The following is a 54,902-nucleotide window of genomic DNA, read 5'->3' on the forward strand; positions in this document are numbered from 1 at the left end:
GGCCCCGGGGCGGACGGCCGCCCCTAACCCGCCGTCCCGCCCCCGGGGGGGCACCCGGGGGGGGCCCCCCGCCGGGGGGGGGCCCCTCCGCTGTGTCCCGCCTCTGTTCCTACCGCATCCCCGCCGTGCGCCGGCCGGGCGGCAGGTCAGACGGCGAGAGCCTGCTTGACCTGCGCCAGGCTCGGGTTCGTCATCACGGACTCGCTGCCCGCGGCGGACTTCACGAGCACGGTGGGCACGGTCTGGTTTCCGCCGTTGGCCTTCTCCACGAACGCCGCGGACTCCGGGTCGAGCTCGATGTTGATCTCGTTGTACGCGATGCCTTCCCGGTCCAGCTGGCTCTTCAGCCGGCGGCAGTAGCCGCACCAGGTCGTGCTGTACATCGTGACGGTGCCCGTGTCCTGCATGCTGCGCTCTCCTTCGTGAGGGCTCGGTGGTCCGAGTACACGAACGTACGGGACCCGGCGGCCATTCCCGTAGGGTCGCCCTCGCGCACCCGGTGTGACCGATACGACTGATACGCACTGCCTGTGGACAACTTTCCCGCCCGACCCAGGAGACCTGGCAGCATGGCGGGGTGACAGCAGCAACGCACTCCTCATCGTTCCCGGGTGGCCCGGACTCCGCCGACTCGGCCGACGCGGTGCTCCTGGGCCTCGACCCGGAGCAGCGCGAGGTCGCGACGACCCTGCGCGGGCCGGTGTGCGTGCTGGCGGGAGCCGGTACCGGCAAGACCCGTGCCATCACCCACCGCATCGCCTACGGCGTCCGGTCCGGGCAGCTCATGCCGGCCAGCGTGCTGGCCGTCACCTTCACCAACCGCGCCGCGGGCGAGATGCGCGGACGCCTGCGCACCCTGGGCGCGGGCGGGGTGCAGGCCCGCACCTTCCACTCCGCCGCCCTGCGCCAGCTCCAGTACTTCTGGCCCAGAGCGGTCGGCGGGGACGTGCCCCGGCTGCTGGAACGCAAGATCCAGTTCGTCGCCGAGGCAGGCGCGCGCTGCCGCATCCGCCTCGACCGGGGCGAGCTGCGCGACGTCACGGGCGAGATCGAATGGGCGAAGGTCACCCAGACCGTGCCCGCCGACTACCCGGTGGCCGCCATCAAGTCGGGCCGCGAGGCCCCCCGGGACCTGGCCGAGATCGCCCAGATCTACGGGACGTACGAGCAGCTCAAGCGCGACCGCGGCATGATCGACTTCGAGGACGTGCTGCTCCTGACCGTCGGCATCCTCCAGGACCGCCACGACATCGCCGAGCAGATCCGCAGCCAGTACCAGCACTTCGTCGTCGACGAGTACCAGGACGTCAGCCCGCTCCAGCAGCGGCTGCTGGACCTGTGGCTCGGCGAGCGCGACAGCCTCTGCGTCGTCGGCGACGCCAGCCAGACGATCTACTCCTTCACCGGCGCCACCCCCGACCACCTGCTGAACTTCCGCACCCGCTACCCGCAGGCCACCGTGGTCAAGCTGGTCCGCGACTACCGCTCCACCCCCCAGGTGGTCCACCTCGCCAACGGGCTCCTGAATCAGGCCAAGGGCCGGGCCGCCGAGCACCGGCTGGAACTGATCTCGCAGCGCGAGAGCGGCCCCGACCCCGTCTACGCCGAGTACGCGGACGAGCCCTCAGAGGCCGAGGGCGTCGCCCACCGGATCCGGGACCTGATCGCCGCCGGCGTCCCGGCCGGCGAGATCGCCGTGCTCTACCGCATCAACGCCCAGTCCGAGGTCTACGAGCAGGCCCTCGCCGACGCCGGCGTCCCCTACCAGCTGCGCGGGGCCGAGCGGTTCTTCGAGCGCCAGGAGGTCCAGAAGGCGACCGTCGCGCTGCGCGGCGCCGCCCGCTCCGGCGGGAACGACCCGCTGCTCGACGACGTCGTGGAACTGGGCTCCCAGGTCCGGGCGGTGCTCAGCTCCATCGGCTGGAGCCCCCAGCCGCCCGCCGGCTCCGGCGCCGTGCGCGACCAGTGGGAATCGCTGGCCGCGCTGGTCCGGCTCGCCGAGGACTTCGCGCGCGCCCGGCCCGGGGCCACCCTGGCGGACCTCACGGTCGAGCTGGAGGAGCGCAAGGCGGCCCAGCACGCCCCGACCGTCCAGGGGGTGACCCTCGCCTCGCTGCACGCGGCGAAGGGCCTGGAGTGGGACGCCGTGTTCCTCGCGGGCCTCACCGACGGCATGCTGCCGATCACCTATGCGAAGACCGACGAGCAGGTCGAGGAGGAGCGGCGGCTGCTGTACGTCGGCGTCACCCGCGCCCGCCACCACCTGACCCTCTCCTGGGCCCTCTCCCGCGCTCCCGGCGGCCGGGCCTCCAGGCGCCCCAGCCGCTTCCTGAACGGCCTGCGGCCGGGCTCCGCGGCCGCGGGCAGCGGGCCGGGCTCCGCGGCCGAGCGAGGGCCGCGCAAGCGCGCCCGCCGCGGTCCGGCGCTGTGCCGGGTCTGCGGCAAGACCCTGACGGAGGCCGGCGAGCTGAAGCTGATGCGCTGCGAGGACTGCCCGTCCGACATGGACGAAGGGCTCTACGAGCGGCTGCGGGAGTGGCGCGCGGCACAGTCGGCGGAGCAAGGCCTGCCCGCCTACTGCGTCTTCACGGACAAGACGCTGATGGCCATCGCGGAGGCCGCGCCGTCCGAGGAGGGGGAGCTCTCGATGATCTCCGGAGTGGGTGGTCGTAAGCTTGATCGGTACGGAGCCGAGGTCCTGGCCATCTGCGCAGGTCAGGAGGTTGGGGTCGGGGATCCTGACGACGCGTAGAAACTCGTCGGAAAAATAGTTTGCACATGCCCAGCGAAGACCCATAGGTTCTTAGCAACGGAAACGGTGGCTTCTCCGAAGCCCTGGACCCGTGCTGTACTTATCCGAATACGCATGGGACAGGCCCTCGGGCCGGGTCCCCGAGACGCCGAGAGGAGGCGAGACCAGTGACCAACTTCATGACCTTCACCAAAATGACCGATCGCTCGGTCGACGCTTCCTGCCTGCTCGGTTCCGTCTCCCCCCTGGGTACCGGTGTGTCCGCGATTTCCGCCGACCGCCCCGCCCTGCTGGCGATCCTTCCGGTCAGTGAGCGCAATGAGCGACCGACCCAGGCACCGGTGGCAGTACTGGCAGCAGAAGCGCAGGCGCATGGCGCCTATGGATTTGCTGCCGCAGCCGGTGCCGGATCCCTGAAGAAGCAGACGAAGCAGCAGCACCACCTGATGTGGGCCTTCCGCGGGCTCGAACCCTGGAGTGATCCAGTCTGATCGCATGATCAGGCCGGCGCCTTCAGGGCCGCGGAACCCCATCCGGGATCCGCGGCCCTTCTGTTTGTCCCCGACCGGGGGCGACGGAGCGAAGGGGTCTCGGGACTGGCAGAGCCAGTCGGTGTGAGAGCACAACCCAGCCGAACCCGGCCGACCGGCCGGAACGACTAGCCGAACAAGACGAGGAAGAAACCACCGTGCAACTCGAAGCGCACGCCCCGTCAGTACCGCAGACCCGCCTGATCTCCCCGCCCGCAGTCCCGGAGGACCACACCTTGACCCCGCTCACTGCGCTGACCGCGCTCGACGACGCCATCGAGAACCTCGGCGTACCCGTCCCGTGCCGCACCTTCGACCCCGAGGTCTTCTTCGCCGAGTCCCCGGCGGACGTCGAGTACGCCAAGTCGCTCTGCCGCACCTGCCCGCTGGTCGAGGCCTGCCTCGCCGGGGCGAGCGAGCGCCGCGAGCCCTGGGGTGTCTGGGGTGGCGAGCTCTTCGTCCAGGGTGTCGTCGTCGCCCGCAAGCGTCCCCGTGGCCGTCCGCGCAAGAACCCGGTTGTCTCGGCATGACCGCCATCGGCACCATCGACCGCCCCCTGACGCACGACCCCTTGAAGCAGGCCCTCATGACCGTCCACACCACGAGCGAGCAGCCCCACGGCGCCGCCCACGCAGACTTCATCACCGCCGGCGCGATGACCTCGCGTCAGAACAGGACCCGCGAAATGCAACTCATCCCAGAAGCCCTGGCCCGTGCCCATATGGACGACCGCATGCGTGAGGCGGACGCCGAGCGTCACGCCGTGCGCCTGGTCGCCGCCCGCCGCATGCAGCGGCGTGCCGAGCGCGCCTCCCTGCGCGCCCGGCGCGCGCTGGCCATGGCCGTCATGCACTAAGAACTGAAAACAGCATCCCCGGGGGACCGGTCCGCACGGACCGGTCCCCTCGGTGCGTTGCGGACCGCTGTCCGCCCCGGGCGGGGATATCGTCTGGAGGTGGACCAGCCGACTCCCCGTCCCGGCCCGTCGGGATCCGAGGCCCAGCCCGTCGTCTGCGCGGGCTGTGGCACGAGGCCCCCGGGCGAGATCCCGCCCACCTGGACCTGCTCCGTGGAGAACGGGACCAGACAGTACTTCTGCGTCGATTGCGCGCGCGCCAATCTCCGGGCGATCGAGGGCAGGCTCGACTCGTCCTGGTGGTGACGCCGGGATCAGCCCGAGGCCCTCACTCGGCCGGAGCGAACCCCGGCAGCCAGCTGTCGAGTTCGTCCCGCAGCCGCACCGTCGCGCCCAGCTGGCACAGCACCCCGATGGTGCTCAGCGTCACGCGGTGGATCAGCAGGTACGAGGGCGGCAGATTGATCTGCCGGCCCAACTGGTGCGCGGGGGAGCGGGGATCGGCGATCCGCGCCGCCTGGCCGCGCAGCCACGGCCGGGTGAAGGTGAACTCCTCGGCCTCGGCGGGCTCGATGATCGGCTTCAGATAGTCCAGCACCGCGTCGGGGTCGAGATCGATGGACTCCTTCACGAACCCCTCCCCGCGCAGGTGCCCGTAGACCCCCTCGGCGTCACCGTCCAGGGTCATCCGCAGCGACCTGCCGATGGGCTTGGGCCAGCCCCCGGGCAGCCGGTCGACCGTGCCGAAGTCCAGGACCCCCAGCCGCATCCGGCCGTCCGCCCCCGCTATCAGCCGGAAGTTGCCCGGGTGCGGGTCCGCGTGCAGCAGACCGGTGCGTGCCGGACCGGAGAACAGGAACCGGGCCAGGAGCTGTCCGGCGCGATCGCGCTCCTCCTGGGTGCCGTCGGCAATCACCTCCGACAGCGGGGTCCCTTCCATCCACTCGGTCACCAGCACCTGGTCGCCCTGGTGCACGACGTCCGGCACGACCACGTCCGGGTCGTCCACGAACGCGTCCGAGTGCGTCCGCTGCGCCTCGGCCTCCAGCTCGTAGTCGAGCTCCTCCGCGACCCGGTCGCGCAACTCCTTGATCAGCGGCTTGATCTCCATGCCGGGGATCAGCGGCCCCAGCAGCCCCGCGAACCGGGCCAGTTGCTTCAGATCCGACAGCAGCGCCTCGCCGGCCCCCGGGTACTGGACCTTGACGGCCACCTGCCGCCCGTCGTGCCACACCGCCCGGTGCACCTGCCCGATGGAGGCCGCCGCGGCCGGCTTGTCCTCGAACTCCTCGAACAGGTCCCGCCAGTCGGCTCCCAGACGATCCGTCAGGACCTGGTGCACCGTCGCCGCGGGTAGTGGCGGGGCCGCCTCCTGAAGCTTGGTCAGCGCGGCCCGGTAGGGCCCCGCGACCTCCTCGGGCAGGGCCGACTCGAAGACCGACAGGGCCTGCCCGAACTTCATGGCACCGCCCTTCAGCTCCCCGAGCGTGCGGAACAACTGCTCGGCGGTGCGCTGCTGGAGCTCGCGCGCCACGATCTCGGCGGACTTGCCCCCGAGCCGCTTGCCCAGACCCCACGTGGCCCGGCCCGCGATGCCCAGCGGCAGCGCGGCCAGCTTGACGGTACGGGTGACCGCCTTCCGGGGAAGATCAGACATACGCCCCTCCATGTCCCAGACAGCCGCGCCGCGATCGGCGTTTTCCAGCATCCTGTCATGGCCTCCTCGCGGCTCGGAGGAGGGCACCTGCCCCAGGCCCTGGCGCCCCTGCGGGGCGCTCCCCGTTCGCCCCGCAGGGGCACTGCGGATGGGGGTGGACCGGGGCGGATTCCCAGTGGAGGGTGGGGAGGGCGGCCTCCCAGCGGGCGGCGGTGGACGCGGGCAGCGAGCCGTCGAGGAAGGCGAGGGCGTGGGCCGCGGCCAGGCCGGCGACCGCCGTGGACAGACCCAGGTCACAGGCCACGCCCGCGCGGCGTCGGTGGGCCGAGCGCCATTGCACCAGCATCCGCGGCCAGGCCGCGTCGCGGTCCACGCGGTCGCGCTCCATGCACCCCGCGCACGCGGTCGAGCCCGGCAGCACCAGGGGCCCCACCAGACCGGTGCCCTCCAACACCCCCGCATACAGGTGGGGGATGCCCGCGGCGACCCAGTCGGCCGCGGTGTCCGGATCCGGGGCCCAGGCGTCAAGACCGTCCCGGGGTGCGACGACCACCAGGGCCAGCCCCGGGTCCGGCCCCTCGTCCTCCCCCGTCCTCGGGGTGCGCCCAGGGGCCGACTCGCGCACCAGCCGGCCCGCGGACTCCGCCCGCGGCCGGCCCACGCTCCCGGCGTCCTGCCCGCCCGGCGCCACGTCCGCCGGCTCCACCCGGCCCCCGTCGAGCACCTCGACCCGGCCCACACCCGCTCCCGCCAGGACCGCGGCGATCACCGCCCCGACCCGCCCGCTCCCGCGCACCCGGACCCGTATCGCCCGGCGGGCGGCGATCGCCCGTAAGTCCCCGCCCGGCTCCCGGTGGACCAGTGACAGCGAACCCAGATCCGGGCCCAGCCGCTCCACGGTCTCCGGATGCCCCCGCACGGCCTGGGCCCGTGCACCGCCCGCCGTGGCGTCGTCGAGCAGGCCGGCCCCCGCCAGCGTCCTGACCACCTCGTCGGCCCGGCCGTCAGGCAGCCCCATCCCCGAGGCCTCGGCCCGCAGCAGCTCCATCCCCCGGGTCCCGTCGATCCGGTCGATCAGCGTGCCCGTCGCCGTGTCCACGGGGCCGAGCACCACCGCATGGGCGGGTGTCACCCCGAACTGAACCGTCTGCAGATCCCGCCATGCCCGCGCCAGCGCCGGCTTCACCTTCGGATACATGTCATGTCCCCCTCGATATCCGGTGCGCATGCGCACCGCCCGTTTCCCGTTCCTCTGCTCTTCCGTAACAGTGCCCGCCCACTGGAATCCGTGCAGGAATTTGTCCACAGGTGCGAGGTATTAGGCATATGAGATGAAGGGAAATGGAGTTCCTGAAATCGGCCGCGAATCCCTCGTGTTCGAACCGCGGACGGGCGGGACTTCCGCCGCCGCCACCGGGTACCGTCGTGGCGTGTCCGCCGACCCATCGCAGCGCGCCGTCGAAGTCCGCCGGAGCGCGCGCCGCCGCAGGACCGTATCCGCCTATCGCGAGGGTGACCGTACGGTCGTCCTCATCCCTGCCCGGATGTCCGAGGCGGAGGAGCAGCGCTGGGTGGGCGTCATGCTCGACAAACTGGCCGCCCAGGAGAGCAAACGCACCTTCGGGGACGCCGAGCTCACCGAGCGCGCCGCACAGCTGTCCGAGCAGTACTTCGACGGCCGCGCCCGCCCCCGTACGGTCCGCTGGGTCACCAACCAGAACACCCGCTGGGGCTCCTGCACCCCCGCCGAAGGCAGCATCCGGCTCTCGCACCGGCTCCAGGGGATGCCCGAGTACGTCGTCGACTACGTGCTCCTCCACGAGCTGGCCCACCTCCTCGTGCCCGGCCACGGACCCCGCTTCTGGGAGCTGCTGGAGGCCTATTTGCGTACCGAGCGGGCCCGCGGCTACCTGGAGGGCGTGGTCGCCGCCGAGCGGCTGCCCACGGTTCCGGCCGCCCGCGACGAGTGAGCCGGCGGGCTGCGGCGGCCGTCCATCACGTCACGCAGAGTGTTTTGTACCGGGTCGGTACCGGCTTGGCCGGATGTCGGCAGTTGCCGTTAGCCTGAGCGGCACGCATTCACAGTCGGGATGGGGGACGGTCGTACGTATGGCCAGGGAATTCCAACGCGGCCACAAGGCCAAGGTCAGTGATCTCACAGCAGGCACCGATCTCTACGTAGGCGTCCAGATCGCCGGGTCCGGACTCGCCTTCGACATCAGCTGTTTCGGCCTCGACGCCAATGAGCAGCTGTCGGACGACCGTTACTTCGTCTTCTTCAATCAGCCGAAGTCGCCGGAAGAGTCCATTCAGCAACTCGGTGCGCAGTCGGGCGACACCGAATCCTTCCGGGTGACGCTGGACCGCATTCCGCCGTCCATCCACAAACTGTCCTTCACCGCCACCATCGACGGCGCCGGACAGATGTCGCAGATCGGCCCGGGCCACATCCGGATCGTGGCCGGCGGCGAAGAGGTCGTCCGGTACGCGTTCACCGGTGCGGAGTTCACCACCGAGCGGGCCGTGATGCTCGGCGACTTCTACCTGAAGGACGTGTGGCGCTTCGCCGCCGTCGGCCAGGGCTTCGACGGCGGCCTCGACGCGCTGCTGCGGAACTTCGGCGGCGAGGTCGCCGCCGAGGAGGCGCAGCCGGTGCAGCAGGCCCCCGCCGCCGCATCGCCCGGCTTCGCCCCGCCGCCGCAGTCGGCCGCCCCGGCGCCGTCGTTCGGCGCCCCCGCCCAGGCCCCGCAGGCCCCGGCCCCCGCGCCGTCCTTCGGCGCGCCCGTGCCCGCGCCCGGCGCCGCGCCGCAGCCGCAGTACCAGCAGCCCGCGGCCCCGGCCCCGGTGCACTCCGCGCCCACCATGGCCGCGCCGCTCGCCCCGCCGGCCCCCGCGCCGTACGGCCAGCCGCCGCAGCAGCCCTCGTACGGCCAGGTCCCCGGACAGGTGCCGGGCCAGGTCCCCGGTCAGTACCCGGGCCAGGTCCCGCCGCCCGCCCCGGCCCCCGCTCCCTACGGGCAGCAGCCGGGCTACGGCCAGGTCCCCGGCCAGCCCCCGGGCCAGCAGCCCGGCTACGCCCCGCAGGGCGTACCCGCCGCCGGTGCCGGCCTCGCCGCCGCGCTCCAGCCGTACAAGGAAGCCCCCACCGGCACCCGCTGGACCCCGCAGAACCAGCAGCTCATGCGCGTCGACCTGTCGATGGGCGGCCAGGCCGTCCTCGCCCGCCAGGGCAGCATGGTCCTCTACCAGGGCAAGGTCGACTTCAGCTACAAGGGCGCGGGCTTCGCCGGCCGCATCGTCGGCAACGCCACCGGCCAGGAGATGCAGCTCATGCGCTGCACCGGCCGCGGCCAGGTCTTCCTCGCCGAGAACGGCGCCCACCTGCACGCCATCGAGCTCCAGGGCGACGGGATCTGCGTCTCCGCCGAGGCCGTCCTCGCCTTCGACGAGTCGCTCCAGCACGAGGTGCGCCGCATCGAGGGCCACGGCATCCCCGGCGGCGCCCTGTTCACCATGCAGTTCCAGGGCACCGGCACGGTCATCGTCAAGACGCACGGCGTCCCGGTGGTCCTGCCCGTCACCCCGACCACCTTCGCGGACAGCAACGCCATCGTCGCGTGGTCCGCCGCCTCGCAGGTGATCATCTCCAGTCAGGTCCGGCTGCGGCGCAACGCCTACCCCGGCCACAGCGGGGAGACCGTGAACCTCCAGTTCCGCGGCGCTCCCGGCAACTTCATCGTCGTCCAGCCGTACGAGGTCTGAGGGAGCCCGACATGAACGCAATGAACCAGCAACTCGCGGGCTTCGCCCCCACCCCCGTCACGGCCCGCATGGAGAACCACGGCCGGGCCATGCTCAAGGTCGCCATGCAGAGCGGCCAGGACCTCTTCGCCCGCACCGGCTCGATGGTCGCCTACGAGGGCTTCGTCCAGTACGAGCCCAACCCGCCGGCCGTCCGCCAGATGGCCTCGCAGTGGGTCACCGGCGAAGGCGCCCCGCTGATGAAGTGCACCGGCGACGGCCTGCTCTACCTCGCCGACTACGCCGCCGACGTGGTCGTCATCAACCTCAACAATGACTCGCTCTCGGTCAACGGCACCAACCTGCTCGCCTTCGACGCCCACCTCCAGTGGGGCGTCGAGCGGGTCAAGGGCCTCGCCAAGTTCGCCGGCCAGGGCCTGTTCAACGTGCAGATCGCGGGCACCGGGTGGGTCGCCCTGACCTCCCGCGGCACCCCGATCGTGGTCGACTGCGGCCGCGGCGAGGACGAGACGTACGTCGACCCCGACGCACTCGTCGCCTGGTCGCCGAATCTCAAGGTCAAGGGAAAGCGCAGCTTCAAGGCCTCGTCGATGATCGGCCGGGGCAGCGGGGAGGCCTACCAGATGGCCTTCTCCGGCCAGGGCATCGTCGTCGTGCAGCCCAGCGAGGACAGCACCGACCGGCTCCGGGCCCGGGGCTGAGGGGGAGCGGACACATCATGCAGAGCGCACTTTTCACCCACGCCGAGGCGCAGTCCCAGGACCGCTACGCCATCCAGAACCCGCAGCTGCTGCGGGTCTCGCTGACCGGCTCCGACGACGTACTCGCCCGTAAGGGCGCGATGGTCGCCTACCAGGGGATCATCGACTTCGACGGCGAGTACCAGAGCACGAGCCAGCGCAACGCCCGCCAGCGCACCGGCGAGGGCCTGGACCTCATGCGCTGCTCCGGGCAGGGCACGGTCTACCTGGCCAATCTGGCCCAGTACGTCCACGTCATCGACGTGGACCAGGACGGCCTCACGGTCGACAGCAGCTACGTGCTGGCCCTGGACTCCGCCCTGCACACCGAGGTCATCGCGGTGGACAGCCAGTACGGGATCTCCGGATCGGGCAAGTACCAGCTCAACATCTCCGGCCGTGGCAAGGTCGCCCTGATGACCTCCGGGCAGCCGCTGATGATGCACGTCACGCCCGACAAGTACGTCAACGTCGACGCGGACGCCATCGTCGCCTGGTCCACCTCGCTGCGGGTGCAGATGCAGGCCCAGACGCACTCCAGCGGGGTGTGGCGGCGCCGCGGAAACACCGGCGAGGGCTGGGAGCTGAGCTTCCTCGGCACCGGCGTCGCGCTGGTGCAGCCCAGCGAGGTGCTGCCGCCGCAGAACGCCCAGCTCGGCCAGGGCGCCGCCGCGCAGTTCGGCATGGGCCAGCAGGGCTCCCACGCGCAGAACCAGAACAACGCCTGGAACTGATCCTTCCCGGCACGGCGAAGGGGCGGTCCCTCCGAGGGGCCGCCCCTTCGCCGCGTCCGCGCGCTCAGCCGCCGAGCCGGGCCAAGGTCGCCTCCAGCAGCCGTACGACGGAGGCGTCGGCCACCGCCGCCACCTCCTCGTACGGGAACCAGCGCAGGTCCAGGGACTCCTCGCTGATCTCCGCCACCGCGCCGGCCGGGGCCAGCGCCGCGTACTGCACGTCCAGGTGCCAGTGGCACGGAGCCGGGATCGGGTGCCGGTCCAGGCGCACCGGGCCGCCCTCGACCAGGGTCAGGCCCGACGCGATGCCCGACTCCTCGCGGGCCTCGCGCAGCGCCACCTCCGCGAGGGTGCGGTCACCGGGCTCGCAGTGGCCGCCCATCTGGAGCCACATGCCGAGCTTCTTGTGCAGGGTCAGCAGGACGCGCCCGCGCACCGGGTCGACGACCAGCGCGCTGCCCGTGATGTGCCCGGCCCCGCACGGCTTGTAGACCCCGTCCGGGTGGGCCGCCAGGTGCTCCAGGTAGAGATCGCGCAACTCGCTCTGGTCCTCGTACGCCTTCAGTACCAGGACAGCGTCTTCGTGCAGGGTCACTTCTTCTCGTCGCCGTCCTGCTCGCGCTTCTCGGCGGCCTCGCCGAGCATCTTGTCGATCTCGGAGAAGTCCAGCTGCTCGCGGTGCACGAAACCGTCCGGGTCGTCCAGGTCCGAGGCCGTCGGCAGCATGTCCGGGTGCTCCCACAGGCCGTCGCGGCCGTCCACGCCCCGGGCATCGGTGAGCGAGGCCCACAGCCGCGAGGCGTCCCGCAGCCGGCGCGGCCGCAGCTCCAGGCCGATGAGCGTCGCGAAGGTCTGCTCGGCCGGACCGCCCGAGGCGCGCCGCCGCCGCATGGTCTCGCGCATCGCGTCCGCCGAGGTCAGGCGGGGCTTGGCGGCCTCGTGCACGACCGCGTCGACCCAGCCCTCGACCAGCGCGAGCGCCGTTTCCAGGCGGGCCAGGGCGGCCTTCTGCTCGGGGGTGTCCTGCGGCTGGAACATGCCGCCCTGGAGCGCTTCCTGCAGCTGCTCCGGGTTGGACGGGTCCAGCTGGCCGACCACGTCCTCCAGCTTCGAGGTGTCGACCTTGATGCCGCGGGCGTAGCCCTCGACCGCGCCGAACAGGTGCGAGCGCAGCCACGGCACATGGGCGAAGAGCCGGGCGTGGGCGGCCTCCCGCAGGGCCAGGTAGAGCCGCACCTCGTCCGCGGGCACGCCCAGGTCCTTGCCGAAGCCCTCGATGTTCAGCGGCAGCAGCGCGGCCTTGCCCGCCGGGCCCAGCGGCAGGCCGATGTCCGTGGAGCCGACGACCTCGCCCGCGAGGGTGCCGACGGCCTGGCCGATCTGCTGGCCGAACATGGCGCCGCCCATGGAGCGCATCATGCCGAGCAGCGGGCCCGCCATGGCCTGCATCTCCTCGGGCAGGACCCCGCCCATGGCAGCGCCGACCCGCTCCGCGACCGGGTCCACGAGCTCCTTCCACACCGGGAGGGTCGCCTCGACCCACTCGGCGCGGCTCCAGGCCACGGCCGTGGTGGCGCCCGAGGGCAGCGAGGTCACCCCGTCCAGCCAGTGGTCGGCGAGGCGCACGGCCTCCTCGACGGCGGACTTCTCGGCGACGCCGACGCTGGTGTCCTTCACGCCGTCCGCGGTGCCCTGCGCGACGTTCTGGCGGGCGATGTCCTTGGCCATGTCCCAGTTCACGGGACCGCCCTCGTAGCTCAGCATCTGGCCGAGCTGCTGGAAGGCGGCGCCGAGGTCGTTCGGGTTCATCGAACCGAACATCGCGGCGAACGGGTTGTCCGCGCCGGGGGCGCCCGCGCCGCCCGGCAGGCCCATTCCGGGGAACCCGAAGGGATTCGCCGGGCCGCCCTGACCGCCCTGGTCGCCCTTCTTCTTGCCTTCGTCGCCGTTTTCCGGCTCCTCCGGCGGAAGGCCGAATCCGAATGGGGTGTCGCTCACGGGTTTCCTCGGCTCGTAGGGCCGCCGGCGGGAGCCGACGGGCAATGGTCCGACAACACCACCCAGCGTAGACACCGCGGCCGCATCCGGGCTCGGTGCTCCGCCGACTGCTGGGCTGCGGCAGGATGGACATCACCTGGTGGGTACGCGTCACGGCGCGTCCCTACTGAAGACAACCGCTGGAGACGCCCGGTGAGTTCCCCAGATCCGCAGTTTCGCGCGATGCCCGACGACGAAAACAGCTCCGAGCCCGGTGACGGCGCCCCCGGCGTTCGCCAGCCGCGAAACCCGCAGGGCATCCGCCGGCGCAGCCCCGTGATCGCCGTGACCGGCGCCGCGTCCGGGGTCGGCGCGGCCCTGGTGGCCCGCCTGGCCGCCTCCGAGGAGGTCAAGCAGGTCGTCGCCATCGACGAGAGGCGGGGGGACTGCGCCGCCGCGCAGTGGCACATCCTCGACGTACGGGACCCCGCGATCGCCGAGAAGCTGCGCGGGGCGGACGTCGTGGTGCACCTCGCCCTCGACCTGGACCTGGAGACTGACCCGGCGGCCCGTACCGCCTACAACGTGCGCGGCACCCAGACCGTCCTGACGGCGGCCGCCGCGGCCGGGGTGCACCGGGTCGTGCTGTGCACCTCGGCGATGGTCTACGGGGCCCTGCCGGACAACGACATCCCGCTGTCCGAGGACTCCGAGCTGCGGGCCACCGCCGAGGCGACCGGCGTCGGCGACCTGCTGGAGATCGAGCGCCTCGGCCGCCGGGCCCCGCGCGCGCACCCCGGACTGAACGTCACCGTGATCCGCCCGGCCGTCCTGGTCGGTGGCACCGACACAGCCCTGACCCGCTACTTCGAGTCCCCGCGGCTGCTCGTGGTGGCGGGATCCCGCCCGACCTGGCAGTTCTGCCACGTGGACGACCTGGTCAGCGCCCTGGAGTACGCGGCCCTGGAGAAGGTCGAGGGCGAGCTGGCCGTGGGCTGCGAGGGGTGGCTGGAGCAGGAGGAGGTCGAGGAGCTCAGCGGCATCCGCCGCATGGAGCTGCCCTCGGCGGTCGCGCTGGGCGCCGCGGCCCGGCTGCACCGGATCGGCCTGACCCCCTCCCCGGCCGGAGACCTCGCGTACACGATGCACCCGTGGGTGGTCAGCGTCAGCGGGCTGCACGCGGCGGGCTGGCGGCCGCGCTGGACCAACGAGGAGGTGCTCGCCGAGCTCCTCCAGGAGGTCGCGGGCCGCCACACGGTCGCGGGCCGCCGCCTGGGCCGCAGGGACGCCGCCACGGCCGCCGGTGCGGCGGGCGCGACGGTGGCGCTGCTGGGCGCGGCCGCCGCGGTCCGCCTGGCGCGCAAGCGGCGCGGTATCTGACCCCGCCCGGACCCGCGGAAGCCCGCCCTGCGGCCGGACGGACGGCGGACGGACGGACGGGCCCGCGCGGGCCCGTCCTGTAGGAGGCTCCCAAGGCGGCGGCCCCGCCCCGGGCGAATCTGCTATTTCGCCCTGTCAGCGGCTAGGGCACGATGAAGGCATGGCACCGCACTTCGACCACCCCGGTGAGCAGGCCGCTTCGGACCCGATCCGGCTGCTCCAGATCCGCGAGACCGCCCTGTCGATCGACGAGGTCTTCCAGGCCGTCGGAGACGACGCCTCGGGCGGTACGACGCTCTTCGTCGGCACGGTGCGCAACCACGACAGCGGGGCGGACGTCGACTCGCTCGGCTACTCCTGCCACCCGACCGCCGAGGCCGAGATGCGCCGCGTGGCCGAGCGCGTCGTGGCCAAGTTCCCCGTCCGCGCCCTGGCGGCCGTGCACCGCGTCGGCGACCTGGCCGTGGGCGACCTGGCGGTCGTCGTCGCCGTGTCCTGCCCGCACCGCGGCGAGGCCTTCGAGGCCGCCCGGATGCTGATCGACGACCTCAAGCACGAGGTCCCGATCTGGAAGCACCAGACCTTCAGCGACGGCAGCGAGGAGTGGGTCGGCGCCTGCTGAACCCCCGGTCGGGGAGTGCCACCCGGAAGGCGGTAACCTCGCACCCGTTCGGCCGCGCAACACGCCCTCGATTTGCGTAACCCCCCCACGGGCACGAGCGTTGAAGCCACCAACGAAACGTACTTCGGGGTAGGGAGGCTCGCTCATGGCGTCTTTGGCGTGGTTGCTGATTCCGCTGGTCGCTGCGATCGGAGCGGCGATATGGGGCAGCTGGGCGGCACGCGACCGCACACAGGGCGACATATCCGAGCTCGCGGGCTACGCGCGCTTCCGGGAAGCCATGGCCAATGCCGATCAGGGCAGGGCCACGGCGGACGCCCATTCCACACACACCGCACACTCCGCCTCCGATGCCGTCTGACGCCGCCGGAGCTGTTCGCGCTTTCCGCGCCGTCCGAGCTGTCTGACGCTCCGCGTCCGGCCCGCTCCGGACCGCCGCCGACTCGGCCGCGGTCCGTGAGAAACCGCTGAGAGTTTCGCGCACGGCCCCCGTACGGACCGGCCCCGAGGGCCGCCCGCCAGGGCCGTCCCGTACTGTCGGATCCATGCCACGCCGCACCGCGACGATGCTCGCTTCCACCCTGGTGCTGTTCGCGCTGCTCTGCGCAGGGGTGTTCATCAAGGTCCCGTACTCCGAGATGAGCCCCGGCCCGACCGTGAACACCCTCGGGGACTCGCACGGCGCGCCCGTTCTCAACATCTCGGGGCGCAAGACGTACCCGACCAGCGGCCACCTCAACATGACGACGGTCCGCGTCACCGGCGCGGACTACGACATGAGCCTGGTGGAAGCGGTGTACGGCTGGCTGGCCGGCGACAACATCGTCGTCCCGCACGAGAACCTCTACCCGGACGGCAAGACCGAGGCGGAGTCCACCCAGGAGAACGCCGAGGAGTTCAGCCAGTCGCAGCAGAGCGCCAAGGTGGCGGCCCTGAAGCAGCTCGGCGTCCCGGTCACCGCCCGGGTGATCGTCTCCACGGTGGTCAAGGACAGCCCCTCCGAGGGCCGGCTGCACGCCGGTGACGTGGTCAAGGCGGTGGACGGCACCGCCGTCGTCGCCCCCGAGGACGTGGCCAAGCTCGTCACCAAGCACAAGCCGGGCGAGCCGGTTGAATTCACCATCGTGCCCGCCAAGGAGGCGACCGAGGCGGTGAAGGCCGGCAACGAGACCCCCGCCACCTCGAAGGTGACGATCGCCGCGGGCAAGGCGGAGGGCGACGGCCACGCCATCGTCGGCATCCGGGCGGGCACCGACCACACGTTCCCGTTCACGATCGACATCAAGCTCGCGGACGTCGGCGGCCCGAGCGCCGGCCTGATGTTCGCCCTCGGCATCGTCGACAAGCTCACCCCGGAGGATCTGACCGGCGGCAAGTTCGTCGCGGGCACCGGCACCATCGACGACACGGGCAAGGTCGGCCCCATCGGCGGCATCCAGATGAAGACCATCGGTGCCCGGCAGGCCGGCGCCGAGTACTTCCTGACGCCCGCCGAGAACTGCGCCTCCGCGGCCTCGAACGTGCCCGGCGGGCTGACCCTGGTCAAGGTCGCCACCATCGACGACGCCACCAAGGCGCTCCAGAAGATCAGCAAGGGGGACACGGCAGGGCTGCCGCAGTGCAAGCCCTGACCGATCGGTCCCCCCTGACGATCCGGCCTACGAGAAGGTCGCCGCCAGCGCCTCCGCCAGCCCGGGCACCAGCCCCGCACCGGTGAGGACCTCCGTCGAGGAGTCCTTCTCGCGCAGCCGTACGGCCGACTCGCGCGAGCCGTCGCGCAGCACGGCCACGGTGAGGCGGACCTCCTGCCGCTCGGGGTGACCGGCGACCCACTTCGAGAGCTGCTTGTCGCCCAGGCCCTCCGGTACGGACGCCTCCGCGGACGGCGGCAGCATCAGCCGCTCCACGGTCAGCGCGCAGCCGACGACGGCGTCGGGCCAGGCGATCGTGCCCAGGAACTTGTCGAGCGGGGTCCCCTTCGGAACCTCGTCCTGCTCGATCGGGGTCAGCGAGGACTTGCCGGCGTCGTCCTGGTCGAGACCGAGCTGGCTCGCGAGCCCCGGCTCCTGCTTCTTGAGCCGGGCGGTGTCGACGAGCGCGAAGAGCCGCGCGGGCTTGTCCCAGCCGAGACCGGCCGCGTACTCGTCGATCTCGAGGCAGGCGCGGGTCAGCGGGCCGGCCGCCATGGGGGTGCCGGGGGAAGGTGAAAGGTTGGACATGGACAACATCCTGCCTCCTTTCCACCGGATACCGGGAACTGACCGAAGCCTCAGTAAGTTGCATGAGTGGGCTCTACGATCGGGGGCCCGTTCATTACCAGACTCAGCGACTTTCGAGGTGCGCACCTTGGCTTTCCAGATGCCGGACCGCGGCGGAGGCCCTTCCGGGCCACGGATGAGAGTCGGCCGCCCCTCCCGGCGGGCCCGAACTCTCCTCATGACCCTGGGCGTGCTGGCCGTCCTGGCCATGCTCTTCATCATGTTCGCGGGCTTCTGGACTGACTGGCTCTGGTTCCGCTCCGTGAAGTACTCGACCGTCTTCACCACCACGCTGTGGACCAAGATCGGCCTCTTCGCCGTCTTCGGTCTGCTGATGGCGGGCGCGGTCGGGCTGAACATCTGGCTGGCCCACCGGCTGCGGCCGCCGCTCAGCGCGATGTCGATGGAACAGCAGAGCCTCGACCGGTACCGGATGAGCATCGCCCCCTACAAGAAGTGGCTGCTCCTCGGGATCGCCGTGCTCGTCGGCCTGATCGCCGGAGCCTCGGCGGCCGGTCAGTGGAAGACCTGGCTCATGTACGTGAACGGGGTGGCCTTCGGTACGAAGGACCCGCAGTTCCACATGGACGTGTCCTTCTACACCTTCGACCTGCCCTGGTACCGCTTCCTGCTCGGCTTCGGCTTCGCCGCGGTCGTGCTGTCGGTGATCGCCGCGGCCGTCGTGCACTACCTCTACGGCGGACTGCGCGTGACCAGCCCGGGCGCCCGGGCCACCGCCGCCGCGACCGGGCACCTGTCGGTGCTGCTCGGCCTCTTCGTCACGCTGAAGGCGGTCGCCTACTGGCTCGACCGGTACGGGCTGGCCGTGAAGTCCAGCGACTTCAAGGCCGCCGACAACTGGACGGGCCTGCGCTACGTCGACGCGAACGCCTACCTGCCGGCGAAGACGATCCTCGTCGCCATCGCCGCGATCTGCGCCGTGCTGTTCTTCGCGACGCTGTGGCGCCGCACCTGGCAGCTGCCGGTCATCGGCTTCGGCCTGATGGTGCTCTCGGCGATCCTGATCGGCGGGCTCTACCCGGCGATCGTGCAGAAGTTCCAGGTCCAGCCGAACGAGCAGGCCAAGGAATCCCCCTACGTCCAGAAGAACATCAAGGCCACGCGCGACGCCTACGGCATCGCCGGCTCCGAGGTCACGGACTACCCGGGCGTCCCGCAGACGGAGGACCGGGGCAAGCTCCGCCCCGAGGCCGACTCCACGGCCAGCATCCGCATCCTCGACCCGAACATCGTCTCGCCGGCGTTCCAGCAGCTCCAGCAGGTCAAGGGCTACTACGCCTTCCCGTCCACGCTGGCCGTGGATCGGTACAGCGGCCAGGACACGGTCATCGGGCTGCGCGAGCTGAACATCGGCGGCATCCCGAAGAACAACTGGATCAACGACCACTTCAAGTACACGCACGGCTACGGCGTGGTCGCGGCCAAGGGCACCACCGTGAAGGACGGCGCCCCCGACTTCACCCAGTCCGACCTGCCCTCCAAGGGCATGTTCGGCACGGACTTCGAGCAGCGCATCTACTACGGCGAGCAGACGAAGCAGTACTCGATCGTCGGCGGACCGCAGAAGGAGCTCGACTACTCGGACGACAAGGGCGAGAAGGAGACGAGCTACAAGGGCGGCTCCGGAGTCAATCTGGACAGCCCGGTCAACCGGGCCGCCTACGCGCTCACCTTCAACGAGCCGCAGATCCTCTACTCGGGCGCCATCGGCGACGGCTCGCGGATCCTCTACAACCGCACGCCCAAGCAGCGCGTCGAGGCCGTCGCCCCGTGGCTGACCATCGACGGCGCGCCCTACCCGGCCGTGATCGACGGCCGGATCAAGTGGATCGTCGACGCGTACACGACCACCAACGGCTACCCGTACGCCTCGCGCACCACGCTGGGCCAGAGCACCGCGGACTCGCTGACCAACAGCCAGCGCGCGGTGGTCGCCCAGGAGAACCAGGTCAACTACATCCGCAACTCGGTGAAGGCCACCGTCGACGCGTACGACGGCTCGGTCGACCTGTACCAGTGGGACACCGCGGACCCGGTCCTGAAGACCTGGATGAAGGCCTTCCCGGGCACGGTGAAGCCCAAGGCCGACATCGCCAAGCCGCTCATGGACCACCTCCGGTACCCGCAGGACCTCTTCAAGGTCCAGCGCGAGCTGCTGACCCGCTACCACGTCACCGACCCGCAGACCTTCCTCAGCGGCAGTGAGGCGTGGGCGGTCCCGGACGACCCGACGACCAAGGCCGGCACGGCGGTTCCGCCGTACTACCTGTCGATGAAGATGCCGGGTCAGAAGGAGAAGGACCAGGTCTTCTCGCTCACCACGACGTTCACGCCGAACGAGCGGCCCAACCTGAGTGCCTTCATGGCGGTCAACGCCGATCCGGGCACCCCGGAGTACGGCAAGATCCGCATTCTGAAGATGCCGACGAGCAAGCCGCCGGACGGCCCGGGCCAGGTGCAGAGCAAGTTCCAGTCCGAACCGAAGATCGCCGAGTCCATCCGCCTGCTGCGCGGTGGTGACTCGGAGATCGAGTACGGCAACCTGCTCGCGGTGCCGCTCGACGGCGGAATGCTCTACGTCGAGCCGGTCTACGTCCGCAGCTCCGGCCTGAAGTACCCGCTGCTGCGCAAGGTGCTCGTGACCTACGGCAACCAGACGGCCTTCGAGGACACGCTCGAGAAGGCGCTGAACGTGGTCTTCGGGGCCGAGGCGCCGACCGTTCCGGTGCCCCCGGTCCAGCCGCCGGGCGACGGCACGGTCACGCCGCCGACGATTCAGGACCCGACGGTCAAGGCGGCCCTGGGCGACGCCCAGAAGGCCATCGACGATGCCGAGAAGGCCCGTCAGGCCGGTGACTGGGCGGCCTTCGGCAAGGCCCAGGAGGAGATCAAGGCGGCGCTGAAGCGTGCGATCGACGCCGAGGCGAAGGTCGCGACGCCCGCACCGTCCGGCCAGTGATCAATGGGTAATGGCTCCACCCCGTGTCGTGATACTGTGGTTTCACCGACGCGGGGTGGAGCAGCTCGGTAGCTCGCTGGGCTCATAACCCAGAGGTCGCAGGTTCAAATCCTGTCCCCGCTACTGAAGACGAAGGCCCGGATCCATGGGATCCGGGCCTTCGTCATGCCCGGGGCCAACACGCGGTCACCAGGGAGGGTGAGTTGTCGGTTGAGCGTGTTTGACTTACCCCACTGTGGGCATGTCGACAAAACGCTGTAGTGACCTCACTGGCTGCGACATACCAGGTGTACGCGGGTAGCAGGTGATGCGACGATGGGATTTATGGGGGACAGGTCAACTCTGCTGGAGACAGGGCGGTTTGTGAGGGCGGAGTCCGGGACGGACACAGAGGCCGAGGGGGCGACTCCGGGCGTCGCCGCACAGACCGCACTGATCGATGCGGATTTCGCGGAGGAGATGTTCGCCGAGACCGACGCGGCGAGCGACGCCGAGCTGGAGGCCCGTCACCGGGTGGCCGCCGACAAGGGCGACCCCGGTGCCATGAGCGTGCTCGGCGCGCTGCTGCTGCGCCGCGGCGACCTCGACGGCGCCGAGCCGTACCTGCGGGGAGCCACCGGCGAGGGTGACCGCGCCGCCGCGAACAACCTGGGCGTGCTCCTGCACCAGCGCGGCTACCCGGAGGAGGCCGCCGACTGGTGGCGGGTCGCCGCCGTCGCCGGCTCCGCCCCCGCCGCGCACGCCCTGGGCCGCTACTTCCGCGAGCGCGGGGACGAGCCCGCCGCCGAGTACTGGATGCGGCAGGCGGCCGAATCCGGCCACGCGCTGGGTGCGTACGGACTGGCCGACCTCCTGGAGCACCGCGGGGACAAGGGAGTCGAGCGCTGGTTCCGCGCCGCCGCCGAACAGGGCCACCGCGAAGCCGCGTACCGGCTGGCGAGGCACCTGCGCAAGGGCGACCCCGCCGAGGCCGAGCAGTGGTACCGGCAGGCCGCCGCCCGCGGGCACCGGCGCGCCGCGCTGCACCTGGGCGCGCTGCTGGAGGCGCGCGGCGAGCTCAAGGAGGCCGGGCGCTGGTACCTGACCTCCGCCAAGCAGGGGGAGGCGCGGGCGGCGTGCGCGCTCGGCTTCCTGCTGCGTGACGCGGGCGACGAGGAGAGCGCGGCCGTCTGGTGGCACCGGGCGGCGCAGGACGGCGACGGCAACGCCGCCAACGCGCTGGGCGCGCTGCACGCCGCTCGCGGCGAGACGCAGACCGCGGAGCGCTGGTACCGGTCCGCCATGGACGCGGGCGATCAAAACGGGGCGTACAACCTTGCACTGCTGTGCGTCGCACAGGACCGGACCGCGCAGGCCGAGCAGTGGTACCGGCGCGCGGCCTACGCCGGGCACCGCGAGGCGGCCAACGCGCTGGCGATCCTGCTGCTCCAGGGCGGGGACGCGGCGGGCGCCGAGCCGTGGTTCTCGAAGGCGGCGGAGGCGGGCAGTGTCGACGCCGCGTTCAACCTCGGGATCCTGTTCGCCAGCCGCGACGAGGACCGGACCGCGCTGAAGTGGTACGAGCGGGCGGCGTCGGCCGGTCACACCGACGCGGCGCTCCAGGTCGGCATCGCGCTGGTCCGCGACGGCGAGGACCGGGCGGCCGAGCGGCACCTGCGCTGCGCGGCGGGCGGTGGCAGCGCGGAGGCGGCGTTCCGCCTGGCCGCGCTGCTGGAGTCGCTGGCCCCGCCGCCGGAGCCGGTGGCACTGGGCGAGTCCGCGGGCGGCGCCCCGCGCACCGAGAGCGAGGAGTGGTACGAGCGGGCCGCCGAGCTGGGGCACCGCCGGGCCCAGGTGCGGGTCGGCATGCTCGCCGCCGCCCGCGGTGACCTGGCGGTCGCCGCCCGCTGGTATCGGGAGGCGGCCGAGGCCGGCTCCCGCAACGGAGCCTTCAACCTGGGTCTGCTGCTGGCCCGCGAGGGCAACGAGCCGGAGGCCGCCCTGTGGTGGACCCGCGCGGCGGTGGCGGGCCACGGCCGCGCCGCCCTGCGCCTCGGCCTGCTGGCGGCCCGCCACGGGGACCTCGCGGAGGGCCAGAAGTGGTGCGTGCGCGCCATGGAACTGGGCCCGGCCGAGGTCTCGGAACGCGCGGCCCGGCTCCGCGAGGCCCTGGCCGAGGAACTCTCGGCCTGAGCCCCGCACCCCGCTCCGGCTCCGGCTCTCAGCGGTAGAGCCAGGAGGTGGAGCGGGCGTAGACGTGCCGGAAGGCCAGCGGCATCAGCAGGTCGTTGACGCGGCGCTGCACCGTGCCAGGGGTCTTCGAGTCGCGGTTGGTCGCCGCGGTCCGGGTCATCCGGGCCACCCGGGGGCGGCGTAGGCGGGTGTACTCGGCCAGGGCGCCGGCCACGTCCGGCCCGTCCTCCACGCAGCGCGCCAGGGCCACCGCGTCCTCGATCGCCATCGACGCGCCCTGCCCGGCCCCCACCGGGTGGGCCGCGTCGCCGATCAGTACGGTGCGCCCGTCGTGCCAGACGGGCACGTCCGGCAGCCGGTGCATCGGCATCGGGCGGTCGACGCGGGTCGCCGCCCGGATCAGGGAGAGCGGCAGCTCCTCCTTGCCGTACAGCTCGGCCAGCAGGCCCCGGGTGACCTCCGCCGGGTCCGGGGGCTCCGGTGAGGGCACCTGGGCCGACCACCAGACCGTGCCGTCGGCGGCCGGGACGCAGAGGAAGGCCCCGCGGCGCCCGAAGACGAAGTGGTAGGTGCCGGGGGTGAGGTGCACGCCCTCGGAGACCCCGGACACGCTGTAGAGGCCCGCATAGCGGACCTGCGGCGCCGCCGGGTCCAGCGAGGTGCGGGTGGCGGACCAGATGCCGTCGGCCGCCACCACCAGGTCCGCGTCCAGGTCCGCCGGGTCCACCCGCCGCCCCGTCTCGATCCGGGCGCCGGCGCGTACCGCCTCGGCGCGCAGCACCTCCACCAGCCGCCCGCGCAGCAGGGTCGTGCTGTGCAGGCTGTCCGAGGCGCGCCGGCCGCGGGGCACCTCCCCGAGGAGCTTGCCCGAGGAGGACCACATCCGCTGGAGGGCGACCGGGAACCCGGCGGCCTGGACCGCCGGGAGGCAGCCCAGCGCCTCCAGTCCCCGCAGCCCGTTGACGGCGAGGCTCAGGAACGAGCCCACCTGGCCGGCCGGGTCCTCGTACGCCTCGTGGACCGTGACCTCCGCGCCGGTGGCGCGGCGCAGCGCGACCGCGCTCGCCGCTCCGGCCACTCCGCCCCCGATGACTGACACACGCATGCCTGACTCCATTCGCTGAATGTGCATTCACTGAACTTCGATTCGGTGAAACTCGATTCAGTATGATGAGACCGAGAAGGCGACGTCAAGTGGGAGCGGGGATCGCAGTGGGAGTGCGCAAGGAGCGGGCGGCCGGCACGGAGGCGGCGCTCAAGGAGGCGGCGCGGGCGCTCTTCCTGGAGCGGGGCTACGCGCAGACGAAGATCACCGACATCACCAAGGCCGCCGGCCGGTCCACCGGCTCGTTCTACGAGCACTTCGCCGGCAAGGACGAACTGCTGGACGCGCTGCTCGCGGACATGGGGGCCCAGGTGGACGTGGAGGTCGGCGCTCACGACCACCCCCGCGAGCACGACCTCGCCGACCGTGCGCAGCTGCGTACCCATGTGGCCGTCACCTGGCGCGTCTTCCGCGACCACCTGCCCGTCGTGGTCGCCCTCTTCCAGAAGTCCATGGCCGAGCCGCCCGGCTCGGGCCAGGCCTGGGATCGGCTTCTCGGGGACACCGCACCGCTGCGCGAGCACCTCGCGTACATGCGCGAACAGGGCCGTGAACTGCCCGGGGACCCCGAGCTGGTCGCCGCGGCGATGGGGGCGATGATCTCGATGCTGGGGTATGCCGCCATGACCGGCGGGGCCGGGCTCGACGACGACGAGGTGGTGGAGACGCTGACCTCACTGCTGCACCGCGGACTGGCCGGTTAACCGATTTGCATCTGCCGGGGGCCTTCACGTAACGTTGGGTTTACCGACGCGGGGTGGAGCAGCTCGGTAGCTCGCTGGGCTCATAACCCAGAGGTCGCAGGTTCAAATCCTGTCCCCGCTACTGAAGGCTTAGGGCCCGGATCCAATGGATACGGGCCCTGAGTCGTTTCCGTCTGCCAAGAGCGCGAACAGAAGTCGAATGCGGAAGGGCCCGGACCCCCAGGGGGTCCGGGCCCTTCGCGCGTGCGGATGCTCAGGCGGCGGCGCAGTTCGGGCACACGCCGCGGTACGTCACCTCGACCGCCGAGACCGTGAAGCCGAAGCGCTCGGTGTCGGGCAGGTCGGCCAGCGGATTGCCCGCCGGGTGCACATCGCGGATCGCGCCGCACTGGGCGCAGACCAGGTGCTGGTGGGGCCGGTGGGCGTTGGGGTCGTACCGCTTGGCGCGGCGGTCCGTGGAGACCTCCAGGACCTCACCGAGGGTGACGAGCTCGCCCAGGGTGTTGTAGACGGTCGCACGCGAGATCTCGGGCAGTTTGGCCACCGCGAGCGCGTGCACCTCGTCGGCCGTCAGGTGTACGTGGTCACCGTCGAGCACCTCGGCCACGACGCGCCGCTGCGCCGTCATGCGCCAGCCGCGTCCGCGAAGTCGATCCAGCAGGTCACTCATAGACATCAGCCTAACAGTGAGGGGATTCGGTGTAACTCCCGAATCAGTGCGGAATTGGATGCTTACTTGACTTAGACAAAGTCCATCGTAGGATCGTGTACGGCAAACGCCAAGGACAGGACATGCAGGGATGACGCAGGAGGCGCACGTGACGCAGGGACCGCTCACCACGGAGGCCGGAGCGCCGGTCGCCGACAACCAGAACAGCGAGACCGCCGGTGTCGGCGGCCCCGTACTGGTCCAGGACCAGCTGCTGCTGGAAAAGCTCGCGCACTTCAACCGCGAGCGCATCCCGGAGCGCGTGGTGCACGCCCGCGGCGCCGGTGCCTACGGCACCTTCACGCTGACCCGCGACGTATCGCAGTGGACCCGGGCCGCGTTCCTGTCCCAGGTCGGCAAGAAGACCGAGACCTTCCTGCGCTTCTCCACCGTCGCCGGCAACCTCGGCAGCGCCGACGCCGTCCGTGACCCCCGCGGCTGGGCGCTGAAGTTCTACACCGAAGAGGGCAACTACGACCTCGTCGGCAACAACACCCCGGTGTTCTTCATCAAGGACGCCATCAAGTTCCCCGACTTCATCCACACCCAGAAGCGCGACCCGTACACGGGCTCGCAGGAGGCGGACAACGTCTGGGACTTCTGGGGTCTGTCGCCCGAGTCGACCCACCAGGTGACCTGGCTGTTCGGCGACCGCGGCATCCCGGCGTCCTACCGCCACATGAACGGCTACGGCTCGCACACGTTCCAGTGGAACAACGAGGCCGGCGAGGTCTTCTGGGTCAAGTACCACTTCAAGACCGACCAGGGCATCAAGAACCTCACCCAGGCCGAGGCCAACGCCCTCGCCGGTGAGGACCCCGACTCGCACCAGCGCGACCTGCGCGAGTCCATCGAGCGCGGCGACTTCCCGACCTGGACCGTGCAGGTCCAGATCATGCCCGCGGCCGAGGCGGCCCAGTACCGCTTCAACCCGTTCGACCTCACCAAGGTGTGGCCGCACGAGGACTACCCGCCGATCGAGATCGGCAAGCTGGAGCTCAACCGCAACCCGGAGAACGTCTTCGCCGAGGTCGAGCAGTCGATCTTCTCGCCGGCGCACTTCGTCCCCGGTATCGGTCCCTCCCCGGACAAGATGCTCCAGGGCCGCCTCTTCGGCTACGGCGACGCCCACCGCTACCGCGTCGGCATCAACGCCGACCACCTGCCGGTGAACCGCCCGCACGCCACCGAGGCGCGCACCAACTCCCGCGACGGCCACCTGTACGACGGCCGCCACAAGGGCGCGAAGAACTACGAGCCGAACTCCTTCGGCGGCCCGCACCAGACGGACCGCCCGCTGTGGCAGCCCATCGACGTCACCGGTGGCACGGGCAACCACGCCGCCGCCGTCCACAGCGAGGACACCGACTTCGTCCAGGCCGGCAACCTCTACCGCCTGTACTCGCAGGACGAGAAGGCCCGCCTGATCGAGAACCTGTCCGGCTTCATCGCGAAGGTCTCCCGCGACGACATCGTCGAGCGTGCGATCGACAACTTCCGCCAGGCGGACGGTGACTTCGGCAAGCGGCTCGAGGCCGCGGTCCAGGCCCTCCGCGGCTGACACGGAGCGCTTGCCGTCGCAGGACGCCGGGCCGCAGCCCTCCTCGGAGGGCTGCGGCCCGGCGTCGTTTCAGGCGGGGACCGTGCGCCGCGCCGGCGCCCAGCAGCGGATGACGTCCCGTACGGACACGATGCCGACCGGTCCGCCGTGCTCCAGCACGATCAGGTGCCGGAAACCGCCGTGCGCCATTGCCTCGGCGGCTTCCTGCACGGTGGCCTCAGGGGTACAGAACACGACGTTGTTGGTGGTGTGCGCGCCCACGGACTCCCGGTCCGGATCGTGGCCCGCGCCGATGGAGTTGAGGATGTCGCGCTCGGTCAGGATGCCGATTCCGCTGTGGTCGGGGTCGAGGACGACGGCCGCGCCGACGCGCCGGCCGGACATCAGGCAGGCCGCCTGCCGGAGGGTGTGTGCGGGTCCGAGGGTGAGGATCACGGTGCTCATGGCGTCACGGACGAGCATGAAGAGAGCCACCTCCTGGGGTGAGTCCCCCCGCCTGGGTGGGTGTGCCTGAGGAGCCGCCTCAAGAGAAACGCTTCACAAGCGCACAAGCGTGGGGAGTATCAGATTCCCATGGACCCGCAGGGCCGACAAGGAGGCGTGCAAGGGCGCGCGAACAGCGCCAGGGGGTGTCGCGGCCGGCTCAGGAGCGCGGGCGCAGCAGGCCCAGCATCTCCTCGTGGAGCAGGCCGTTCGAGGCCGCGGCGTTCCCGCCGTGCACCCCGTCCACCCCGTCGAGGCTGGTGAAACGGCCGCCCGCCTCCTGGACCACGACCGCGATGGCCGCCATGTCCCACAGGTTCAGCTCCGGCTCCGCGCACAGGTCCAGCGAGCCTTCGGCGACCATCATGTACGGCCAGAAGTCGCCGTAGCCGCGGGTGCGCCAGCATGCGCGCGCCAGGTCCAGGAAGCCGGCGAGCCGGCCCTGCTCCTCCCAGCCGCTGAGGGAGGAGTACGCGAACGAGGCGTCGCCCAGTCCGGCCACCTCGGACACGCCGATGGCCGTCGTCCCGCCGAGCGCGCCGCCCGCGTACGCGCCGCCGCCGCGGGTCGCCCACCAGCGGCGGCCCAGCGCCGGCGCGGACACCACGCCCACCACCGGGCGGAACCCGCCGTCCTCGCCCTCGGTCATCAGGGAGATCAGCGTCGCCCAGACCGGGACCCCGCGCACGTAGTTCTTGGTGCCGTCGATCGGGTCCACGACCCAGCGGCGCGGACCGCTGCCTTTGAGCCCGTACTCCTCGCCCAGGATGGCGTCGTCGGGCCGGGCGGCCGCGATACCGGCCCGGATGATCTCCTCGGCCGCCTTGTCCGCCTCGCTCACCGGGGTCATGTCCGGCTTCGTCTCGACCTTCAGGTCGAGGGCGCGGAACCGCTCCATCGTGGCGGCGTCCGCCGCGTCGGCGAGTTCGAGGGCAAGGCGCAGGTCATCGTCATACTCGGACATGCCCGAACAGTATCGAGACTCCCGGACCCCGACCAACGCAGTCCACAGTGCGGCCCCGACGCGCCCTTGACAGGATCTGGCGACCCGTCAACTCTGACCGGACGGAGCCGAACGGGGAGGCGCGGATGCCGGCAGCCCGGGAGTCCTTACTGGAGGCGGCGGGAGCGGCGCTCTCGGCGCGCCCCTGGCCCGACGTGCGGATGGTCGACGTGGCCGCCTCTGCCGGGGTGTCCCGGCAGACCCTCTACAACGAGTTCGGCGGCAAGGCGGGCCTGGGCCGCGCCCTGGTCCGCCGCGAGGCCGACCGCTACCTCGACGGGGTGGACCGGGCCCTGTCCGCCCCGGCCCAGGCCACCGAGCGGCTCGCCGCCGTCGCGGAGTGGACCGTACGGGCGGCCCGCGCCCAGCCCCTCGTACGGGCCCTGCTCACCGGTGCCTGGGACGCGGGCCTGCCCGCCGCCGGCGGCCGCGCGCCCGGCCCCGGGGAGCTGGCCCGGGCCGTCCGGGACCGGGCGGCGGCCGCGCTGACGCCGGGGGAGGGCCCGCAGCGCTGCGAACTCGCGGTACGGCTCGCCCTGTCCTATGTGATCGCCCCGGCGGAGGAGCCGGGTCCGGGCGAGCTGCGCAGGATGCTCAGTGTGCCGAGCCGGACAGCTGGAGCCCGATGACGCCGAGGATGACCAGCGAGATCGAGACGAGTTTGAGGGTGGAGACCAGGTCGCCGAGGAAGATCATGCCGTAGATCGCCGTCCCGGCGGCGCCGATGCCCGTCCACACCGCGTACGCCGGTCCCACGTCGAGCTTCTTGAGCGCCAGCGTCAGCAGACCGAAGCTGCCGAGCGCGAAGCACGCGAAGGCGACGGTCGGCCACAGCCGGGTGAAACCGTGGGAGAGCTTGAGGCAGACCGCGAAACCGGTCTCCAGGAGTCCCGCGACCACGACCAGCAGCCACGCCATGTCGAATGCCTCCCCGCGTTACGTGACATCGCGTCACTTGGTGCGATTATGCATTTATCCAGGCAGGGCCCTCGACAAACGCGGCCGGAGCCCGCCCGGACGGTCAGTCGCCCTCGCGGCGCTCGCGCGTCTGCAGCAGCCGCCGCAGCGAATACAGCCGCGCCGGGTCCGCGTGGCCGTCCTCCACCCACTTGTCGAGCGCGCAGTCCTGCTCGTCGTGGCTGCACGCCCGCGGGCACTCCTCGGTCCCCGGCACCAGGTCCGGGAAGGCCAGGATCACCCGGGACGGGTCCACGTGGTGCAGGCCGAAGGAGCGCACGCCCGGGGTGTCGATGACCCAGCCGTCCCCGCTCGGCAGCGGCAGCGCGAGGGCCGAGGTGGTGGTGTGCCGGCCGCGGCCGGTGACCGCGTTGACGTGGCCGGTGGCACGCTGGCGGCCCTCGGCGACCAGCGAGTTCACCAGGGTGGTCTTGCCGACGCCGGAGTGCCCGACGAAGGCGGTGATCCGGCCGTCGAGGCGCTCGCGCACCCGGTCGGCCGCGTCGCCCGAGGCGAGCTCCTCGCGGTTGGTCACCACGTAGTTCAGGCCGAAGGTGGAGTAGATCTCCAGGATCTTGTCCGCGGAGGTCAGGTCGGACTTGGTGAGCACGAGCAGCGGCTCCAGCCCCGCGTCGTACGCCGCGACCAGGCAGCGGTCGATCATGCGGGGCCGCGGCTCCGGGTCGGCCAGGGCCGTCACGATGGCCAGCTGGTCGGCGTTGGCGACGACCACCCGCTCGTAGGGGTCGTCGTCGTCGGCGGTGCGCCGCAGGACGGACTTGCGCTCCTCGATCCGCACGATGCGGGCCAGCGTGTCCTTCTTGCCGGACAGGTCGCCGACGATCCACACCAGATCGCCCACGACCGCCGCCTTGCGGCCCAGTTCACGGGCCTTCATCGCGTGCACCGTGCGGTTCTCGACCAGACAGGTGAGCCGCCCGCGGTCCACGGTGAGGACGAAGCCCTCGGCCGCGTCCTCGTGCTTGGGCCGGATGCTGGTCCGCGGCCGGTTGCCCTTGGGGTTCGGGCGCTGGCGGATGTCGTCCTCGTCGGTGTGCTTGCCGTACCTGCGCATGACGGGCCCTACGCTCCCGCACCCGCTCCGGGTGCCCCGGAGCCACCGGCGTCCCCGGCGAGCATGTCCGTCCACATCTTCGGGAAGTCCGGCAGGGTCTTCGCGGTCGTCGCCACGTTCTCGATCTGTACGCCCTCCACCGCCAGGCCGATCACCGCGCCCGCGGTGGCCATGCGGTGGTCGTCGTACGTGTGGAACACGCCGCCGTGCATCCGGCGCGGCCGGATGCGCAGACCGTCGGCGGTCTCGGTGACGTCGCCGCCGAGCGCGTTGATCTCCTTGGTGAGCGCGGCCAGCCGGTCCGTCTCGTGCAGGCGCAGGTGCGCGACACCGCGCAGCACCGACTCGGAGTCGGCCAGGGCCGCCACCGCCGCGATGCCCGGGGTGAGCTCGCCGACCTCGCTCAGGTCCACGTCGATGCCGTGGATCTTGCCGGCGCCGGTGAAGACGAGGCCCGCGTCGGTCAGCTCGCAGGAGCCGCCCATCTCGGTGAAGATCCGGCGCAGCGCGTCACCGGGCTGCGTGGTGCGGCGCGGCCAGTCGGGGACGGTGACCGTACCGCCGGTGATCAGGGCCGCGGCCAGGAAGGGCTGCGCGTTGGACAGGTCCGGCTCGACGACCAGGTCGCGGCCCAGCAGCGCGCCGGGGGTGACCCGCCAGACGTCCTTCTCGCCGCCGGCCTCGGGGGTGTCGACCTGGGCGCCCGCGGCGCGCAGCATCTCCACCGTCATCCGGATGTGCGGCATCGACGGCAGGTTGCCGCCCACGTGCCGGACCTCGACGCCCTGGTTGAAGCGCGGGGCGGAGAGCAGGAGTGCGGAGACGAACTGCGAGGAGTTGCTGGCGTCGATCTCGACCGTGCCGCCCTCCAGGGCCCCGCCGCCCAGGACGGTCATGGGCAGCGCGCCCCGGCCGTCGTCGTCGATGCGGGCCCCGAGGGTGCGCAGGGCGCTGATGACTTGGCCGAGGGGGCGTTCGTAGGAGCGCGGGTCGCCGTCGAAGCGGATGTCGCCGTCGGCGAGGGTGGCGACGGGCGGCAGGAAGCGCATGACCGTGCCCGCGTTGCCGACGTCCACGGTCGTCGGGCCGTGCAGGGCCGCCGGGATGACCCGCCAGGCCTCGCCGCCCGCGCCGTCACCGGCGGAGCTGGAGGAGACGGTCTCCTCGATGCCCACGCCCATCGCGCGCAGCGCGTCGGCCATCAGCCGGGAGTCGCGCGAGCGCAGCGGGCGGCGCACCCAGCCGGGCTCGGAGGCGAGCGCGGCGAGTACGAGGGCCCGGTTGGTGACCGATTTGGATCCCGGCACCGTGACGGTGGCGTGGACGGTCCCATCGGCGAGCGGAGCGGGCCAGAGGGCAGGGAGCGCGGGGGTCTCGGTCATGGCCCCCACTTTAATGGCTTCCCCCGGCCCCAGATCTTGATGCCGGTCCCGTCTCAGGGAGCGGTCAGAGGTCGAGCAGCCAGCGTGCTCCGCCGATCAGCGAGCACAGGGCGACGACGTGGAAGAAGAGCAGCCACACCACCGGGTGCAGGTGGGTGAGCCGACCGAGCTGGTCGGCGTCGGAATCGGGTGCCCCGCCGCCCCGGCGCTTGGCTCCCAGCTCGAACACCGGCCGGACGCCGCCGAGCAGCAGGAACCACACCACCAGGTACACGAAGCCGGCCTGCACCTCGGCCGGGGTCAGCCAGGACACCAGCAGGAAGGTTCCTCCGGTCAGGACGACCGTCAGCGCCCCGTACGCGTTCCGGATCATCACCAGCATCGCCAGCAGCAGGGCGGTGGCCACCCACAGCAGCAGCGTGATCCGGTGCGCGGAGAGCAGCGCCGCGCCGCCCAGCCCGAGCAGCGAGGGCGCCGTGTACCCGCCCGCGGCGGTCAGGATCATCCCCAGCCCGGTCGGCCTGCCCCGGCTGACGGTGACCCCGCTGGTGTCCGAGTGCAGCCGTATCCCGCTCAGGCGCCGCCCGGTCAGCAGCGCCAGCAGGCCGTGCCCGCCCTCGTGCGCGATGGTGATCGCGTTGCGCGACAGCCGCCACAGCGGGCGGGGGCCCACGGCGGCCATGGCAACCAGCCCCGTCGCGATCACCAGCCACCGGTCGGGCGCGGCCTGTATGCCCGTGAGCCGGTCCCACAGACCGGCCGTCGTGCTGCTGTCCATAAGGTGGCGGACTCCTCGCGGTGGTGTACAGGGGCACCACCCAGCGGTGGCCGGGGGTGACATGGCAGTGTGGCAGCCATGTGCGGACGGTATGCGGCGAGTCGTGGGCCCGAGGACCTCGTGGAGGCCTTCGGCATCGAGAAGTGGGAGCCGGAGGAGGCCCTGGCCCCCGACTTCAACGTGGCGCCGACCAAAGAGGTCCACGTCGTCCTCGACCGTCCCCTCAAAGACGCTTCGCACCCCCGTCCGGTTCGCCAGCTGCGCACCCTGAAATGGGGGCTGGTCCCCTCCTGGGCCCAGAACCCCGACGGCGCGGCCCGGATGATCAACGCCCGGTCCGAGACCCTCCACGAGAAGCCCTCCTTCCGCCGGCCCTTCGCTCAGCGCCGCTGCATCGTCCCCGCCGACGGCTACTACGAGTGGGTCACCGCCCACGACGAGCGGCAGTTGGAGGTCGAGGGCAAGAAGAAGCGGTCCCGCAAGCAGCCCTACTTCGTCCTGCCAGCCGACGGGTCCGTCTTCGCCATGGCCGGGATATACGAGTTCTGGCGCGACCGGACCCTGCCCGACGAGCACCCGCTCGCCTGGTGGGTCACCTGCTCGGTGATCAGCACCGAGGCCGAGACCGGCCCCCTGGGCGTGGCCCCCGCCGAGGGACCGCGCTCGCTCTGCGAGATCCACCCGCGGATGCCGCTGATGCTGACCCCGGACCGCTGGGACGCCTGGCTGGACCCCGCGAACACCGACACCGAGGGCTCCCTGCGGGACCTGCTGGCGCCGCCGCCCGGCGGGCTGATGCGGGCCTACCCGGTGTCCACGGCCGTGAGCAGCGTGCGCAACAACGGCCCCGAGCTGCTGACGGAGCTCGCCGCGCCGGAGGAGGCCACCCTCTTCTAGGCCGCCCCGCACGGGTCCCGCCCGGCAGGATGGGACGCATGACCACGCGTACCGAGAGCGTCGACACCACGGCGGGCGAGGCCCGCATCACCTGGCACCGGGCGGCGACGCCGAAGCCGAGGCTCGTGCTCGCCGTGAGCCACGGCGCCGGCGGCGGGATCGAGGCCCGGGACCTCCAGGCGCTGGCCGCGGCCCTGCCCGCCCGCGGGATCACGGTGGCCCTGGTCGAACAGCCCTGGCGGGTCGCCGGGAAGAAGGTCGCCGCCGCGCCCAAGGTGCTGGACGAGGGCTGGCGCGGGCTGTGGCCGGCGCTCGCTGCGCCCGGGCTGCCGGTGGTCGCGGGCGGGCGCAGCGCCGGGGCCCGGGTGGCCTGCCGGACCGCCGCAGAGCTGGGCGCCGCCGGGGTGCTGGCGCTCGCGTTCCCGCTGCACCCGCCGGGCAGGCCGGAGAAGTCCCGCGCCGGGGAGCTCACCGGCGCCGGGCGGCCGACCCTGGTGGTCCAGGGCGGCCGGGACCCCTTCGGACGGCCCGAGGAGTTCCCGGAGCCGGGCGTACGGGACCCGTACGAGCTGGTGGAGGTGGCGTACGGGGACCACGGCTTCGCGGTGCCGAAAAAGGCGGACACCACCCAGGAGGCTGCGCTCCTGACGATCACCGATGCGGTGGCGCGCTGGCTCGAGCGGCTCCCGGTGTGAGGGCTCACCCCCGGCACCGGGCGTGAGCCGAGAACCCGCCCGGTGCCCGGGAATGCGCCGCCCGTCCCCTCTGTTGTCTCGAATGTCGGAACGTAGGGAAACTCGTCGGAGGAGAGGGAGCGCATGACCCAGGTCATCAGCCAGAACCGTCGGCAGGCCGCTGACCTGGACTGGACCGTTCTGCCCGCACCCAAGCGCAGCCCGCTTCGGGCGGCGGAGGGCCGGGAAGGTCGACTATTCTCCGATTCGAGCGGATCCGCTTTCGGAGCCGCCACGCTGTCGGAGGAGGTGGGTCCTGTCGCTGGGACCGACGAAGGCCACGCGGAGGAGACGACCCTGGAGCGCAATGCGCGCTTCGAACGGGACGCCCTCGGCTACCTCGACCAGATGTACTCGGCCGCGCTGCGCATGACGCGCAATCCGGCCGACGCCGAGGACCTGGTCCAGGAGACGTACGCGAAGGCATACGCGTCCTTCCACCAGTTCCGCGAGGGCACCAACCTGAAGGCGTGGCTGTACCGCATTCTGACCAACACGTTCATCAACTCCTACCGCAAGAAGCAGCGCGAGCCGCAGCGCAGCGCCGCGGAGGAGATTGAGGACTGGCAGCTGGCGCGCGCCGAGTCGCACATGTCGACCGGTCTGCGGTCCGCCGAGTCGCAGGCGCTCGACCACCTGCCCGATTCGGATGTGAAGGAAGCCCTGCAGGCCATTCCGGAGGAGTTCCGCATCGCGGTCTACCTTGCCGACGTAGAGGGCTTTGCGTACAAGGAGATCGCGGACATCATGGGTACACCCATCGGTACGGTCATGTCGCGACTGCACCGTGGCCGCCGTCAACTCCGCGGAATGCTGGAGGACTATGCCCGTGAGCGCGGGCTGGTTCCCGCGGGCGCGGGAGAGTCGAACGACCGGAAAGGCTCGGGCTCATGAGCTGCGGAGAGCCGCACGAGACAGAGTGCTCTGAGGTTCTGGATCACCTGTACGAGTTTCTCGACCAGGAGATGCCGGAAGGTGACTGCACGAAGTTCGAGACGCACTTCGGCGAGTGCAATCCCTGCCTGGAGAAGTACGGCCTGGAACAGGCCGTGAAGAAGCTGGTGAAGCGCTGCTGCGGGTCGGACGACGTGCCCACCGACCTGCGGTCGAAGGTCATGGGCCGGATCGAGCTGATCCGGTCCGGCCAGGCGGTGCCCGACCACGACGTCACCGCCGACAATCCCGCACCCGGCTGACCCGACTCGGTTTCCGCCTTCGGTGACCGGTGATCGGTGACCGGTGATCGGTAACCGGCCCCGCGAGGGAACATCCGCCCCCGGAAGAGCACTTCGTTCACCCGAATGTGCTAATCCGGGGGCGTCCGCATGGCGCAATACGGAAATGTGGCCCGCCGCGCTCCGGGCCCCACCTATTCTCCCCATTCGGTGCTGGTTCGATTCGGCATCCGGTGTGCACGGCACAGGGGAGGAGAGCGCCATGCGGGCACTTCCGCCGGGGGCGCGCGCCTACATCCTCTGCGCCGTCCTCACGGCCGCCGCCTGCGTCGCCCCCGCCCTGACGGATTCCGGTACGCCCTGGGCGACCGTGTCCGTGCTCGCCGTCCTCTACCTCGGCTGCGAACTCGTCCGCGTCTGCCCGCTGGGCAGCCGGGTGCCCGAGGGCATCGGCTCCTTCTTCCCCGTGGTGCTCGCCGCAGTCTTCCTGCTGCCGCCCGCCGCCGCCGCGCTCGTGGCCCTGCCCGGCGCCTTCGCGGGGACCGTGGTCCAGCGGCCCGCCGGGGTGCGCCGCGTGTGGCACGCCGCGCAGCACGCGACAGCCGCTTGGGTCGCGGGGCAGACGTACGGGCTGCTGCGCGGCCCGGCCGCACTCGGCGGCGGGCCCGCCGCCGGATCCGGACCCCCCGGAGGGCTCGCCGACTTCCCCTACGTACTGGTGCCCGCGGCGGCCGTGGCCGTCGCCTTCTGCCTGGTGCTCACCGCCCTCGACGGCGGCATCCTGGCCGTCGCCGAACGCCGCCCGGCCGCCACCGCCTGGCGCGGACTCGCGACCCGGTCCCTCGCCCCGCACTGCGTCCACGGCCTTGCCGGACTGATGATGGCCGTCATGTGGCGCAGCCCCTACGGGCTCCCGGCCGCGCTGCTCGTCCTGCTGCCGATGTACATCTCCTGCTGGGTCTTCGCCCAGTACCACCGCGAGCACGGCGCCCACCGGGCCACCATCCGCGCCCTCGTCCAGGCCGTCGACATCAAGGACCGCTACACGCGCGGCCACAGCGAACGGGTCGGCCAGGCCTCCGCGATGATCGCCCGCGAGCTGGGCATGTCCGAGGACCGGCTGGAGACGGTGCGCATCGCCGGGATCCTGCACGACGTCGGCAAACTCGGCGTGCCCACCCGGCTGCTGCGCAAGGACGGACCGCTCACCCCGCAGGAGCGCCGGATCATCGAGCTGCACCCCGAGTACGGGCACGAGATGGTGCGCGGCATCGGCTTCCTGGGGGAGGCCCGGTCCGCGATCCTGCACCACCACGAGCGGGTCGACGGCTCCGGCTACCCGTACGGGCTGGCCGGCGAGCAGATCCCGGTGCTGGCCCGGGTGGTGGCGGTGGCCGACGCCTTCGACGCGATGACCTCGACCCGCTCCTACAGCCGGGCCCGGCCGGTGCCCACCGCCCTGGCCGAGCTGGAACGCTGTGCGGGGGCGCAGTTCGACCCGGCGATGGTGCGGGCGCTGGTCGACGCGATCGGCCGGACCGGCTGGCACCCGGTGGTGACCTCGGACGAGGACCTCCAGGTGATCCCGGCGGGGGCCCCCGCCGCGGACGAGGAGGCGCCGGTGCCGGAGCGGCCCGGTGTCCCCGCCGGGCGGACGCGGCAGGAAGCGGCCCGTGACGCCGGTGGCGCCGGGGCGGGCGGATGAGGACCCTCGCCGTGTGGACGGTGCGGGGAGCCGCGGCCGTGCTCACCGTCGCCGGCCTCGCCCACACCCTGTGGTACGGCGTCGCCGAGCCCGGCGCCGCCCTGGCCTTCGGCGCCCTGGTCACCATCGGCGAGCTCGCCCGCCGCGGCCGCCAGGACCCGCGGGGGCGCCACCCCGCACCGCTCGCCTCCGCCGGAGCCCTCGCCTACGCCCTGCTCGGCCCGAGCGCCGGGCAGCCCACCCACCACGGGGTGCTCCAGATCGTCGCGGTCGTCGTCGCGGCCGCCCTCGCCGGGATCGTCCCGCACATCGCCCGCGGCCGCGGACCCGCCCTCGACCACCTGTCCCGCCGAGTGCTCACCGTGACCTTCGCCGCCGTCTGTTTCCAGCCGCTCTACAACTCGGGCCGACTGGAGGAACGGGTCGGCCAGGGCCCGTACCTCGTCCTCTTCCTGCTCTTCCTGCTGGGCCTCACCGCCCTGTGCGACGCCGTGCTCGCCGCCGCCCTGGCCGGGGCCCGGACCGGCTGGCCGTACGGCCCCCTGCTGCGCGACGAGCTGCGCGCCCAGCTCGGCATCGGCTCGGCGATCTGCGCCACCGGGGTCGTGATGGCGCTCGGCACCGCCGTCGCGGGCCTGTGGGCCGTACCCGTCTTCAGCGTGCCCCTGCTGCTGACCCAGCTGTCCTTCCACCGGATCACCGCGATCCGCACCACCTACCGCCAGACCATCACCTCCCTGGCCCGCGCCACCGAGATCGCCGGCTGCACCCGGCCGGGCCACTCCCGCCGGGTGGCCGCCCTGAGCTGCGCCGTCGGCCGGGAGCTGGGCCTCTCCGAGCGGGAGCTCACCGTGCTGGAGTACGCCGCCCTCATGCACGACATCGGGCAGCTCTCCCTCGTCGACCCGGTCCCGGACGGGGCCACGGCCGAGCTGCCCGATGACGAGGCCCGCCGGATCGCCGAGCTGGGCGGGGAGGTGGCCCGGCAGACCGGAGTGCCCGCCGAGGTCGCCGTGGTGGTGGAGCGGCAGGCGGATCCGTACCGCGAGCAGCCCACACCGGCCCGGATCGTGCGTACGGTGAATGCGTACGACGATCTGGTCGGCGGAAGCCGTCACCCGGGTGGCTCACTGGCCGCTCTGGAGCGGCTCCGCCTGGGCACCGGGCACGATTACCAGCCCGAGGTCGTGGAATGCCTGGCAAGGGTTCTGGCCAGGGGCGGACGTGACAGAGTGGTGCCCGTCCCACCTGGGTAACCCATGGGTAATGAGCGGCCGTCCGAGTGGGCATGGTTGGATGCCAGTAAGGGACCGTAGGAGTGTCCGCAAGGCTGCACCGTTATCCCCCGGCCACCGGCGGGGAGGTGCCCCCAGGCAGGCGGGAATCGTGAGGATCTTCGGGAAGGTACGGCATCGGCCCTCCGCCTCGTGGCGGCAGGCCACCGACCGCGCGTTCACGCTGATCGGCGACGGGCGGTACGAGGACGCGGGCGCGCTCCTGACCAGAGCCGCGGACCTGGAGCCCTGGCTGTCCGAGTCCTGGTTCAATCTGGCGCTCCTGCACAAGTTCCGGCACGACTGGGAGCAGGCGCGGGCCGCCGGGCTGCGCGCCGTGGCCCTGCTGGACCGGGAGACCGGTGCCCCGGACTGGTGGAACGTGGGGATCGCCGCCACCGCGCTGCAGGACTGGCCGCTGGCCCGGCGGGCCTGGCAGGCGTACGGGCTGAAGGTGCCCGGGGACGCCACCGGGGCGGGCGAGCCGGTCGGCATGGAGCTCGGCAGTGCCGCCGTGCGGCTCTCGCCCGAGGGTGAGGCCGAGGTGGTCTGGGGCCGCCGGCTGGACCCGGCCCGGCTGGAGGTCCTGTCGATCCCGCTGCCGTCCTCGGGGCGGCGCTGGGGCGAGGTCGTGCTCCACGACGGCGTCCCGCACGGCGAGCGGGTGACCGCGGCCGGACCCTCGTACCCGGTGTTCGACGAGATCGAGCTGTGGGCGCCCTCGCCCGTGCCCACCTGGGTGGTGCTGCTGGAGGCGGCCACCGAGGCGGACCGCGACGCGCTGGAGCAGCTGGCCTCGGACGCCGGCTTCGCCGCCGAGGACTGGTCCTCGTCGGTGCGGCTGCTGTGCCGGACCTGCTCGGAGAGCGAGATGCAGAGTGACGAGGGCGACGGTGAGCACCTCGATCCGCACGACCACAGCGAGCCGGGGCACCCCGGACCGCTCGGGCACCGTACGGCCGGCTCCGGGTCCCTGTGGGTCCCCGAGCGCGAATGCGGGATCGCGGCACCGGCCGGTCTGGTGCGCGGACTGCTCGACGGCTGGGTCGCGGACAGCCCGGGTACCCGTGAGTGGCGGGATCTCGAAGAAGTCTGCTGACCCGGGGCCGTAGGCTGTACGGGCACATCGGTGGCCATGACGGCCATCGGTGACCGGGACTTACGGAAGGCGTACGGCGGACATGTCGCAGCAGGAGAACGAGGTTGTCGAGAGCGTGAACGACGGGTACGTCGTGGACACCGAGGACGGCGAGGCGCGCGAGCTCGCCCACCGTCAGCGCGGCACGGCCCGTCCGATCACGACGGTCGGCAACCCGGTCCTGCACCGGGAGTGCAAGGACGTCACCGAGTTCGGCGACGAGCTGGCCCAGCTGATCGACGACATGTTCGCGAGCCAGAAGGCCGCCGAGGGCGTGGGCCTGGCCGCGAACCAGATCGGCGTGGACGCGAAGGTCTTCGTCTACGACTGCCCGGACGACGACGGCAAGCGGCACACCGGTGTCGTGGTCAACCCGAAGCTGATCGAGCTGCCGGCCGCCGCGCGCGTGCTGGACGACTCGAACGAGGGCTGCCTGTCGGTCCCGACCGCGTACGCCTCGCTGGCCCGCCCGGACTACGCCGAGGTCGAGGGCCAGGACGCGCAGGGCAACCCGATCAAGGTGCGCGGCACCGGCTACTTCGCCCGCTGCCTCCAGCACGAGACCGACCACCTGTACGGCTACCTCTACATCGACCGCCTCTCGAAGCGGGACCGCAAGGACGCGCTGCGGCAGATGGAAGAGGGCACCCCGCGCTACGAGACCGTCCCCAACGCCTGATCCGACAGGAACGGGCCCGGGCGGGAAACGGCCCGGCCGGCCTGTGGCCCAGGCGCAATCGGTCTAGGCGGCCTGCGGGCCCCGGAAGGCGCGCCGGAACGCGTTCGGCGTGGTGCCCAGGGTCCGCAGGAAGTGGTGGCGCAGGGCGGCCGCGTTGCCGAATCCGCAGCGGCCGGCGATGGCGTCCACCGTCTCGCCGGTCGACTCCAGCAGTTCCTGCGCCAGCAGGACCCGCTGGCGCAGCACCCACTTGTACGGGGTGGTGCCGGTCTCCTGGAGGAAGCGGCGGGCGAAGGTCCGCGGGGACATGTGCGCACGCTCCGCGAGCTGCTCGACGGTGATCTCCTCGTCCAGGTGCCGGGCCATCCACTCGATCACCTCGCCCACGGTGTCGCAGGCCGTGCGCGGCAACGGCCGCTGGATGAACTGGGCCTGACCGCCGTCCCGGTGCGGCGGTACGACCATCCGGCGCGCGATGATGTTGGCCACCTCGGCCCCGTGCTCCTGGCGGACCACGTGCAGGCACGCGTCGATGCCCGAGGCCGTGCCGGCGGCGGTGATCACCGAGCCCTCGTCGACGTAGAGCACGTCCGGGTCGACGACAGCCCGCGGGAAGCGGCGGGCCAGGGCCGCGGCGTGCATCCAGTGCGTGGTGCACTGGCGGCCGTCCAGCAGCCCGGCCGCACCGAGGATGTAGGCCCCGCTGCACACGCTCAGTACCCGCGCACCGCGCTCCACGGCCCGGCGCAGGGCCGCGAGCAGGGGCTCGGGGTAGATGCGCAGGGCGGCGTCCTGGGCGGCGGGCAGGCAGATCAGGTCGGCTTCCTCCAGCCGCTCCGGCCCGTGCGCGGGGGTGATCCCGAAGGCGCCCCCTCCCACGGACAGCGGACCCTCCTCCGCCGCGCACACGGCGAAGTCGCACACCGGAACGCCCATGTCGCTTCGATCGATTCCGAACACCTCGCAGAAGATCCCCAGCTCGAAGGGGGCGACTCCGTCGACGAGGGCCACGGCCACGTTTTTCAGCATGGGAGCAGTGTGGCAGTAATTCGGTCTTCTATGACAGTACTGCCACTGTCGATCATGGGCGATCAGGCGGACAGTAGAGGTATGACCACCTTGGTGAATTACCTCGTCGTCCTCGTCCTCGCCGCCCTCCTGCTCGGGCCCGGCCTCTACGGGATCCTGCGCGACCGGCGCATCGACCGGCAGCTGCGGGCCGTCGCGACCCGGCTGGTGTGGCTCCCCCGCCAACGGTCGGGCGGCCTCCCGCCCACCCCGCGCCGCTCCGGCGGGTGGCACCTGGGCCCGGTCATCCACTGAACCGGGGAACGCGAGAAGCCGGGACACGGACCTTCCCGCATCCCGGCTCCCCGGTGAGGCCCGGAGTTCCCGGAACTCCTGTACCTCGAAAGACCTGAAAGACCAGACCTGAAAGACCTAGAAGTCCTCGTCCAGGTCGACCGTGCCCTCGACCGCGACCTGGTAGGCCGACGGACGGCGCTCGAAGAAGTTCGTCAGCTCCTGCACACCCTGCAGCTCCATGAAGGAGAACGGGTTCTGCGAGCCGTAAACCGGCGGGAACCCGAGACGGACCAGACGCTGGTCCGCGACGCACTCCAGGTACTCGCGCATCGACTCGGTGTTCATGCCCGGCAGGCCCTCACCGCACAGGTCGCGGCCGAACTGCAGCTCCGCCTCCACGGCCTCCTTGAGCATGTCGGTGACCTGCTGCTGAAGAGCGTCGTCGAAGAGCTCCGGCTCCTCCTTGCGGACCGTGTCCACGACCTCGAACGCGAAGTTCATGTGCATGGTCTCGTCGCGGAACACCCAGTTGGTGCCGGTGGCCAGGCCGTGCAGCAGACCGCGCGAGCGGAACCAGTACACGTAGGCGAAGGCGCCGTAGAAGAACAGGCCCTCGATGCACGCGGCGAAGCAGATCAGGTTCAGCAGGAAGCGGCGGCGGTCGGCTGCCGTCTCCAGCCGGTCGATCTTCTCGACCGAGTCCATCCACTTGAAGCAGAACTGCGCCTTCTCGCGGATGGAGGGGATCTCCTCGACCGCGTCGAAGGCGGCCGCCCGGTCGTCCGGGTTGGGCAGGTAGGTGTCGAGCAGCGTCAGATAGAACTGGACGTGCACGGCCTCCTCGAACAGCTGGCGCGACAGGTACAGGCGCGCCTCCGGGGAGTTGATGTGCTTGTAGAGCGTCAGCACCAGGTTGTTCGAGACGATCGAGTCGCCCGTCGCGAAGAACGCGACCAGCCGGCCGATCATGTGCTGCTCGGAGGGCGTCAGCTTCGCCAGGTCGGCGACGTCCGAGTGGAGGTCGACCTCCTCGACGGTCCAGGTGTTCTTGATCGCGTCCCGGTAGCGCTCGTAGAAGTCCGGGTAGCGCATCGGGCGGAGCGTGAGCTCGAAGCCCGGGTCCAAGAGGTTCTTCTGGTCGTTCGAGCTCATTACTGGCAGGCCTCGCAGGACTCGGGGTTCTCAAGGGAGCAGGCCAGCGCCTCGGCGTCGACGACCGCCTGCGGCAGCTCGACGGGGGTGGCCGCCTGCGCGGCGCGGGCGATCTTCGTCGCCGGGCGCGAGCGCAGGTAGTAGGTGGTCTTCAGGCCCTGCTTCCAGGCGTACGCGTACATCGAGCTGAGCTTGCCGATGGTGGGCGTCTCCAGGAACAGGTTCAGCGACTGCGACTGGTCCAGGAACGGGGTACGGGCCGCCGCCATGTCGATCAGGCCGCGCTGCGGGATCTCCCAGGCCGTGCGGTACAGCTCGCGGACCTCGGCCGGGATCCAGCCGAATCCCTGGACCGAGCCGGAGGACTCGCGCAGCGCCTCGCGGGTCTGGGCGTCCCACACGCCGAGCCGCTTGAGCTCGTTCACCAGGTAGCCGTTCACCTGGAGGAACTCACCGCTGAGCGTCTCGCGCTTGAAGAGGTTGGAGACCTGCGGCTCGATGCACTCGTAGACGCCGGCGATCGAGGCGATCGTCGCGGTCGGGGCGATGGCGAGGAGCAGGGAGTTGCGCATGCCGGTTTCGGCGACGCGGGCGCGCAGCGCCTCCCAGCGCTCCGGCCAGTTCAGCTCGACGTCGTAGTGGTCCGGGTGCAGGACACCGCGGGCGGTACGGGTCTGCTCCCAGGCCGGCAGCGGGCCGCTGCGCTCGGCGAGGTCGCACGAGGCCTCGTAGGCGGCCAGCATGATGCGCTCGGAGAGCTTGGTGGACAGGGCCTTCGCCTCGGGGGAGTCGAAGGGCAGCTTCAGCTTGAAGAAGACGTCCTGGAGGCCCATCGCGCCCAGGCCCACCGGCCGCCAGCGGGCGTTGGAGCGGCCGGCCTGCTCGGTCGGGTAGAAGTTGATGTCCACCACGCGGTCGAGGAAGGTGACGGCGGTGCGGACGGTCTCGTCGATCCGCTCCCAGTCGATCTCGGGGCCGTCCGCCGTGTCGATGACGAACGCGCCCAGGTTGACCGATCCGAGGTTGCAGACGGCGGTCTCGCCGTCGTTGGTGACCTCGATGATCTCGGTGCACAGGTTCGAGGAGTGCACGACGGTGCCCGGCTCGGCGGTCTGGTTCGCCGTGCGGTTGGAGGCGTCCTTGAAGGTCATCCAGCCCTGGCCGGTCTGCGCGAGGGTGCGCATCATCCGGCCGTACAGCTCGCGGGCGGGCATGCTCTTGCGGGCCAGGCCGTCCGCCTCGGCCTTGCGGTAGGCGGCGTCGAACGCGTCGCCCCACAGGTCGACCAGCTCGGGCACGTCGGCCGGGGAGAATAGCGACCAGTCGGCGTCGGCGTTCACGCGGCGCATGAACTCGTCCGGCACCCAGTGGGCGAGGTTCAGGTTGTGCGTACGGCGCTGGTCCTCACCGGTGTTGTCGCGGAGCTCCAGGAACTCCTCGATGTCCGCGTGCCAGGTCTCCAGGTAGACGGCGGCGGCGCCCTTGCGGCGGCCGCCCTGGTTCACGGCGGCGACGGAGGCGTCGAGCGTCTTCAGGAACGGCACGATGCCGTTGGAGTGGCCGTTGGTGCCGCGGATCAGCGAACCGCGGGCGCGGATGCGGGAGTACGAGAGGCCGATGCCGCCGGCGTGCTTGGAGAGGCGGGCGACCTGGTGGTAGCGGTCGTAGATCGAGTCGAGCTCGTCCAGCGGGGAGTCCAGCAGGTAGCAGGAGGACATCTGCGGGTGCCGGGTGCCGGAGTTGAAGAGCGTGGGGGAGGACGGCAGGTAGTCCAGGCGGCTCATCAGCCGGTACAGCGAGGCCACTTCCTCGACGGCCTGCACGCTGTCGTCCGCGGCGAGACCGCAGGCCACGCGCAGCATGAAGTACTGCGGGGTCTCGATGACCTGACGGGTGATCGGGTGGCGCAGCAGGTAGCGGCTGTGCAGGGTGCGCAGGCCGAAGAAGCCGAAGCGGTCGTCGGCGCCCTCGGTGAGGGTGAGCTCGACGAGCGAGTCCAGGCGGCTCGCGTGGGTCCGGACGAACTCGGCCGTGCGGTCGGCGATGAGCCCCTCGCGGTGGCCGACCTCGACGGAGGCCGAGAAGGAGGTCGAGCCCTGGCTCGCGGCCTCGTCGCGCACGGCCAGCGTCAGCAGGCGGGCGGCGAGCCGGGAGTAGGCCGGATCCTCGGAGATCAGACCGGCGGCGGCCTCCGTGGCCAGTCCGCGCAGTTCGGCGTCGTCGGCGGCGGAGCTGCGGCCGCGCAGCGCGGAGGCCGCGACCCGGCCGGGGTCGGTGTCGGGGAGGTCCGCCGTCAGTTCGGTGAGGGTACGCAGCAGCGTGGCCCCCGGGCCCTCGGTGTTGTCGCCAGAAGTGGACTCGGCGCGCGGTGCGGAAGGCGCGATGGTCACGGCGGGAGCTCTCCCTCGCTCGGCCCGGTCATCGGCGGAGCGGGGCGCGAGCGGGCGCATGCGGGCGCGACGAGAACGCGTACCCCGCATGGCGTCCACCGGCCCAACCGCGAGGCCCGGACGTGTCGGCACCCGGTTCGGTCGAGCCGGGCGCGCTGTCGGCAGGTCCTCGGACTTGGCGTCCGGTAGCCGGACACTTCATACCGTTGCGGGACAGTTCCGGATTCGCACCGGATTCCCCTGCGGCGACAGCAGGCATGAGCATACATGTGGGGGCGGCCCGTTGCTGCAACCCCCACATGTAGTGTCGGCGTGGCTACAGCTTGAGCCGATACGTGAGGAGTGTCAGGTCTTCGATCGGCGCCCAGTCCCGTTCCGGCGTGCGGACGAAGCCCAGCCGGACGTAGATCCGGTGGGCGCCGGCCATGCTGCGCTGGGTGGAGAGCACGAGGCCCGTGACCCCCTCGATGGCCCGCGCCCGCTCGATGCACGCCCGCACCAGCGCGTCGCCGGCGCCCTGGCCGCGCGCCTCGTGGGCCACCGCGAGCATCCGGAACTCCGCCTCGTCGGGTGCGGCGATGTCGGCGAGCGGACTGCCGGGCGCGGCGAAGGTCACGCCGCCCAGCAGGCGGCCGTCCCGCTCGGCGACGAGCACCTCGCCCCGGGCGGCGCGGCCGGCCACGTCGCGGAGCACGTCCAGGTAGGGGTCCTCCTCGTTGAAGTCCAGATGCCCGTCGGCGAGGTAGGCCCGGGCCGTGATCTCACCCAGATCCGCATAGTCGGCGGGCAGCGCCGTTCTGATCACCATGTCCATGCGGTCGAGTGTGCAGGACGGGTGTCGGCGGGCGCCGCTATCGTCGGAGAAGCACCGTCGAGGAAGGTGAGCGAGGCATGGCCGTGATGACCGATCGCCCCCACATGCTGACCGAGGAGTTCGAGACCCTCGCCCGTATAGGCGCCAGAGAGGTGGAGGGGCTGCGGTTGGAATTCATCGACGGGAAGCTGGGGGTCAAGGCGGTGCCTGATGGAGATCACGACCGAGTCGTGGTGTGGCTGTCCCGCATGTGCATGCAGCACCGGCCCGAGGTCTGGCTCCACGTCGAACGCGGCCTGAAGGTCGAGCAGTACCGTTCGGGTCGGGCCCGCCCGGATGCTTCCCTGGCCCCGGACGGCGCATTCGAAGGGCAGGGGGAGTGGGCCGACCCGGCTCCTGTGCTGATGGTCGTCGAGGTTACGTCGTACGACTCCGACACCGATGAACGCGATCGTAGGGCGAAGCCCCGCGCCTACGCGGCGACCGGCATCCCCGTCTACCTGCTCATCGACCGGGACAACTGCCTGGTACATGTCCACAGCGATCCCGACGGGAAGCTGTACGAGACGGTGCGCACCATCCCCTTCGGTAAGGATGTCGAGCTGCCCGAACCCGTCGGGTTCACCTTCCCGACCGAGCCACTCAAGGACTGGGTGCGCTGAGTCGGTGCGGACGAAGGGCCCCGTCGGATGACCGGCGGGGCCCTTCGGTGACTTCTCAGCAGCAGCGGAAGCCCTCGCGGGGGTCCGCCTCGCGGGCGTCCGTGCGGGCGCGTTCGAAGGCGCGGCGGGTGAGGACCTCCGCGTCCGGGTCGTGGGAGCGGGCGTGGGCCACGTAGCGGTCGTACGCCGCCTCCCCCGAGAACTCCCTTACGTAGAACCGCGCCTTCGCCAGCGCGCTGCGCACGCTCATCAGGCGACCGGCTCCTTGACGTGTCCGCCGCCCGCGTCCGGACCCGCTGCGGCGAGCTCCGCCCGCTCGTCGGCGGTCGCGATCAGGCCGGCCGGTGCGACGATCTTCGACTCGGTCCACGGGGTCTCGGAGAGGGTCGCCGACCCCGGGTCGCGGACGGCCTTGAGGCAGGTCCGGACGGCGTCCGCGAGGACCACGATGATCAGGAGGGCGAACAGCGCGCACAGGACGCCGTCGACCGTGGCGTTGGTGACCACGGTGTGCATGTCGTCCATGTTCTTGGCGGGCGCCAGGACCTTGTCGGCGTCGATTCCGGCCTGGTACTTGTCGCGCTGGGCGAAGAAGCCGACCTTCACGTCCTCGGAGAAGATCTTCTGGTAGCTCGCGGTGAGGGTCACCGTGGCGTCCCAGACCAGCGGAACACCCGTCACCCAGGCCCACTTGAGCCGGCCGGACTTGATCAGCAGCGTGGTGCAGACGGCCAGCGCGACCGCGGCGAGCAGCTGGTTGGCGATGCCGAAGAGCGGGAAGAGCTGGTTGATACCGCCGAGCGGGTCCTTGATGCCGACCCACAGGAAGTAGCCCCAGCCGGCGACGACGATCGCGCTCGCGAACCACACGCCGGGCTTCCAGCTGACGTCCTTGAAGGACTTGTGCACGTTGCCGAGGGTGTCCTGGAGCATGAACCGGCCCACGCGGGTGCCCGCGTCGAGCGTCGTCAGGATGAAGAGCGCCTCGAACATGATCGCGAAGTGGTACCAGAACGCCTTCATGCCGGCGCCGCCGACCACCGCGGAGAAGATCTCCGACATTCCGAGTGCGAAGGTCGGCGCGCCACCCGTGCGGGAGAGCAGGCTGGCTTCCTCGACGTCCTTGGCGGCCTGGGCGAGCGCCTCGGGGGAGATGGCGAAGCCGAAGTTCGTCACCGCCTGCGAGGCGGACTCGACGGTGGTGCCGATGACCCCGCCGGGGGAGTTGACGGCGAAGAAGAGGCCGGGCTCGATGATGCAGGCCGCGATGATCGCCATGACGGCGACGAAGGACTCGGTCAGCATCGCGCCGTAGCCGATCATGCGGACCTGGGTCTCCTTCTGGATCATCTTCGGGGTGGTTCCCGAGGAGACCAGGGCGTGGAAGCCGGAGAGCGCGCCGCAGGCGATGGTGATGAAGACGAAGGGGAACATCGACCCGGCGAAGACCGGTCCGTCGCCGCTCGCCGCGAAGTCGGTGACCGAGGGCATCTTCAGGGTGGGCATCGCGATGACCACGCCGAGCGCGAGGAGCGCGATGGTGCCGACCTTCATGAAGGTGGAGAGGTAGTCGCGGGGCGCGAGCAGCATCCACACCGGCAGCACCGATGCCAGGAAGCCGTACACGACCATCCAGATGACCAGCGTCTCCTTCTCCAGGGTGAAGGTGCCCGCGAAGGAGGACTCGGCGACCCAGCCGCCCGCGACGATGGCGAGCAGCAGCAGGGCGACGCCGATGACGGAGACCTCGGTGACCCGGCCCGGCCGCAGCACGCGCAGGTAGAAGCCCATGAAGACGGCGATCGGGATCGTCATGCCGATGGAGAAGACGCCCCAGGGCGAGTGGGCCAGGGCGTTGACGATGACCAGGGCCAGCACCGCCAGCAGGATGATCATGATGGCGAACACGGCGACCAGGGCGGCGGCCCCGCCGACGGGGCCGATCTCGTCCCGGGCCATCTGGCCGAGCGAACGCCCGTCGCGGCGGGTGGAGAAGAACAGGGTGACCATGTCCTGGACGGCCCCGGCGAAGATGACGCCCGCGACGATCCAGATGGTGCCCGGCAGATAGCCCATCTGCGCGGCGAGCACGGGTCCGACGAGCGGGCCGGCGCCGGCGACGGCGGCGAAGTGGTGGCCGAAGAGCACCCGGCGGTCGGTGGGATGGAAGTCGACACCGTTGTCAAGGCGTTCTGCGGGGGTGGCCCGGGTGGCGTCCACCTTCAGTACGCGGTCCGCGATGAAGCGCGCGTAGAAGCGGTAGGCGATCGCGTACGAGCCCAGTGCGGCGGCGAGCAGCCAGGCCGCGGAGATCTCCTCGCCGCGCGAGAGTGCGAGCACACTCCAGCCGATGGCGCCGACGAGTCCGACGAGCACCCACACGGCGATGGACTTGGGAGAGGGCGAGCCGGGCGTGGTGCCCGGACTCGCCGTATCCCGTTCTGTCCCTGTTGCTTCCGGTTCAGGCATGACCTCGTCCCCTCGTCGATCATCTGCGTAAGCGCAGGGAATCTACGGGGGATTGCCCGGTGAGCGTAAGCCCCCGTCCGCAATCCGGTATGTGAAGGAATCCGGTAGGCGGGGTCCGGGAGGCGGGGCCGGGCGGGGTCGGGCGCACGAGGTCAGGCGCGCATGGTCAGGCGCGCATGGTCGGACGCACGTGGTCAGACGGCGGGACGCTTGAGCCTCGCGACGAACTTGTACCGGTCGCCGCGGTACACCGACCGCACCCACTCCACCGGTTCGCCGTCGGCGTCCAGGGAGTGCCGGGAGAGCATCAGCATCGGCAGCCCGACGTCGGTGCCGAGCAGGCCGGCCTCGCGCGGGCTGGCCAGAGAGGTCTCGATGGTCTCTTCGGCCTCGGCCAGGTGCACGTCGTACACCTCGGCCAGAGCGGTGTAGAGGGAGGTGTACTTGGCGAGCGACCGGCGCAGCGCGGGAAAGCGCTTGGCCGACAGGTGCGTGGTCTCGATGGCCATCGGCTCACCGCTCGCCAGGCGCAGCCGCTCGATGCGCAGTACCCGTCCACCGGTGGTGATTTTGAGCAGTCCGGCGAGGGTGTCGTCGGCCGTCACGTAGCCGATGTCGAGGAGCTGGGACGTCGGTTCCAGCCCCTGCGCCCGCATGTCCTCCGTGTAAGAGGTCAGTTGCAGGGCCTGGGAGACCTTGGGCTTGGCGACGAAGGTGCCTTTGCCCTGGATTCGTTCCAGTCGCCCTTCTACGACCAGTTCCTGGAGGGCCTGCCGGACGGTGGTCCGCGAGGTGTCGAACTCGGCCGCGAGCGTGCGCTCCGGCGGCACCGGGGTGCCGGGCGGCAAGGTCTCGGTCATGTCGAGCAAGTGCCGCTTGAGTCGGTAGTACTTGGGCACGCGCGCCGTGCGAGTGGCTGCCCCGCCCTCCGGCTCCGTGGTCGCCCCTTCGGTGGCCATCGCCGCCCGCCTTCCCGACTCCAGTTTCGCTGCCGTCACCGGCTCCTCCGATATGTGCGGTCACATCGTGACACGTAAGGGGGGACAGGCCTTCTCTCTCCCCAGGTGTCGGTCCGATAACGGACCGGGCACCCGCTCATTAGACCCTTGACACCCCTAAAGGTCTAGGCCAAGCTCCAGCTACTGGTCTAAACCAATATGGATCAGATCCCAACCCCACGGCAGTACTTCGCGTATGTCACCGCGGCGGGCAAGGGAAGTGCAGGCAGGCATCCCTGAGGAGGGTGGCGTGAAGCGCAAGCTCATCGCGGCGGTTGGAGTCGCGGGCATGGTTATCGGCCTCGCGGCGTGCGGTGATTCCGACAGCAAGGGCGGCGACAAGGCCTCCGAGGCCAAGGAGCTCACCGTCTGGCTGACGGTCGACGCGCAGAAGAACTGGCCGGAGCTCGTGAAGGCGGCCGACGATGCGATCGTCGCCAAGCACCCGGGTCTCACGATCAAGCACGAGTACTACGGCTGGCCGGACAAGAACGCCAAGCTGGACGCCGTGCTCGCCACGGACAAGGCCCCGGACGTTGTCGAGATGGGCAACTCCGAGATGATCGGCTACATGTCGACCGGCGCCTTCGCCGAGGTCGACCCGTCGAAGTTCGAGAACTCCGGCGCCTGGCTGGACGCCCTCAAGGAGTCCGTGACCTACGACGGCAAGACCTACGGCGTCCCCTACTACGCCGGTGGCCGCGTCGGCACCTGGCGCAAGGACATCGCCGCCGAGGCCGGCGTCACCGCCGCGCCGAAGACCTGGGCCGAGTACACCGCCGCACTCGACAAGATCCAGGCCGCGAAGGGCGACAAGTTCAGCGCGCTCTACCAGCCCTCCCCGGACTGGTACGCCGCGATGTCCTTCGTCTACGAAGCGGGCGGCAGCATCGCCAAGAAGGACGGCGACAAGTGGAAGGGCAACCTGTCCTCCCCCGAGTCGCTGAAGGGGCTGAAGCAGTACAAGGAGCTCCTCGACAAGTACATGCACGCCGACAAGACCAAGGACGAGTCCGACCGTCCGGTCGTCTTCGGCCAGGGCAACTCCGCGGCGATCTTCGCCGCCGCCTGGGAGGGCGCCACCGCGGCCACCCCGGAGAACGACAAGGTCGGCGGCCTGAAGGACAAGCTGGAGAACTTCGTCCAGCCCGGTCCGAGCGGCAAGAACCTCCCGGTCTTCCTGGGCGGTTCGGACCTGGCCGTCCCGGCCAAGTCCAAGGCCAAGGACATCGCCGCCGAGTGGATCAACGTCTTCACCGGCGCCCAGGGCCAGAAGGGCCTGATCGAGAAGGGCAACCTGCCCAACAACAAGACGGACCTCGGCCCGCTGAAGGCGGACCCGAAGACGCAGGTCGCGGCCACCGCCGCCGAGTCCTCCTGGTTCGTCCCGACGGCGTCCGGCTGGGGCCAGATCGAGAAGGCCAAGCTCCTCCAGACCACGCTGCGCGACATCGGCACCGGCAACAAGTCGGTCGAGGAAGCGGCGAAGGCCGCCGACGCCGAGATCGACAAGGTCATCAACACCAAGTGACCTGAGTGGGCAGGGCCCCGCCGGACCGGCGGGGCCCTGCTGCCCGTCAAGAGAGGGACCCCCGAGGAGCGCGCGATGAGTGCCGCACAGACAACCACCGCCGAGCTGCCGCCGGCGAAGCAGAAGACCTCCCCCGGAGCCGAGTCGGGCAGCCCGACCGCGCCGGGCCGGCCCGTTCGCAAGGGCCCCGGCGCCACTCCCTGGCTGCTGCTGGCCCCGTGCCTGCTGGTCATCGCCCTCGTCATGGGGTACCCGCTCTACCGGCTGGTGACCCTGTCCTTCCAGAGCTTCGGCAAGTCCGAGCTCTGGGGCTTCAAGGACCCGGAGTTCGTCGGCTTCGACAACTTCGCCAAGATCCTCGGCGACGGCGAGTTCTGGGCCGTCGTCCTGCGCACGGTGATCTTCGCCGTCGGCGCGGTCGCCGCGACGATGGTGATCGGCATGCTCATCGCGCTGCTGCTGCAAAAGGTGTCCGGCTGGGTCAAGGCGCTCATCAGCATCGCCCTCGTGGCCAGCTGGGGCATGCCCATCATCGTCGCCACCGCCGTCTTCAAGTGGCTCTTCGACGCCGACTACGGCGTCCTGAACTACCTGATGAGCAAGCTGCCCGGCGTCGACATGATCGGTCACAACTGGTTCACCAGCGGCCCCCAGGGCCTCGCGGTGATCATGTTGCTGGTGGTCTGGGGCGCGGTCCCCTTCGTCGTCATCACCCTCAGCGCGGGCCTCACACAGGTGCCCAAGGAGCTGGAGGAGGCCGCCCGGCTCGACGGCGCGGGCGCGTGGGGCGTGTTCCGGCACGTCACCCTCCCCATCCTGAAGCCGATCCTCGTCATGCTGACGACCCTCTCCGTCATCTGGGACATGGGCGTCTTCCCGCAGGTCTTCGTGATGCGCAACGGGAACCCCGAGGCCGAGTTCCAGCTGCTGACCACCTACTCGTACCAGCAGGCCTTCGTGGTCAACGACTACTCGGGCGGTTCCGCGATCGCCCTGGTGACCGTCCTCCTGCTGCTCGGAGTGGTAGCCGTCTACATGCGCCAGATGCTCAAGATCGGAGAGGTGGAATGAGCGGGACCACCACGCCCACCGCGACCCCGCGCGTCGCAGGCCTGAAGCAGCGCAAGAAGTCCAAGCTCGGCTGGAACCTCCTCGGCCTGCTGGTCTTCGCCACCGCGGGCTTCCCGGTCTACTGGATGCTCAACACGGCCTTCAAGCCGTCCAAGGAAGCGATCGACCCCGATCCGCAGTTCTTCCCGCACACCTTCACGCTCTCCAACTTCTCCCGCGCACTGGACATCGCCGACTTCTGGGGACCGGTCGGCCGCAGCCTGATCGTCTCGCTCGTCGTGGTCGTCATCGGCATCGCCGTCGGCATGCTGGCCGCACTGGCCATCTCCCGCTTCGCCTTCCGCGGCCGCAAGGTCGTGATCGTCGGGATCCTCGCCGTCCAGATGGTCCCGCTCGTCGCGATGATCATCCCGGTCTTCCTGCTCCTGAACGACCTCGGTCAGTACGACAAGCTCACCGGCCTGATCATCACGTACCTGACCTTCGTCCTCCCCTTCACCGTGTGGACGCTGCGCGGCTTCATCGTCAACATCCCCAAGGAGCTGGAAGAGGCGGCCATGGTCGACGGCTGCACGCCGACCGGCGCCTTCCTGCGGGTCGTCTTCCCGCTGCTGGCCCCGGGCATGGTCGCCACCTCGGTCTACGCCTTCATCCAGGCGTGGAACGAGTACCTGTACGCGCTGATGCTGATGAGCCAGCAGAACCAGACCGCCACCGTCTGGCTCGGCAACTTCACCACCAAGCACGGCACCGAGTTCGCCCCGATGATGGCCGGCTCCACCATGATGGCCGTCCCGATCGTGGTCCTCTTCCTCATCGTCCAGCGCAAGATGGCCGCGGGCCTCACCGCCGGCGCCGTGAAGGGATAACGGCCCCATGACTGTTCTTGCGCACCGCACCGATACGGTCACCCGCGACGCCCTCGCCGTCCTCCAGCCCGGTTTCGAGGGCACCACCGCCCCCGCCTGGCTGCTCCGCCGGGTCGGTGAAGGCCTCACCGCCGTCGGCCTGTTCGGCCGCAACATCGCCTCGCCCGAGCAGCTCGCCGCCTTGACCGCGCAGCTGCGTACCGAGCGCGACGACGTCCTGGTCGCCATCGACGAGGAGGGCGGCGACGTCACCCGCCTGGAGGTCCGCGGCGGTTCGTCCTTCCCCGGCAACCTGGCCCTCGGCGCCGTCGACGACACCGACCTCACCCGCGCCGTCGCCCGCGAGCTGGGCCGCCGCCTCGCCGAGTGCGGGGTCAACCTCAACTGGGCCCCCTCCGCGGACGTCAACTCCAACCCGGACAACCCGGTGATCGGCGTACGGTCCTTCGGCGCCGACACCCACCTCGCCGCCCGGCACACCGCCGCCTACGTCCAGGGCCTCCAGGCCGCCGGCGTGGCCGCGTGCACCAAGCACTTCCCGGGCCACGGCGACACCAACGTCGACTCGCACCACGCCCTGCCGCGCATCGACGTGGACCTGGACACCCTCCAGGCCCGCGAACTCGTCCCCTTCAAGGCGGCCATCGAGGCCGGCACCAAGGCCGTGATGAGCGCGCACATCCTGGTGCCCGCCCTCGACCCGACCCGCCCGGCCACCCTCAGCCCGCAGATCCTGACCGGTCTGCTGCGGGGGGAGCTCGGCTACGAGGGCCTCATCGTCACCGACGGCATGGAGATGAACGCCATCGCCGGGACGTACGGGATCGAGCGCGGCTCGGTCCTGGCCATCGCGGCCGGCGCCGACGCGATCTGCGTCGGCGGCGGACTCGCCGACGAAGCCACCGTCCTGCGGCTGCGCGACGCGCTGGTCGCGGCCGTCCACGAGGGGGCACTGCCCGAGGAGCGCCTCGCCGACGCCGCCGCCCGCGTCCGCGCGCTCGCCGCATGGACCCGCGAAGCCCGGCCGGACGCGCAGCCGGAGGGGAGCCGCGCGTCCGGCATCGGGTTGACCGCCGCCCGCCGCGCCGTGCTCGTCACGGGCTCGGCCAAGCCGCTCACCGGCCCCTACGTCGCCACGCTCGCGCCCGTCGCGAACATCGCGGTGGGGGACGAGACCCCGTGGGGCGTGGCGGCCGAACTCGCCGAACTGCTCCCGGGCACCGGGTCGGGCGTCTACCCGCAGGGCGCCTCGGCCGGGGAGGTCCTGGCGGACGCGGGGGACCGTACCGTCGTCGCGGTGGTCCGCGACGCGCACCGGCACCCCTGGATGACCGAGGCCGTCGACGCGCTGGTCGCGGCCCGGCCCGACACGGTCGTGGTCGAGATGGGCCTGCCGCGCGCCGAGCCGCGCGGGGCCCTGCACATCGCCACGCACGGCGCGTCGCGCGTCTGCGGCCGCGCCGCCGCCGAGGTGATCGCGGGCCTCTGATCCGGCCCGATCGGCCTCACCCTCCCAAGAACCCCTGACCAGGGCGACAGCCCCTGTGCCGGACACCGTCCGGGGCAGGGGCTGCCGGGCGTCGGGGGCCGGCCGCCGCCCGTACGGCGAAGGGCCGGACATCCCCCGACGGGGAAGTCCGGCCCTTGTCCCTACGCGCCCTCGGGGCTTACAGACCCTGCCAGGACGGCTTGTTGGCGTAGGTGTGGCGGAAGTAGTCGGCCAGCTTCAGCTTCGAGGCGGCCGCCTCGTCCACGACCACGGTGGCGTGCTGGTGCAGCTGCAGCGCGGAGGCCGGGACCAGCGCGGACAGCGGGCCCTCGACCGTCTGCGCGACGGCCTCGGCCTTGCCCTCGCCGGTGGC

53 protein-coding genes, 2 tRNA genes and 1 riboswitch (1 of these 56 running past the window's edge) are annotated in these 54,902 nt (G+C 71.3%); of the genes, 33 read left to right on the forward strand and 22 right to left on the reverse strand.

Annotated elements, in window-relative coordinates:
• Positions 1-146 precede the first annotated feature (146 nt).
• Positions 147-407 carry a mycoredoxin gene (locus ACIQZO_RS16440; protein ID WP_109781268.1) on the reverse strand — a complete coding sequence of 87 codons (261 nt, stop codon included), beginning with the start codon at positions 405-407 and terminating at the stop codon, positions 147-149.
• A 170-nt stretch (positions 408-577) separates the two neighbouring features.
• Here ACIQZO_RS16440 and ACIQZO_RS16445 point away from each other — a divergent pair, with 170 nt between their 5' ends.
• The 4 genes from ACIQZO_RS16445 (at position 578) to ACIQZO_RS16460 (ending at position 4,138) form a co-directional block, all read left to right on the forward strand.
• Entirely contained in the window at positions 578-2,752 is a 2,175-nt protein-coding gene (locus ACIQZO_RS16445; protein ID WP_403626229.1) for an ATP-dependent DNA helicase UvrD2, read from the forward strand.
• Positions 2,753-2,931: 179 nt separating this feature from the next.
• Positions 2,932-3,243, forward strand: a complete 312-nt coding sequence (locus ACIQZO_RS16450; RefSeq protein ID WP_403626405.1) for a hypothetical protein — start codon at positions 2,932-2,934, stop codon at positions 3,241-3,243.
• A 197-nt stretch (positions 3,244-3,440) separates the two neighbouring features.
• On the forward strand, positions 3,441-3,812 hold the full coding sequence (locus tag ACIQZO_RS16455) for a WhiB family transcriptional regulator (protein ID WP_403626232.1): 372 nt from the start codon (positions 3,441-3,443) through the stop codon (positions 3,810-3,812).
• Complete coding sequence (locus ACIQZO_RS16460) at positions 3,809-4,138, forward strand: hypothetical protein (protein ID WP_403626235.1); 330 nt, start codon at positions 3,809-3,811, stop codon at positions 4,136-4,138. The genes ACIQZO_RS16455 and ACIQZO_RS16460 overlap by 4 nt, the downstream gene beginning before the upstream one ends.
• 328 nt (positions 4,139-4,466) lie before the next feature.
• Here ACIQZO_RS16460 and ACIQZO_RS16465 read toward each other — a convergent pair whose 3' ends face one another.
• A complete protein-coding gene (locus tag ACIQZO_RS16465; RefSeq protein ID WP_403626238.1) occupies positions 4,467-5,795 on the reverse strand; it encodes an ABC1 kinase family protein in 1,329 nt (442 codons plus the stop codon).
• A 55-nt stretch (positions 5,796-5,850) separates the two neighbouring features.
• A complete protein-coding gene (locus tag ACIQZO_RS16470; RefSeq protein WP_403626241.1) occupies positions 5,851-6,993 on the reverse strand; it encodes a TOMM precursor leader peptide-binding protein in 1,143 nt (380 codons plus the stop codon).
• 133 nt (positions 6,994-7,126) lie between these two features.
• On the opposite strand from ACIQZO_RS16470, the gene ACIQZO_RS16475 reads away from it, so the two are divergent.
• The 4 genes from ACIQZO_RS16475 to ACIQZO_RS16490 all read left to right on the forward strand — a co-directional run bounded on the left by ACIQZO_RS16475 (position 7,127) and on the right by ACIQZO_RS16490 (position 11,031).
• A complete protein-coding gene (locus tag ACIQZO_RS16475; protein WP_403626244.1) occupies positions 7,127-7,765 on the forward strand; it encodes a M48 family metallopeptidase in 639 nt (212 codons plus the stop codon).
• A gap of 139 nt (positions 7,766-7,904) precedes the next feature.
• Positions 7,905-9,557 carry a TerD family protein gene (locus ACIQZO_RS16480; RefSeq protein WP_403626246.1) on the forward strand — a complete coding sequence of 551 codons (1,653 nt, stop codon included), beginning with the start codon at positions 7,905-7,907 and terminating at the stop codon, positions 9,555-9,557.
• Positions 9,558-9,577: 20 nt separating this feature from the next.
• A complete protein-coding gene (locus tag ACIQZO_RS16485; RefSeq protein WP_403626407.1) occupies positions 9,578-10,258 on the forward strand; it encodes an AIM24 family protein in 681 nt (226 codons plus the stop codon).
• 17 nt (positions 10,259-10,275) lie between these two features.
• Positions 10,276-11,031 (forward strand): AIM24 family protein, encoded by a 756-nt coding sequence (locus ACIQZO_RS16490; RefSeq protein WP_403626249.1) that lies wholly within the window; start codon positions 10,276-10,278, stop codon positions 11,029-11,031.
• Positions 11,032-11,095: 64 nt separating this feature from the next.
• Here ACIQZO_RS16490 and ACIQZO_RS16495 read toward each other — a convergent pair whose 3' ends face one another.
• Both ACIQZO_RS16495 and ACIQZO_RS16500 read right to left on the reverse strand, forming a co-directional pair.
• A complete protein-coding gene (locus ACIQZO_RS16495) occupies positions 11,096-11,626 on the reverse strand; it encodes an NUDIX hydrolase (protein ID WP_403626252.1) in 531 nt (176 codons plus the stop codon).
• Positions 11,623-13,029 (reverse strand): zinc-dependent metalloprotease, encoded by a 1,407-nt coding sequence (locus tag ACIQZO_RS16500; protein WP_403626255.1) that lies wholly within the window; start codon positions 13,027-13,029, stop codon positions 11,623-11,625. Before ACIQZO_RS16500 ends, ACIQZO_RS16495 begins: the two co-directional genes overlap by 4 nt.
• A gap of 192 nt (positions 13,030-13,221) precedes the next feature.
• Here ACIQZO_RS16500 and ACIQZO_RS16505 point away from each other — a divergent pair, with 192 nt between their 5' ends.
• The 4 genes from ACIQZO_RS16505 (at position 13,222) to ACIQZO_RS16520 (ending at position 16,641) form a co-directional block, all read left to right on the forward strand.
• Positions 13,222-14,388 (forward strand): SDR family oxidoreductase, encoded by a 1,167-nt coding sequence (locus ACIQZO_RS16505; RefSeq protein WP_403626257.1) that lies wholly within the window; start codon positions 13,222-13,224, stop codon positions 14,386-14,388.
• A 160-nt stretch (positions 14,389-14,548) separates the two neighbouring features.
• Entirely contained in the window at positions 14,549-15,010 is a 462-nt protein-coding gene (locus tag ACIQZO_RS16510) for a molybdenum cofactor biosynthesis protein MoaE (protein ID WP_189972258.1), read from the forward strand.
• 145 nt (positions 15,011-15,155) lie between these two features.
• Complete coding sequence (locus ACIQZO_RS16515) at positions 15,156-15,371, forward strand: hypothetical protein (protein ID WP_403626260.1); 216 nt, start codon at positions 15,156-15,158, stop codon at positions 15,369-15,371.
• 184 nt (positions 15,372-15,555) lie between these two features.
• A complete protein-coding gene (locus ACIQZO_RS16520) occupies positions 15,556-16,641 on the forward strand; it encodes a PDZ domain-containing protein (protein WP_403626263.1) in 1,086 nt (361 codons plus the stop codon).
• 27 nt (positions 16,642-16,668) lie between these two features.
• Here the strand turns inward: ACIQZO_RS16520 and ACIQZO_RS16525 are convergent, their stop codons facing one another.
• On the reverse strand, positions 16,669-17,238 hold the full coding sequence (locus ACIQZO_RS16525) for a PPA1309 family protein (protein ID WP_403626266.1): 570 nt from the start codon (positions 17,236-17,238) through the stop codon (positions 16,669-16,671).
• Between the two features lie 130 nt (positions 17,239-17,368).
• Between ACIQZO_RS16525 and ACIQZO_RS16530 the strand changes: the two genes are divergently transcribed.
• The 3 genes from ACIQZO_RS16530 (at position 17,369) to ACIQZO_RS16540 (ending at position 22,420) form a co-directional block, all read left to right on the forward strand.
• The gene (locus ACIQZO_RS16530; protein ID WP_403626410.1) at positions 17,369-20,248 is read left to right on the forward strand and encodes a UPF0182 family protein; all 2,880 of its coding nucleotides are present in this window, start codon (positions 17,369-17,371) and stop codon (positions 20,246-20,248) included.
• A gap of 49 nt (positions 20,249-20,297) precedes the next feature.
• Positions 20,298-20,371, forward strand: a tRNA-Met gene (locus ACIQZO_RS16535).
• Between the two features lie 201 nt (positions 20,372-20,572).
• Entirely contained in the window at positions 20,573-22,420 is a 1,848-nt protein-coding gene (locus tag ACIQZO_RS16540) for a tetratricopeptide repeat protein (protein ID WP_403626269.1), read from the forward strand.
• A 28-nt stretch (positions 22,421-22,448) separates the two neighbouring features.
• Here ACIQZO_RS16540 and ACIQZO_RS16545 read toward each other — a convergent pair whose 3' ends face one another.
• On the reverse strand, positions 22,449-23,525 hold the full coding sequence (locus tag ACIQZO_RS16545) for an FAD-dependent oxidoreductase (RefSeq protein WP_403626272.1): 1,077 nt from the start codon (positions 23,523-23,525) through the stop codon (positions 22,449-22,451).
• Positions 23,526-23,632: 107 nt separating this feature from the next.
• Between ACIQZO_RS16545 and ACIQZO_RS16550 the strand changes: the two genes are divergently transcribed.
• Positions 23,633-24,229, forward strand: coding sequence for a TetR/AcrR family transcriptional regulator (locus ACIQZO_RS16550; protein ID WP_403626275.1), 597 nt, complete (start codon positions 23,633-23,635; stop codon positions 24,227-24,229).
• Between the two features lie 47 nt (positions 24,230-24,276).
• Positions 24,277-24,350, forward strand: a tRNA-Met gene (locus tag ACIQZO_RS16555).
• Positions 24,351-24,482: 132 nt separating this feature from the next.
• On the opposite strand, the gene ACIQZO_RS16560 is transcribed toward ACIQZO_RS16555, so the two are convergent.
• A complete protein-coding gene (locus ACIQZO_RS16560; protein WP_403626278.1) occupies positions 24,483-24,899 on the reverse strand; it encodes a Fur family transcriptional regulator in 417 nt (138 codons plus the stop codon).
• Positions 24,900-25,029: 130 nt separating this feature from the next.
• On the opposite strand from ACIQZO_RS16560, the gene ACIQZO_RS16565 reads away from it, so the two are divergent.
• Complete coding sequence (locus tag ACIQZO_RS16565) at positions 25,030-26,499, forward strand: catalase (RefSeq protein ID WP_403626281.1); 1,470 nt, start codon at positions 25,030-25,032, stop codon at positions 26,497-26,499.
• A 69-nt stretch (positions 26,500-26,568) separates the two neighbouring features.
• Here the strand turns inward: ACIQZO_RS16565 and ACIQZO_RS16570 are convergent, their stop codons facing one another.
• Positions 26,569-26,961, reverse strand: coding sequence for a CBS domain-containing protein (locus ACIQZO_RS16570; protein ID WP_052873942.1), 393 nt, complete (start codon positions 26,959-26,961; stop codon positions 26,569-26,571).
• A gap of 181 nt (positions 26,962-27,142) precedes the next feature.
• Positions 27,143-27,946 carry a histidinol-phosphatase gene (gene hisN, locus ACIQZO_RS16575; RefSeq protein WP_403626284.1) on the reverse strand — a complete coding sequence of 268 codons (804 nt, stop codon included), beginning with the start codon at positions 27,944-27,946 and terminating at the stop codon, positions 27,143-27,145.
• A gap of 125 nt (positions 27,947-28,071) precedes the next feature.
• On the opposite strand from hisN, the gene ACIQZO_RS16580 reads away from it, so the two are divergent.
• Positions 28,072-28,614, forward strand: coding sequence for a TetR/AcrR family transcriptional regulator (locus tag ACIQZO_RS16580; protein ID WP_403626287.1), 543 nt, complete (start codon positions 28,072-28,074; stop codon positions 28,612-28,614).
• On the opposite strand, the gene ACIQZO_RS16585 is transcribed toward ACIQZO_RS16580, so the two are convergent.
• The 4 genes from ACIQZO_RS16585 to ACIQZO_RS16600 form a co-directional block, all read right to left on the reverse strand.
• Entirely contained in the window at positions 28,580-28,903 is a 324-nt protein-coding gene (locus ACIQZO_RS16585) for a multidrug efflux SMR transporter (protein ID WP_150517955.1), read from the reverse strand. The two genes, ACIQZO_RS16580 and ACIQZO_RS16585, sit on opposite strands and share 35 nt — an antisense overlap.
• 103 nt (positions 28,904-29,006) lie before the next feature.
• Entirely contained in the window at positions 29,007-30,017 is a 1,011-nt protein-coding gene (gene rsgA / locus ACIQZO_RS16590; RefSeq protein ID WP_403626291.1) for a ribosome small subunit-dependent GTPase A, read from the reverse strand.
• Positions 30,018-30,025: 8 nt separating this feature from the next.
• A complete protein-coding gene (gene aroA / locus ACIQZO_RS16595) occupies positions 30,026-31,399 on the reverse strand; it encodes a 3-phosphoshikimate 1-carboxyvinyltransferase (RefSeq protein ID WP_403626293.1) in 1,374 nt (457 codons plus the stop codon).
• A 64-nt stretch (positions 31,400-31,463) separates the two neighbouring features.
• Positions 31,464-32,177, reverse strand: coding sequence for a M50 family metallopeptidase (locus ACIQZO_RS16600; RefSeq protein WP_403626296.1), 714 nt, complete (start codon positions 32,175-32,177; stop codon positions 31,464-31,466).
• Positions 32,178-32,255: 78 nt separating this feature from the next.
• On the opposite strand from ACIQZO_RS16600, the gene ACIQZO_RS16605 reads away from it, so the two are divergent.
• From ACIQZO_RS16605 to def, 8 genes are all read left to right on the forward strand, one after another.
• Positions 32,256-33,074, forward strand: coding sequence for an SOS response-associated peptidase (locus tag ACIQZO_RS16605; RefSeq protein WP_403626299.1), 819 nt, complete (start codon positions 32,256-32,258; stop codon positions 33,072-33,074).
• A gap of 38 nt (positions 33,075-33,112) precedes the next feature.
• Entirely contained in the window at positions 33,113-33,769 is a 657-nt protein-coding gene (locus ACIQZO_RS16610; RefSeq protein ID WP_403626302.1) for an alpha/beta family hydrolase, read from the forward strand.
• A 288-nt stretch (positions 33,770-34,057) separates the two neighbouring features.
• A complete protein-coding gene (locus tag ACIQZO_RS16615) occupies positions 34,058-34,702 on the forward strand; it encodes a sigma-70 family RNA polymerase sigma factor (RefSeq protein WP_030385954.1) in 645 nt (214 codons plus the stop codon).
• Entirely contained in the window at positions 34,699-35,004 is a 306-nt protein-coding gene (gene rsrA / locus ACIQZO_RS16620) for a mycothiol system anti-sigma-R factor (protein WP_403626305.1), read from the forward strand. Before ACIQZO_RS16615 ends, rsrA begins: the two co-directional genes overlap by 4 nt.
• Positions 35,005-35,245: 241 nt before the next feature.
• Complete coding sequence (locus tag ACIQZO_RS16625) at positions 35,246-36,688, forward strand: HD-GYP domain-containing protein (RefSeq protein ID WP_403626308.1); 1,443 nt, start codon at positions 35,246-35,248, stop codon at positions 36,686-36,688.
• The gene (locus ACIQZO_RS16630; RefSeq protein ID WP_403626311.1) at positions 36,685-37,944 is read left to right on the forward strand and encodes an HD-GYP domain-containing protein; all 1,260 of its coding nucleotides are present in this window, start codon (positions 36,685-36,687) and stop codon (positions 37,942-37,944) included. The genes ACIQZO_RS16625 and ACIQZO_RS16630 overlap by 4 nt, the downstream gene beginning before the upstream one ends.
• Positions 37,945-38,074: 130 nt before the next feature.
• Positions 38,075-39,061 (forward strand): tetratricopeptide repeat protein, encoded by a 987-nt coding sequence (locus ACIQZO_RS16635; RefSeq protein WP_403626314.1) that lies wholly within the window; start codon positions 38,075-38,077, stop codon positions 39,059-39,061.
• Between the two features lie 82 nt (positions 39,062-39,143).
• On the forward strand, positions 39,144-39,779 hold the full coding sequence (gene def / locus ACIQZO_RS16640; protein ID WP_403626317.1) for a peptide deformylase: 636 nt from the start codon (positions 39,144-39,146) through the stop codon (positions 39,777-39,779).
• A 63-nt stretch (positions 39,780-39,842) separates the two neighbouring features.
• Here the strand turns inward: def and ACIQZO_RS16645 are convergent, their stop codons facing one another.
• Positions 39,843-40,808, reverse strand: coding sequence for a helix-turn-helix domain-containing protein (locus ACIQZO_RS16645; RefSeq protein ID WP_403626320.1), 966 nt, complete (start codon positions 40,806-40,808; stop codon positions 39,843-39,845).
• An 81-nt stretch (positions 40,809-40,889) separates the two neighbouring features.
• Between ACIQZO_RS16645 and ACIQZO_RS16650 the strand changes: the two genes are divergently transcribed.
• The gene (locus tag ACIQZO_RS16650; protein ID WP_403626323.1) at positions 40,890-41,102 is read left to right on the forward strand and encodes a hypothetical protein; all 213 of its coding nucleotides are present in this window, start codon (positions 40,890-40,892) and stop codon (positions 41,100-41,102) included.
• 117 nt (positions 41,103-41,219) lie between these two features.
• On the opposite strand, the gene ACIQZO_RS16655 is transcribed toward ACIQZO_RS16650, so the two are convergent.
• The 3 genes from ACIQZO_RS16655 to ACIQZO_RS16665 all read right to left on the reverse strand — a co-directional run bounded on the left by ACIQZO_RS16655 (position 41,220) and on the right by ACIQZO_RS16665 (position 45,440).
• A complete protein-coding gene (locus tag ACIQZO_RS16655) occupies positions 41,220-42,236 on the reverse strand; it encodes a ribonucleotide-diphosphate reductase subunit beta (RefSeq protein ID WP_403626326.1) in 1,017 nt (338 codons plus the stop codon).
• On the reverse strand, positions 42,236-44,626 hold the full coding sequence (locus tag ACIQZO_RS16660; protein WP_403626328.1) for a ribonucleoside-diphosphate reductase subunit alpha: 2,391 nt from the start codon (positions 44,624-44,626) through the stop codon (positions 42,236-42,238). The genes ACIQZO_RS16655 and ACIQZO_RS16660 overlap by 1 nt, the downstream gene beginning before the upstream one ends.
• Before the next feature lie 142 nt (positions 44,627-44,768).
• A riboswitch (cobalamin riboswitch) is annotated at positions 44,769-44,898 on the reverse strand.
• 44 nt (positions 44,899-44,942) lie between these two features.
• Positions 44,943-45,440 (reverse strand): GNAT family N-acetyltransferase, encoded by a 498-nt coding sequence (locus ACIQZO_RS16665; RefSeq protein WP_403626331.1) that lies wholly within the window; start codon positions 45,438-45,440, stop codon positions 44,943-44,945.
• 77 nt (positions 45,441-45,517) lie between these two features.
• Between ACIQZO_RS16665 and ACIQZO_RS16670 the strand changes: the two genes are divergently transcribed.
• On the forward strand, positions 45,518-46,102 hold the full coding sequence (locus tag ACIQZO_RS16670) for a Uma2 family endonuclease (RefSeq protein ID WP_403626334.1): 585 nt from the start codon (positions 45,518-45,520) through the stop codon (positions 46,100-46,102).
• 55 nt (positions 46,103-46,157) lie between these two features.
• Here ACIQZO_RS16670 and ACIQZO_RS16675 read toward each other — a convergent pair whose 3' ends face one another.
• From ACIQZO_RS16675 to ACIQZO_RS16685, 3 genes are all read right to left on the reverse strand, one after another.
• Positions 46,158-46,352 (reverse strand): YbdD/YjiX family protein, encoded by a 195-nt coding sequence (locus tag ACIQZO_RS16675; protein WP_033218637.1) that lies wholly within the window; start codon positions 46,350-46,352, stop codon positions 46,158-46,160.
• Positions 46,352-48,571, reverse strand: a complete 2,220-nt coding sequence (locus ACIQZO_RS16680; protein WP_403626337.1) for a carbon starvation CstA family protein — start codon at positions 48,569-48,571, stop codon at positions 46,352-46,354. Before ACIQZO_RS16680 ends, ACIQZO_RS16675 begins: the two co-directional genes overlap by 1 nt.
• A 194-nt stretch (positions 48,572-48,765) precedes the next feature.
• Positions 48,766-49,530 (reverse strand): GntR family transcriptional regulator, encoded by a 765-nt coding sequence (locus tag ACIQZO_RS16685; RefSeq protein WP_403626413.1) that lies wholly within the window; start codon positions 49,528-49,530, stop codon positions 48,766-48,768.
• Positions 49,531-49,819: 289 nt separating this feature from the next.
• On the opposite strand from ACIQZO_RS16685, the gene ACIQZO_RS16690 reads away from it, so the two are divergent.
• From ACIQZO_RS16690 to ACIQZO_RS16705, 4 genes are all read left to right on the forward strand, one after another.
• Positions 49,820-51,100, forward strand: a complete 1,281-nt coding sequence (locus tag ACIQZO_RS16690) for an extracellular solute-binding protein (RefSeq protein ID WP_403626340.1) — start codon at positions 49,820-49,822, stop codon at positions 51,098-51,100.
• 75 nt (positions 51,101-51,175) lie between these two features.
• The gene (locus ACIQZO_RS16695) at positions 51,176-52,171 is read left to right on the forward strand and encodes a carbohydrate ABC transporter permease (protein ID WP_403626343.1); all 996 of its coding nucleotides are present in this window, start codon (positions 51,176-51,178) and stop codon (positions 52,169-52,171) included.
• On the forward strand, positions 52,168-53,040 hold the full coding sequence (locus ACIQZO_RS16700; RefSeq protein ID WP_403626346.1) for a carbohydrate ABC transporter permease: 873 nt from the start codon (positions 52,168-52,170) through the stop codon (positions 53,038-53,040). The genes ACIQZO_RS16695 and ACIQZO_RS16700 overlap by 4 nt, the downstream gene beginning before the upstream one ends.
• 7 nt (positions 53,041-53,047) lie before the next feature.
• Positions 53,048-54,529 (forward strand): glycoside hydrolase family 3 protein, encoded by a 1,482-nt coding sequence (locus tag ACIQZO_RS16705; protein ID WP_403626349.1) that lies wholly within the window; start codon positions 53,048-53,050, stop codon positions 54,527-54,529.
• Between the two features lie 178 nt (positions 54,530-54,707).
• Here the strand turns inward: ACIQZO_RS16705 and nagB are convergent, their stop codons facing one another.
• Positions 54,708-54,902 carry the final stretch of a glucosamine-6-phosphate deaminase gene (gene nagB / locus ACIQZO_RS16710; protein WP_403626352.1) on the reverse strand. 591 nt of this gene lie beyond the right edge of the window, so 195 of the gene's 786 nt are visible here — the last part of the coding sequence; the start codon falls outside the window, past its right edge; its stop codon occupies positions 54,708-54,710.

It is taken from the genome of Streptomyces sp. NPDC097617 (assembly GCF_044761485.1).
Taxonomy (GTDB): Bacteria; Actinomycetota; Actinomycetes; order Streptomycetales; family Streptomycetaceae; genus Streptomyces.

Excerpts from the sequence above, each read along its gene's own strand:
- ACIQZO_RS16440 (WP_109781268.1), bottom strand. The coding sequence starts at position 407 with ATGCAGGACACGGGCACCGTCACGATGTACAGCACGACCTGGTGCGGC.
- ACIQZO_RS16450 (WP_403626405.1), top strand. The coding sequence starts at position 2,932 with ATGACCTTCACCAAAATGACCGATCGCTCGGTCGACGCTTCCTGCCTG.
- ACIQZO_RS16460 (WP_403626235.1), top strand. The coding sequence starts at position 3,809 with ATGACCGCCATCGGCACCATCGACCGCCCCCTGACGCACGACCCCTTG.
- ACIQZO_RS16465 (WP_403626238.1), bottom strand. The coding sequence starts at position 5,795 with ATGTCTGATCTTCCCCGGAAGGCGGTCACCCGTACCGTCAAGCTGGCC.
- ACIQZO_RS16470 (WP_403626241.1), bottom strand. The coding sequence starts at position 6,993 with ATGTATCCGAAGGTGAAGCCGGCGCTGGCGCGGGCATGGCGGGATCTG.
- ACIQZO_RS16475 (WP_403626244.1), top strand. The coding sequence starts at position 7,127 with ATGAAGGGAAATGGAGTTCCTGAAATCGGCCGCGAATCCCTCGTGTTC.
- ACIQZO_RS16480 (WP_403626246.1), top strand. The coding sequence starts at position 7,905 with ATGGCCAGGGAATTCCAACGCGGCCACAAGGCCAAGGTCAGTGATCTC.
- ACIQZO_RS16485 (WP_403626407.1), top strand. The coding sequence starts at position 9,578 with ATGAACCAGCAACTCGCGGGCTTCGCCCCCACCCCCGTCACGGCCCGC.
- ACIQZO_RS16490 (WP_403626249.1), top strand. The coding sequence starts at position 10,276 with ATGCAGAGCGCACTTTTCACCCACGCCGAGGCGCAGTCCCAGGACCGC.
- ACIQZO_RS16510 (WP_189972258.1), top strand. The coding sequence starts at position 14,549 with ATGGCACCGCACTTCGACCACCCCGGTGAGCAGGCCGCTTCGGACCCG.
- ACIQZO_RS16515 (WP_403626260.1), top strand. The coding sequence starts at position 15,156 with ATGGCGTCTTTGGCGTGGTTGCTGATTCCGCTGGTCGCTGCGATCGGA.
- ACIQZO_RS16520 (WP_403626263.1), top strand. The coding sequence starts at position 15,556 with ATGCCACGCCGCACCGCGACGATGCTCGCTTCCACCCTGGTGCTGTTC.
- ACIQZO_RS16525 (WP_403626266.1), bottom strand. The coding sequence starts at position 17,238 with ATGTTGTCCATGTCCAACCTTTCACCTTCCCCCGGCACCCCCATGGCG.
- ACIQZO_RS16530 (WP_403626410.1), top strand. The coding sequence starts at position 17,369 with ATGCCGGACCGCGGCGGAGGCCCTTCCGGGCCACGGATGAGAGTCGGC.
- ACIQZO_RS16540 (WP_403626269.1), top strand. The coding sequence starts at position 20,573 with ATGGGGGACAGGTCAACTCTGCTGGAGACAGGGCGGTTTGTGAGGGCG.
- ACIQZO_RS16545 (WP_403626272.1), bottom strand. The coding sequence starts at position 23,525 with ATGCGTGTGTCAGTCATCGGGGGCGGAGTGGCCGGAGCGGCGAGCGCG.
- ACIQZO_RS16560 (WP_403626278.1), bottom strand. The coding sequence starts at position 24,899 with ATGAGTGACCTGCTGGATCGACTTCGCGGACGCGGCTGGCGCATGACG.
- ACIQZO_RS16565 (WP_403626281.1), top strand. The coding sequence starts at position 25,030 with ATGACGCAGGAGGCGCACGTGACGCAGGGACCGCTCACCACGGAGGCC.
- ACIQZO_RS16570 (WP_052873942.1), bottom strand. The coding sequence starts at position 26,961 with ATGCTCGTCCGTGACGCCATGAGCACCGTGATCCTCACCCTCGGACCC.
- hisN (WP_403626284.1), bottom strand. The coding sequence starts at position 27,946 with ATGTCCGAGTATGACGATGACCTGCGCCTTGCCCTCGAACTCGCCGAC.
- ACIQZO_RS16580 (WP_403626287.1), top strand. The coding sequence starts at position 28,072 with ATGCCGGCAGCCCGGGAGTCCTTACTGGAGGCGGCGGGAGCGGCGCTC.
- ACIQZO_RS16585 (WP_150517955.1), bottom strand. The coding sequence starts at position 28,903 with ATGGCGTGGCTGCTGGTCGTGGTCGCGGGACTCCTGGAGACCGGTTTC.
- rsgA (WP_403626291.1), bottom strand. The coding sequence starts at position 30,017 with ATGCGCAGGTACGGCAAGCACACCGACGAGGACGACATCCGCCAGCGC.
- aroA (WP_403626293.1), bottom strand. The coding sequence starts at position 31,399 with ATGACCGAGACCCCCGCGCTCCCTGCCCTCTGGCCCGCTCCGCTCGCC.
- ACIQZO_RS16600 (WP_403626296.1), bottom strand. The coding sequence starts at position 32,177 with ATGGACAGCAGCACGACGGCCGGTCTGTGGGACCGGCTCACGGGCATA.
- ACIQZO_RS16605 (WP_403626299.1), top strand. The coding sequence starts at position 32,256 with ATGTGCGGACGGTATGCGGCGAGTCGTGGGCCCGAGGACCTCGTGGAG.
- ACIQZO_RS16610 (WP_403626302.1), top strand. The coding sequence starts at position 33,113 with ATGACCACGCGTACCGAGAGCGTCGACACCACGGCGGGCGAGGCCCGC.
- rsrA (WP_403626305.1), top strand. The coding sequence starts at position 34,699 with ATGAGCTGCGGAGAGCCGCACGAGACAGAGTGCTCTGAGGTTCTGGAT.
- ACIQZO_RS16625 (WP_403626308.1), top strand. The coding sequence starts at position 35,246 with ATGCGGGCACTTCCGCCGGGGGCGCGCGCCTACATCCTCTGCGCCGTC.
- ACIQZO_RS16630 (WP_403626311.1), top strand. The coding sequence starts at position 36,685 with ATGAGGACCCTCGCCGTGTGGACGGTGCGGGGAGCCGCGGCCGTGCTC.
- def (WP_403626317.1), top strand. The coding sequence starts at position 39,144 with ATGTCGCAGCAGGAGAACGAGGTTGTCGAGAGCGTGAACGACGGGTAC.
- ACIQZO_RS16645 (WP_403626320.1), bottom strand. The coding sequence starts at position 40,808 with ATGCTGAAAAACGTGGCCGTGGCCCTCGTCGACGGAGTCGCCCCCTTC.
- ACIQZO_RS16650 (WP_403626323.1), top strand. The coding sequence starts at position 40,890 with ATGACCACCTTGGTGAATTACCTCGTCGTCCTCGTCCTCGCCGCCCTC.
- ACIQZO_RS16655 (WP_403626326.1), bottom strand. The coding sequence starts at position 42,236 with ATGAGCTCGAACGACCAGAAGAACCTCTTGGACCCGGGCTTCGAGCTC.
- ACIQZO_RS16665 (WP_403626331.1), bottom strand. The coding sequence starts at position 45,440 with ATGGACATGGTGATCAGAACGGCGCTGCCCGCCGACTATGCGGATCTG.
- ACIQZO_RS16670 (WP_403626334.1), top strand. The coding sequence starts at position 45,518 with ATGGCCGTGATGACCGATCGCCCCCACATGCTGACCGAGGAGTTCGAG.
- ACIQZO_RS16675 (WP_033218637.1), bottom strand. The coding sequence starts at position 46,352 with ATGAGCGTGCGCAGCGCGCTGGCGAAGGCGCGGTTCTACGTAAGGGAG.
- ACIQZO_RS16680 (WP_403626337.1), bottom strand. The coding sequence starts at position 48,571 with ATGCCTGAACCGGAAGCAACAGGGACAGAACGGGATACGGCGAGTCCG.
- ACIQZO_RS16685 (WP_403626413.1), bottom strand. The coding sequence starts at position 49,530 with ATGGCCACCGAAGGGGCGACCACGGAGCCGGAGGGCGGGGCAGCCACT.
- ACIQZO_RS16695 (WP_403626343.1), top strand. The coding sequence starts at position 51,176 with ATGAGTGCCGCACAGACAACCACCGCCGAGCTGCCGCCGGCGAAGCAG.
- ACIQZO_RS16700 (WP_403626346.1), top strand. The coding sequence starts at position 52,168 with ATGAGCGGGACCACCACGCCCACCGCGACCCCGCGCGTCGCAGGCCTG.
- ACIQZO_RS16705 (WP_403626349.1), top strand. The coding sequence starts at position 53,048 with ATGACTGTTCTTGCGCACCGCACCGATACGGTCACCCGCGACGCCCTC.